Source organism: Saccharibacillus sacchari (genome assembly GCF_037722395.1).
Taxonomy (GTDB): domain Bacteria; phylum Bacillota; class Bacilli; order Paenibacillales; family Paenibacillaceae; genus Saccharibacillus; species Saccharibacillus sacchari_A.
The window spans coordinates 1-49823 of record NZ_JBBKAR010000006.1 but is presented as its reverse complement, the minus strand read 5'-3'; the positions used below and the strand labels follow the sequence as shown (position 1 = coordinate 49823).

At 51.7% G+C, this 49823-nt stretch carries 45 protein-coding genes and 1 pseudogene; 36 read left to right on the top strand and 10 right to left on the bottom strand.

Annotated elements, in window-relative coordinates:
* Positions 1-341: 341 nt before the first annotated feature.
* From WKI47_RS02830 to WKI47_RS02810, 5 genes are all read left to right on the top strand, one after another.
* Positions 342-1034 carry a dihydroorotate dehydrogenase electron transfer subunit gene (locus tag WKI47_RS02830; protein ID WP_340225674.1) on the top strand — a complete coding sequence of 231 codons (693 nt, stop codon included), beginning with the start codon at positions 342-344 and terminating at the stop codon, positions 1032-1034.
* Complete coding sequence (locus WKI47_RS02825) at positions 1031-1975, top strand: dihydroorotate dehydrogenase (protein ID WP_340225673.1); 945 nt, start codon at positions 1031-1033, stop codon at positions 1973-1975. The genes WKI47_RS02830 and WKI47_RS02825 overlap by 4 nt, the downstream gene beginning before the upstream one ends.
* A gap of 12 nt (positions 1976-1987) precedes the next feature.
* Positions 1988-2335, top strand: a complete 348-nt coding sequence (locus WKI47_RS02820; protein WP_340225672.1) for a hypothetical protein — start codon at positions 1988-1990, stop codon at positions 2333-2335.
* Between the two features lie 103 nt (positions 2336-2438).
* On the top strand, positions 2439-3110 hold the full coding sequence (locus WKI47_RS02815) for a PspA/IM30 family protein (RefSeq protein WP_340225671.1): 672 nt from the start codon (positions 2439-2441) through the stop codon (positions 3108-3110).
* A 165-nt stretch (positions 3111-3275) separates the two neighbouring features.
* Positions 3276-3686, top strand: coding sequence for a DUF350 domain-containing protein (locus WKI47_RS02810; protein ID WP_340225670.1), 411 nt, complete (start codon positions 3276-3278; stop codon positions 3684-3686).
* Positions 3687-4176: 490 nt separating this feature from the next.
* Here WKI47_RS02810 and xerS read toward each other — a convergent pair whose 3' ends face one another.
* On the bottom strand, positions 4177-5262 hold the full coding sequence (xerS, locus tag WKI47_RS02805; protein WP_340225669.1) for a tyrosine recombinase XerS: 1086 nt from the start codon (positions 5260-5262) through the stop codon (positions 4177-4179).
* A gap of 197 nt (positions 5263-5459) precedes the next feature.
* On the opposite strand from xerS, the gene WKI47_RS02800 reads away from it, so the two are divergent.
* Complete coding sequence (locus tag WKI47_RS02800; protein ID WP_340225668.1) at positions 5460-5954, top strand: GNAT family N-acetyltransferase; 495 nt, start codon at positions 5460-5462, stop codon at positions 5952-5954.
* A gap of 119 nt (positions 5955-6073) precedes the next feature.
* Complete coding sequence (locus tag WKI47_RS02795; RefSeq protein ID WP_340225667.1) at positions 6074-6961, top strand: aldo/keto reductase; 888 nt, start codon at positions 6074-6076, stop codon at positions 6959-6961.
* A 168-nt stretch (positions 6962-7129) separates the two neighbouring features.
* On the opposite strand, the gene WKI47_RS02790 is transcribed toward WKI47_RS02795, so the two are convergent.
* Together WKI47_RS02790 and WKI47_RS02785 are read right to left on the bottom strand one after the other, a co-directional pair.
* The gene (locus WKI47_RS02790; protein ID WP_340225666.1) at positions 7130-8260 is read right to left on the bottom strand and encodes an AI-2E family transporter; all 1131 of its coding nucleotides are present in this window, start codon (positions 8258-8260) and stop codon (positions 7130-7132) included.
* An 85-nt stretch (positions 8261-8345) separates the two neighbouring features.
* Complete coding sequence (locus WKI47_RS02785; protein WP_340225665.1) at positions 8346-8882, bottom strand: TetR/AcrR family transcriptional regulator; 537 nt, start codon at positions 8880-8882, stop codon at positions 8346-8348.
* A gap of 230 nt (positions 8883-9112) precedes the next feature.
* Between WKI47_RS02785 and WKI47_RS02780 the strand changes: the two genes are divergently transcribed.
* From WKI47_RS02780 to aguB, 4 genes are all read left to right on the top strand, one after another.
* A complete protein-coding gene (locus WKI47_RS02780) occupies positions 9113-10027 on the top strand; it encodes a ketopantoate reductase family protein (protein WP_340225664.1) in 915 nt (304 codons plus the stop codon).
* A 178-nt stretch (positions 10028-10205) separates the two neighbouring features.
* The gene (locus tag WKI47_RS02775; protein WP_340225663.1) at positions 10206-11423 is read left to right on the top strand and encodes a Bcr/CflA family multidrug efflux MFS transporter; all 1218 of its coding nucleotides are present in this window, start codon (positions 10206-10208) and stop codon (positions 11421-11423) included.
* 131 nt (positions 11424-11554) lie between these two features.
* Entirely contained in the window at positions 11555-12583 is a 1029-nt protein-coding gene (locus WKI47_RS02770) for an agmatine deiminase family protein (protein WP_340225662.1), read from the top strand.
* Positions 12584-12625: 42 nt separating this feature from the next.
* Positions 12626-13507 (top strand): N-carbamoylputrescine amidase, encoded by an 882-nt coding sequence (gene aguB / locus WKI47_RS02765; RefSeq protein ID WP_340225661.1) that lies wholly within the window; start codon positions 12626-12628, stop codon positions 13505-13507.
* A 161-nt stretch (positions 13508-13668) separates the two neighbouring features.
* On the opposite strand, the gene WKI47_RS02760 is transcribed toward aguB, so the two are convergent.
* On the bottom strand, positions 13669-15777 hold the full coding sequence (locus WKI47_RS02760) for an ATP-binding protein (protein ID WP_340225660.1): 2109 nt from the start codon (positions 15775-15777) through the stop codon (positions 13669-13671).
* Positions 15778-15990: 213 nt separating this feature from the next.
* Between WKI47_RS02760 and WKI47_RS02755 the strand changes: the two genes are divergently transcribed.
* On the top strand, positions 15991-16344 hold the full coding sequence (locus WKI47_RS02755; RefSeq protein WP_340225659.1) for a hypothetical protein: 354 nt from the start codon (positions 15991-15993) through the stop codon (positions 16342-16344).
* Positions 16281-17081, top strand: a pseudogene (gene yidC / locus WKI47_RS02750) (membrane protein insertase YidC); the annotation flags it as partial. The gene WKI47_RS02755 and the pseudogene yidC, both read left to right, overlap by 64 nt.
* Before the next feature lie 529 nt (positions 17082-17610).
* Here the strand turns inward: yidC and WKI47_RS02745 are convergent.
* Positions 17611-19815 carry an anthranilate synthase component I gene (locus WKI47_RS02745; RefSeq protein ID WP_340225658.1) on the bottom strand — a complete coding sequence of 735 codons (2205 nt, stop codon included), beginning with the start codon at positions 19813-19815 and terminating at the stop codon, positions 17611-17613.
* A gap of 729 nt (positions 19816-20544) precedes the next feature.
* Here WKI47_RS02745 and WKI47_RS02740 point away from each other — a divergent pair.
* Positions 20545-22269 (top strand): glutamine--tRNA ligase/YqeY domain fusion protein, encoded by a 1725-nt coding sequence (locus WKI47_RS02740; RefSeq protein WP_425355426.1) that lies wholly within the window; start codon positions 20545-20547, stop codon positions 22267-22269.
* A gap of 129 nt (positions 22270-22398) precedes the next feature.
* Entirely contained in the window at positions 22399-23508 is a 1110-nt protein-coding gene (locus WKI47_RS02735; protein WP_340225657.1) for a cation diffusion facilitator family transporter, read from the top strand.
* A gap of 266 nt (positions 23509-23774) precedes the next feature.
* Here the strand turns inward: WKI47_RS02735 and WKI47_RS02730 are convergent, their stop codons facing one another.
* Positions 23775-24083, bottom strand: a complete 309-nt coding sequence (locus tag WKI47_RS02730; RefSeq protein ID WP_051507534.1) for an ArsR/SmtB family transcription factor — start codon at positions 24081-24083, stop codon at positions 23775-23777.
* Positions 24084-24362: 279 nt separating this feature from the next.
* Here WKI47_RS02730 and WKI47_RS02725 point away from each other — a divergent pair, with 279 nt between their 5' ends.
* Positions 24363-26732, top strand: coding sequence for a heavy metal translocating P-type ATPase (locus WKI47_RS02725; protein WP_340225656.1), 2370 nt, complete (start codon positions 24363-24365; stop codon positions 26730-26732).
* Positions 26733-27102: 370 nt separating this feature from the next.
* Here WKI47_RS02725 and mgtE read toward each other — a convergent pair whose 3' ends face one another.
* Positions 27103-28476, bottom strand: a complete 1374-nt coding sequence (gene mgtE, locus WKI47_RS02720) for a magnesium transporter (protein ID WP_340225655.1) — start codon at positions 28474-28476, stop codon at positions 27103-27105.
* A gap of 299 nt (positions 28477-28775) precedes the next feature.
* The gene (locus WKI47_RS02715) at positions 28776-30023 is read right to left on the bottom strand and encodes an MFS transporter (RefSeq protein ID WP_340225675.1); all 1248 of its coding nucleotides are present in this window, start codon (positions 30021-30023) and stop codon (positions 28776-28778) included.
* Between the two features lie 148 nt (positions 30024-30171).
* Between WKI47_RS02715 and WKI47_RS02710 the strand changes: the two genes are divergently transcribed.
* From WKI47_RS02710 to WKI47_RS02690, 5 genes are all read left to right on the top strand, one after another.
* Positions 30172-31938, top strand: a complete 1767-nt coding sequence (locus WKI47_RS02710; protein ID WP_340225654.1) for an ABC transporter substrate-binding protein — start codon at positions 30172-30174, stop codon at positions 31936-31938.
* Positions 31939-32013: 75 nt separating this feature from the next.
* Positions 32014-33009, top strand: coding sequence for a nucleoside hydrolase (locus tag WKI47_RS02705; protein WP_340225653.1), 996 nt, complete (start codon positions 32014-32016; stop codon positions 33007-33009).
* A gap of 38 nt (positions 33010-33047) precedes the next feature.
* Positions 33048-34406 carry a GNAT family N-acetyltransferase gene (locus WKI47_RS02700; RefSeq protein ID WP_340225652.1) on the top strand — a complete coding sequence of 453 codons (1359 nt, stop codon included), beginning with the start codon at positions 33048-33050 and terminating at the stop codon, positions 34404-34406.
* Positions 34407-34434: 28 nt separating this feature from the next.
* Positions 34435-34722: an adhesin gene (locus tag WKI47_RS02695; RefSeq protein ID WP_340225651.1), complete on the top strand. Its 288-nt coding sequence runs from the start codon at positions 34435-34437 to the stop codon at positions 34720-34722.
* 19 nt (positions 34723-34741) lie between these two features.
* A complete protein-coding gene (locus tag WKI47_RS02690; protein WP_340225650.1) occupies positions 34742-35368 on the top strand; it encodes an NUDIX hydrolase in 627 nt (208 codons plus the stop codon).
* Between the two features lie 105 nt (positions 35369-35473).
* Here the strand turns inward: WKI47_RS02690 and WKI47_RS02685 are convergent, their stop codons facing one another.
* Both WKI47_RS02685 and WKI47_RS02680 read right to left on the bottom strand, forming a co-directional pair.
* Positions 35474-36250 (bottom strand): glucose 1-dehydrogenase, encoded by a 777-nt coding sequence (locus WKI47_RS02685; RefSeq protein ID WP_340225649.1) that lies wholly within the window; start codon positions 36248-36250, stop codon positions 35474-35476.
* A gap of 68 nt (positions 36251-36318) precedes the next feature.
* Positions 36319-36900, bottom strand: a complete 582-nt coding sequence (locus WKI47_RS02680; protein ID WP_340225648.1) for a TetR/AcrR family transcriptional regulator — start codon at positions 36898-36900, stop codon at positions 36319-36321.
* A gap of 182 nt (positions 36901-37082) precedes the next feature.
* On the opposite strand from WKI47_RS02680, the gene WKI47_RS02675 reads away from it, so the two are divergent.
* From WKI47_RS02675 to WKI47_RS02605, 15 genes are all read left to right on the top strand, one after another.
* On the top strand, positions 37083-37970 hold the full coding sequence (locus WKI47_RS02675; protein WP_340225647.1) for an aminoglycoside phosphotransferase family protein: 888 nt from the start codon (positions 37083-37085) through the stop codon (positions 37968-37970).
* Positions 37971-38104: 134 nt separating this feature from the next.
* Positions 38105-38929, top strand: a complete 825-nt coding sequence (locus WKI47_RS02670) for a hypothetical protein (protein ID WP_340225646.1) — start codon at positions 38105-38107, stop codon at positions 38927-38929.
* Between the two features lie 256 nt (positions 38930-39185).
* Positions 39186-40226: an ABC transporter substrate-binding protein gene (locus WKI47_RS02665; protein WP_340225645.1), complete on the top strand. Its 1041-nt coding sequence runs from the start codon at positions 39186-39188 to the stop codon at positions 40224-40226.
* Between the two features lie 141 nt (positions 40227-40367).
* Positions 40368-40964: a GNAT family N-acetyltransferase gene (locus tag WKI47_RS02660; RefSeq protein WP_340225644.1), complete on the top strand. Its 597-nt coding sequence runs from the start codon at positions 40368-40370 to the stop codon at positions 40962-40964.
* A gap of 282 nt (positions 40965-41246) precedes the next feature.
* A complete protein-coding gene (locus WKI47_RS02655; RefSeq protein ID WP_340225643.1) occupies positions 41247-42176 on the top strand; it encodes an NAD(P)/FAD-dependent oxidoreductase in 930 nt (309 codons plus the stop codon).
* 116 nt (positions 42177-42292) lie between these two features.
* Positions 42293-42883, top strand: a complete 591-nt coding sequence (locus tag WKI47_RS02650) for an isochorismatase family cysteine hydrolase (protein ID WP_340225642.1) — start codon at positions 42293-42295, stop codon at positions 42881-42883.
* A gap of 4 nt (positions 42884-42887) precedes the next feature.
* Positions 42888-43256: a hypothetical protein gene (locus WKI47_RS02645; protein ID WP_340225641.1), complete on the top strand. Its 369-nt coding sequence runs from the start codon at positions 42888-42890 to the stop codon at positions 43254-43256.
* A 40-nt stretch (positions 43257-43296) separates the two neighbouring features.
* The gene (locus WKI47_RS02640) at positions 43297-43656 is read left to right on the top strand and encodes a hypothetical protein (RefSeq protein ID WP_340225640.1); all 360 of its coding nucleotides are present in this window, start codon (positions 43297-43299) and stop codon (positions 43654-43656) included.
* Between the two features lie 110 nt (positions 43657-43766).
* Positions 43767-44180, top strand: coding sequence for a DUF3592 domain-containing protein (locus WKI47_RS02635; protein WP_340225639.1), 414 nt, complete (start codon positions 43767-43769; stop codon positions 44178-44180).
* Positions 44181-44201: 21 nt separating this feature from the next.
* Positions 44202-44999, top strand: coding sequence for a hypothetical protein (locus WKI47_RS02630; RefSeq protein WP_340225638.1), 798 nt, complete (start codon positions 44202-44204; stop codon positions 44997-44999).
* A gap of 78 nt (positions 45000-45077) precedes the next feature.
* Positions 45078-45998 carry a hypothetical protein gene (locus WKI47_RS02625; protein WP_340225637.1) on the top strand — a complete coding sequence of 307 codons (921 nt, stop codon included), beginning with the start codon at positions 45078-45080 and terminating at the stop codon, positions 45996-45998.
* Positions 45999-46117: 119 nt separating this feature from the next.
* A complete protein-coding gene (locus tag WKI47_RS02620) occupies positions 46118-47023 on the top strand; it encodes a Cof-type HAD-IIB family hydrolase (protein ID WP_340225636.1) in 906 nt (301 codons plus the stop codon).
* Between the two features lie 84 nt (positions 47024-47107).
* Positions 47108-47974: an aldo/keto reductase gene (locus WKI47_RS02615; RefSeq protein WP_340225635.1), complete on the top strand. Its 867-nt coding sequence runs from the start codon at positions 47108-47110 to the stop codon at positions 47972-47974.
* Between the two features lie 4 nt (positions 47975-47978).
* On the top strand, positions 47979-48650 hold the full coding sequence (locus WKI47_RS02610) for a pyridoxal 5'-phosphate synthase (protein ID WP_340225634.1): 672 nt from the start codon (positions 47979-47981) through the stop codon (positions 48648-48650).
* Positions 48651-48930: 280 nt separating this feature from the next.
* Entirely contained in the window at positions 48931-49575 is a 645-nt protein-coding gene (locus tag WKI47_RS02605) for an HAD-IA family hydrolase (RefSeq protein WP_037288590.1), read from the top strand.
* Positions 49576-49823 lie beyond the last annotated feature (248 nt).

Sequence of the window (49823 nt, the reverse complement as noted above, 5' to 3'; positions counted from 1 at the left end):
AGATGCACGTCGCCTGAGTTTGCGTACACGCCCTAACGAATAGAACTTAGCGAATAGAGATAAGTTGTCTTCCAATGTATGGAAAACGCCGAACGTAGCTAGAAGGGAGAAGACGGAGAGAAAAATTCAGTGAGAGACGCCTTTGAACTCGGAAAACTCCTTATTTCAATTTAATCCATTTTCCGAATGAAACAGTGTCTTGAACGAATTTTTCTCGCAGTCTTCTCCCTTCCCGCGCATACGTAACTTTCCCGAGTCGTGATTCATGTCATAGCTTTTCCCCCTGTCTCAAGGCATCATAGACAAGATATGCGCAAGTCAGCAATCTGGGGGAGGATCATATGGCGACCATCATTTCCAACCGGCGTGTGGCGGAAGGCATTTACGTGATGCATGCGGAAGGGCACTTCGAAGCGAAGCAAGGACAATTTTTTATGGTGCGGGGCTGGGACGGCTATCCGCTGTTATCTCGTCCGTTAAGCGTGTACGATCAGGACGAACGCGGCGTGAAGTTTCTATATAAAGTGGCGGGAGAAGGAACACGGATGCTTTCGCGGATGCAGGCCGGCGACGATGTGACGCTGCTGGGTCCGCTCGGCAACGGGTTTCCGGCGGCAAAAGGCCGCACGGCGCTGATTGGGGGCGGCATCGGGATTGCGCCTCTTTTTTATGCGGCCAGGCATCTGGAGCAAGCGGATTTGTATCTGGGCTACAGTGTCGAAGTCTATGAAGAGCATGAATTCCGGTCGCTGGGGCATCCTGTCGAGATTGACCTCGGCGGAATCGTGTTGGACCGGGTGAACTTTGACGATTACGATACGCTCTTTATCTGTGGGCCGGAGCCTATGCTGCGCGCCGCCCAGATAAAGAGCGCGATGTCGTCCGGTCGGGCGAAGGTCTATGTTTCTCTGGAAAATCGGATGGCCTGCGGAATCGGAGCTTGTCTGGTATGCAGTGTAGGCTGTGAGAACGGGCGGAAAAAAGCATGCGTGGACGGCCCGGTATTCCTCGCGGAGGAGGTCGTGCTGGCATGATCGATATAACATTGGATACGGCTTGCCGCATAGGAGACGTAACCTTCAAAAATCCAATCGTGATGGCATCGGGAACATTCGGATTTGGTAAGGAATACGGCAAGCTGTACGATCTGTCCAAGCTCGGCGGAATCTCGGGAAAAGGCGTGACACTGCATCCGCGACCAGGCAATCCGGGGATTCGTGTCTACGAGACACCTTCCGGAATGTTGAACAGCGTGGGGCTGGAGAATCCAGGCGTGCAAGCCTTTTTGGACGAGGAGTGCGCTTTCTGGGAAACGTTGGATACGGTGCGGATCGTGAATCTTGGCGGAGGTACGGTGCAGGATTACGTGGAAGGCGCGCGATTGATAGACGAAGATTCGCAAAAGCGCAACCGCGAAGGGCGTCAAGCCGTCGATCTGATCGAGTTGAATATTTCTTGTCCCAATGTCAAAGCGGGCGGAATGGCTTACGGCATCAAGACCTGCATCGCTCGTGAAGTCGTACGCGAGGTTCGTGCCGCGACAACCTTGCCGCTGATGGTGAAGCTTTCGCCCAACGCCGAGGATATCGCAGACATGGCTCGGATGTGCGAGGAAGAAGGCGCCGAGGCGGTATCCTTGATCAATACGCTGTCTGGCATGAAGATCGATGTACGCAAGCGCCGGAGCGTATTCGAGAACCTGTATGCAGGGCTGTCCGGTCCGGCAGTCAAACCGATTGCGCTTCGTATGGTGCATCAGGTGTGCCAGCGCGTGAGCATTCCGGTCGTCGGGATGGGCGGAATCTCAAGCGCGGAAGATGTGATCGAGTTTATTATGGCCGGGGCTGAAGCTGTACAGGTGGGTACGTACAACTTCGTCAATTGGCAGGCGGGTGCGGAGTTGGCCGATGGCGTGGAACGGTTCATGCTTGCGGAAGGCATTCAAAGTCTGAGCGAGATTCGCGGCATTTTATAGGAGGCATACGACTTGGAGACTTATCCGTTTAACCCTGGGGATATCCGGGTAGAACGTCAGGAGACAGGGAGAGATACCTTGCTCGTGATAACGGGCGGTGCGGCGCATATCGGTGCAGTCTCCACGGCTTACCTCGAAGCAGACGAGTACAAGGTGAACACAACCCGTGTTCCGGGGCATAAAGAACATGTGCTCAGTGAGCCTGCTGCTCTGCATGCGGCCCGTTTGCTTGAGCGTACGGTGACCGTCATTATGGGGATTCATTACGACGGCCTCACGCGTGAACAAATCAGCGAAGTGAGCGACACTGTTTACCGCTTGATCGATAAGGCATTGGATACCTCGAAAAAAATGTTTTAAAAATTTACAGTCCTTGTGAAACCGATTCTGTACCTTTCTCGTAGTAGAAAGGGTAATGGTTCAAAAGAACATAGAAAAAAGCATTTTCAAGGAGGAAAAAGGGATGTCCGTTTTCAAAAGATTGCGAGATCTAACTTTGTCTAACGTGTACGCACTGATCGAGAAGGCTGAAGATCCGGTTAAATTGACGGATCAATACATTCGCGACATGCAGGAAGATCTGGCCGACGCGGAAAAAGCGGTTGCTGCCCAGATCGCGATCGAGAAAAAGTTCAAGCAACTGTACGAAGAGCAGCAAGAGCTGGTCAACCGCCGCACCGAGCAGGCGCATATGGCAGCAAAAGCTCAAAACGTTGATTTGGCCCGCCGTGCGTTGGAAGAAAAAAATGCAGCCGAGCAAAAGATGAACGAGTACAAAAACAGCTTCGATCAAAACAAAGCGGCTGCCGACAATCTGCGCGGTAAGCTGGAAGAGATGCGCAAGCAGCTTACCGAAATGAAAAACAAACGCGATACGCTGGTTGCCCGTTACAGTGCAGCCAAAGCGCAAACGGAAATCAACAAAACGATGTCCGGCTTCAACTCCGACAGCGCAACGTCCGGCTTGAAGCGCATGGAAGAGAAGATGCTGAACATGGAAGCGCAAGCCGAAGCGAGCAACGAGATGTCTTCCAAAGGCAAATCGCTCGACGACGAGTTTGCTGAATTGGGCAAAAACAGTGCGGTGGATAGCGAATTGGCAGCACTGATGAAGCAATACGAGAAAAACGAGTAAACCCAATCACAATCTATAACTCGCATAACGAAGTAAAATCAAAACAGAATAATGGCTGAAGCGCCTATTAAGCGAACAAAGCCAAGCGAAGGGGAACGTATGTACGCGGCGGCTCCCTTCGCTTTTTCATGGTTTTACATAATCGGCGCGTAAGGAGGACGGAAAGTGGAATTTTCGGATTTGGCAAGACTTGCAGTATGGACGCTTTCCGGGGCGGTACTGCTGACGCTTTTAATGGTGATCGACTCATTGTTTACGAAGTACAAAGATTTCCAGGAGATCCGCAGAGGCAATCTGGCGGTGACGATCCGTCTGGTCATGAAGATTTTTGCCCAAGCGCTCATTTTGAAATACGTGCTGGAAGGTTCTTCGAGCATCGTCAGTGCCTGGATCGTGTCGTTTATTTCGTTTGTGATTTTGCTGGCGCTGGAAAGCGCGGTGGAGTTCGTGCTGAAAAAATGGGGCGGGCTTAACCTGGACGAGGGAACGGAACGCGGGAATGTGGCGCACGGGTTGTTTGCGGGGACGCTGCATGTGATTGGCGCGATGATTATTACGGCGGCGTTGTCCATCTAGTCTCATTTGACGACGTCGGGGAAAGTCCTGTTCGTAAAAGAAGGCGAAAGGCTGCGGGGAAAATTCGTTCAAGGCGCTGTCTCACTCGAAAAAACCGATTAAAATTTTTAGTGGAAGTTTCCGAGTTCAAAGGCGTCTTTCACTGAATTTTCCCCTCCGCCTAGCGGCTTCGTTTTCGAGCAGGACTTTTTGACGTATCAAAAGAGAAGCGGCCCAGCGCCGCTTCTCTTTTTTAGTTTAGTGGGAATGAATAAGGATGGATACATGTTATAGGCTAGGGCGTGTCTTCAAACCTGCCGATGTGCATCTTTTACCGCCTTTTCGCCCTCTCCTTCGTCACTTTCTCTTGACGTGCCCCGGCACGCCTTCGAAAAAGTTCCTTGTTGAGAACGAAAATTCGGCAAAATCTGCTTCCATTGAGGTTTGAAGACACACCCTAGTCAATTTAACGCTAAATCAAGTTTAAAAAGACAAACCTTATGTCTAAATCTTAGGTCTCCTCGCCGCGGCGTTCGATGGCTTCGGACATGGTTTTGTCGGTGAGATGGGCGTAGATTTCGGTGGTTTCGGTGGAGGCATGGCCCAGTTGTTCTTTGGTTTTGTAGATATCGTTTTGCAGATAGTAATCGGTCGCGAACGAGTGGCGGAGTTTGTGGACGGTTAAGTACGGTTTGCCGAAGCGTTTGGCGTATTTGATGATCATCGCCTGAATTGCGCGTTTGGTCATGCGTTTGCCTTCTTTTTGGCCATTGGGAATGGCGAGGAAGAGGGCTTTTTCGCGTTTGGGAGCCTTGTAGTCGGATTCGCGTAGAGATAGATAACGTTCCATATCGAAACGGGCCTGATCGCGGAAATAGACCGGGGTTTTGAAGGTTTCGTCGTTATTGCCTTTGCGCATGACGTAGAGCATTTTGTTGCCCATATCCAGATCGGCGATGTTCAGGTTGACGACTTCGGAGACGCGCAGGCCGGAGTTCAGGATCAGGCTGGCGATGGAGGCGTCGCGTTCTTTGTTTTTGGCGTGGGAATAGCTGGCTTGTTTATTGTCCGCGACATCGACGCCGTAACCTTCGCGGATATAGTCGATAAACGCGAGCAATTCCTCTTCCTCCAAGATTTTGCCTTTGAGCTTGGCGGCAGTATCTTTAGGCTTATTGGTGCGCTTGATCTCGATTTTGGCCATGACGTTTCGTTTCAGAAGCGGATAAAAGTTCTCGTCTTCGGCAATTTGGCTGAGGTAGTGGAACATGGATCTTAGCGCGGACAGCTTACGGGTGACGGTGGTCCGCGAATTGGTGCCTTCCGTGCGCGTGGTCAAATACAGACGGTAGCTCGTGACATTTTCCATGCGTAGCGATTCCAGTTCCTCCAGCGTAACGTCCTTCAGAACAGTAGCAGCAGATAACCCTTCGGCGCGGAGCCAATTGAAAAAAGATTCGTAGTCCCGCACATATTCCAGCAGTGTGGACGGAGACAGGTCGGGAAGCTTGTAATCGATAAATTGCTGAACGTACCACGGCATTTCCGGCAGCTTTTCGCCGAGGCGCGCGCGGTCGATTGTTTTTTGAATGCTCATGACAGTTCCTCTTTTCGCGAATAACATAACGGTTTTACCGTCGAAACGGTCTTCTATCTGTAGTGTACCATATGTGCAATCGAAGCAGGCAAACGGTTGTTCGTCAATATTCGCACGCAAAGTTGCCGGGAAGATAGGGAGTCGGTTACGATGGAAAAGGAAGATTACGGATCATACGGGAAAAGGAGCCGAAAAGCATGGAACCGATTGTAGAGTTGGAACTTGTACCGGAGCAGCGTCGTGCGGCGATCGAGAATCTGCTTCAGTTTTACCTGTACGATTTCACGTTGTATCTGGATATTGCAGCCGATGAAAACGGAAGTTTTCCCGACTATCCGGATTTAGACGAGTTTTGGAGCAAAGCCGATCGCAAATTTCCGTTTCTGATTCGTGCCGACGACGAAATTGCGGGTTTTGCGTTGGTCGAACAGACCGATGATAGCGGAAAAAGACCGTCCTACTACATGGTCGAATTTTTCGTGCTGCAAAAGTTTCGGAGACACGGAGTAGGAGGGCGTGCGGCGGTTATGCTGTTCGACCGATTCCGCGGACGCTGGAAAATTACGCAGCTCAAAAACAACGAACCTGCGCAGCGCTTTTGGCGAAGCACGATCGGAATCTACACCAACGGTGTGTACAAAGAGCGAACGCATCCGTTTCAAGGGCATCCGAGTCAGTATTTCGAGAATTAATACCTTGTCAACTGGCGTTGACAAGATATTAAATTCGAGAATACGCTTTCTTAAAGCGGTTTGACGGGTAAAAGGACAATGGAACCAAAAGTTTACCGCCGCGAAGAGGAGGAAACAACATGGAAAAAAGAACGTACGGCAAGACCGGAATGGACGTAAGCGTGCTTGGCTTCGGGGCGTCGGAGATCGGCAGCGGAGTGTCGCAGGCCGACGTGGACAAGCTGCTGGGCAGCGCGATCGATGCAGGGCTCAATATTATCGATACGGCCGAGTGTTACGGAGACAGCGAGGAGTTGATCGGCAATTCGATCTCGCACCGCCGCGACGACTTTTATCTGTTTACCAAATGCGGACATGCCTCGCGCATCGACGGTTCCGATTGGGACCCGGTTGTCCTCGCCGCCACGATCGACCGCAGTCTGAAAAGGCTCAAAGTCGACCATGTCGATATGATTCATTTGCATAGCTGCTCGGAGGAAGTGCTGCGCAAAGGCGAAGTGATCGAAGTGCTTCAACGCGCCAAACAAGAGGGGAAAACGCGCTTTATCGGTTACAGCGGCGATACGACGGATGCGCTGTACGCGGTAAAAACGGACGTGTTCGACAGCTTGGAGACGTCGCTGAACGTAGCCGATCAAGAAATCATCGACCTGGTGCTGCCTGAAGCGATCAAGCGCGACATGGGCGTGACCGTCAAGCGTCCGATCGCCAATGCGGCCTGGTTATTCGACACGGTAGATCCTGACGATTACGCGTACGTGTATTGGGAGCGTCTGCGCGATTTGCAGTACGGCTTCCAATCCGAGCCGGACTCCGTAGGCACGGCGCTGCGGTTTACGCTGTCGACGCCGGGCGTTCATACGGCGATAGTCGGCACGACGAAGCCCGATCGCTGGCAGCAGAACGCCAAATTGCTCGAAGCGGGAGCGCTCGATCAGAAGCGTTACGACGAGATTCGCCGCCGTTGGCACGAGATCGCGCCGGCCGACTGGACAGGACGTACCTGATCGCGAACAAGAAGACGGACAGCGACCGCAGACGAACACCGTTTGCGCTCGCAAAATCCGTGACGTGATCTGAATAAATAAAGCCTCCGCACTCGCTGAAAGCGAGCCGGAGGCTTTTTGTATGGACCGAAAAGCAATGACCGTAAGCCGATACGCAACGCGTCGACCTTACAGATAAAGCTGCGAACGCATTTTAAACCAATCGAACACATGCGTCGCGAGTACCTTCAGTACGGCATAACCCGGAACCGCCAGCAGGATGCCGACGACGCCGAACAGATTGCCGGACGTCAGAATGACGAAAATGATGGTGATGGGATGAATCTTGAGCGATTTGCCCATAATTTGCGGAGAAATGAATTTACCCTCTACCAATTGCACGACCGTCCACACCACGATCATTTTGAGCAGCATGATCGGCGAAGTGACGGCAGCGACGATAATAGCCGGCGTAATCGCGATCGCAGGTCCCAGATAAGGAACGATGGCGGTACATGCGGCGACGATCGCGAGTACCAGCGAATATTCGAGCCCGATGATGCGGTAGCCGATATACAGCAGCACGCCGATACACATGCTGACGATGACCTGGCCGCGAATATACGAGCTGATCTGATGATTCGCTTCTTGAAGAACGGTCAGAGTGCCCGGACGCAGCTTCGTCGGAATAAAGCTCAGGATGTAGCCTGGCAGCTTGCGACCGTCTTTCAGCAGATAGAACAAGATGAACGGCAGCGTCACGATCGCGAGCACCAATTCTTTGACGATGCCCAGCAGACCGCCGATTCCTGTCCATGTATGATTGAGGATGGTCGTCGCCCGTTCGGAGATCGTGCTGACGATTTCTTGGGTATTCAAGTTGGTCGTGGCCTGGAATTGAGCGACCAGATCGCTGCCGATCCATTTCTCGAATTCGGTCTGGATCGTTTGGCTGTATGCCGGGAAGTTTTCGAAGAACCCCAGCAGCTGTTCCCGAATGACCGGCACGATCAGCGTGATGACGGTTACCAGGATACCGATAATCAGCAGATACAGAACCAAAATGGTATAGACCCGTTTGACCTTTTTCTTTTCCATAAAATCGACGATTGGATTCAGCAGATAATAGACGACGCCAGTCAGAATAATCGGCAGGACGATCGTCTTGATCAGCACCCAGAGCGGGTTGAAGATAAACGATATTTTGGAAAAGACGAGAATATTCACGCCGACCAGCAGCGCGATGAATAAAAACAGTACGAACTTGTTGTTCAGGAACAATCTGCGAAATCGTCCTGACCATGACCTGGGTTGGTTCATTCTACACTTCTCCATTCTTGGCTTAATCTCTACTAAAAAAACCTTCTTATGTTCAAGCATACAAAATGAACAAACGTGGTGCAAGTTAACGTATGGAAAGGAAAGAAATAGCCTGCTCCGGCTCTTTAACCGAATACGGAAGACCGTGCGCTCCAAGTAAAAGCATCAGCTGTCTAACCATTTCGGCTGACGAATAAGGCATTCCTTCTGCAAGCCACCATTCAATGAGTCCAACAATCGCAGTCGTGAGGAACTGGACGGCAATTTCCTTATTCATCCGGTCATTCTGAACAAACCGGTCGAATTGTGCTTCTACCCCTTGCTTCAGCATCAAACAAAGGCGCGAGCGAAAAGCCGGATTTCCTTCGCTGCGAACGAGCAAGGAATAAAGTTCGGCACTTTGTTCCAAATATTCAAAGGTGCGCAGCAAGGAAGTTTCAGGGCTTTCATCGGGAAGTTTCGGACGGCAACTTTCGTTCAACTCATGCAGATAACTATCGATACATTGGTTCAGTAGATCGAATTTGTCCTGAAAATGCAGATAGACCGTGCCGCGATTCACATCTGCATGGTCGGCGATCTCCTGAATGGTGATCCGTTCGAATCCTTTTTCGCGAAGCAACTCGATAAACGTATCAAAAAGAGCTTGCCTCGTTTTACGTGCGCGTCGATCCATCGATTTCTCTCCTTTTTTCTGAACAGATTACATACTCGTGTTGAGTAAGCAACAAAAGCAAGCCGATCAGTCATTGCCGCGGGTCTGTAGTCTTGATACGTTTATATTACTCAACAGATGTTTAGGAATCAACAATTGTTAATTTTTAATATCCAAAAAGAAAAAGGAGAGAAAAGATGAGAATTTTGATTTATGGAGCAGGCGTGCTAGGCAGTGTGCTTGGACAGCTATTGATGCAGAAAAAGCATGAGATTACTTTTTTGGCCCGGGGAAAAAGAGCGGATCAGCTTGAGCGAGACGGTCTGGTGATTCGGCACCATTTTCAACGCAAAACGACAACCGATCGTCCTCGCGTTATTCGCGTATTGGAACCGAATGACCGGTATGATCTGATTTTTACCGTCATGAAATACTCCGATATCGAAGCCGTACTGCCTGTGCTGGCGGCCAACATCAGCGAGCATATCGTCATGGTAGGCAATAACCCGAATATCGCGGCAACGGAAAACGAGCTGCGGCGACTGTCGGCAACGCAAAAACATCTGGCGTTCGGTTTCCAAATCGGAGGCGGCATGCGCAAAGACGATGGCACGGTCGTTTCTGTCCGTTTCGGCAAAGGCGAATTGATCGCGGGCGGATTAGACGGAGAGCCTGCTTTCCTGCCGTTGCTGCAAGAAGCGTTCGCAAACAGCAAAGGAAAATTCACCCTGCATCCCGACATCGACGGTTGGCTGAAAAACCATATCGTTCCGATCATTCCGCTCAACGCCGCTTTGCAAGCCCATAACGGCGATCTTAAGCGGATAGCGCGCGACAAAATCTTGCTTCGGCGAATCGTCGATGCGATGCAGGAAGGGTTCGACAGCCTGGAAGAAGCGGGGTACGCGATGGTTCCGGAAGGCCAGGCCAAAGCGATCCGGCGTTACGAAAAGATATTGCCTGCGTTGCTCGGCGTCTATCATCGGTTGCCGATCGCAAAACTGATTGCCGGTTCTTTCGCGGAAATCGAAGCCCTGGACCAGGAATTCCAACGGCTTACAAGAAAATCCCGCAATCCAACCCCGAATTGGAGAAGTTTATTTAAATCTTAAATCATTACATGAAAAATTCATAATAATAAAAACAAACCAAAAGTCTCGAAAAAGGAGGCCCGAATCACCCGGCGAGCATTGACGGAAACGCGGCAAAGGCCGATAATCTAAAAGGTCGCCTCAACAAATAGGTCTTTCCGATAAACGATTCGACCGAAGAAAGGAAGTTGCCTTTTTCATGCCTACCGTTTCCGCCAAAACGCCGGTCGGCCGAGCCCAGCGTCTGAAATTTATTTTGATTCTCGGTGCTTTATCCGCTTTTGGTCCACTCTCGATCGATATGTATCTGCCTGCGTTGCCTACGCTTGCGCAGAACCTCGATACCACCCAATCGCTCGCTCAGTTGAGTCTTACGGCTTGTTTGCTCGGTTTGGCGCTGGGACAATTGATCGCCGGACCGCTTAGCGATATTCGAGGACGCCGGGGTCCGCTAATTGTCGCTCTGGTTCTATACACGCTTGCTTCGCTGGCCTGTGCATTCGCCGGCTCTGTCTGGATTCTGATCGTTTTGCGATTGATTCAAGGAGCAGCGGGCGCGGCAGGGATTGTTATTTCCCGTGCGGTTGTCCGGGACTTATACGCCGGTACCGAATTGACGAAGTTTTTCACCATGCTAATGCTCGTAAACGGTCTGGCTCCGATTCTGGCTCCGATCTTCGGCGGCCTGATTCTGACTTATGTATCGTGGCGCGGTGTGTTCTCCGTTTTATGTGCAATCGGCGCCCTGATGCTTATCGCGGTCGTGCTGGCACTGCCGGAGACGCTGGAGCGCGAACGACGTTCTTCCGGCGGTCTGGGCGATACGCTTGGCACGTTCGGACAACTGCTGCGCAATCGTTCTTTTGTCGGCTATGCGTTTTCCCAGGCTTTTGTGACGGCAGGGATGTTCGCTTACATTTCCGGTTCGCCGTTCGTGATTCAGGATCTGTTTGGAGTCTCGCCGCAAGGCTACAGCCTGTTCTTCGCCGTCAACGGGTTGGGCATTGTTTTGTTCTCGCAAATCACGGGACGGCTGGTTCAGCGAACCGGCGAAAGCAAGCTGCTGGTGACGGGCCTGCTGATCGCGTTTGGCGCAGGTGTTTCTTTAACGGCAGTCACCTGGCTCGGCGGCGGATTATGGGCGATCGCGCCGCTTCTTTTCCTTGTCGTAGCAAGCGTTGGGATGGTGGCTTCGACAACGACGTCCCTCGCCATGCAAAGCCAGGAACCGCGTACCGCAGGCAGCGCTTCGGCGTTGATCGGCCTGATGCCGCTATTGCTCGGTGCCGCGGCTAGCCCGCTGGTCGGACTGGGCAGCGGAGAGACTGCATTTCCGATGGGGCTTGTAATCGGGATTGCGGAACTGCTGGCACTTGCATCGTATATGCTGTTGGTGCTGCCGGCTCGTTCGCGTTAATTTTGTATACGCAGCTTACACAAGCCGTTCCCGTACTTTGCGGGAATGGCTTGTTTGCGTTCGGCACTTATTGTATGATGGTGTTCGCGAATCAACGATTTTTTCAACCTAAAGTAGGGGGACGACAAACCATGAATCCGAAAACTCTTCATTATACAATGCCTGCCGAATGGGCGCCGCATGAACGGACGATGTTGTCCTGGCCCGTACAGGCTTCGATGGTATACCCGGGCAACTTCGAAGAAGTTTGCGGAGGATACGCCGAACTGGTCAAAGCGATTGCCGAATTCGAACCGGTGACGCTGGTCGTGAATCCGGAGGACGTCGAGCGTCTCCATCCGGTATTCGCCGGCCACCCGGTCGAACTGCTGGCGATTCCGCATAACGATGCCTGGCTGCGCGACAACGGGCCGACGATTCTGGTGAACGAAGCAGGCGAACGCGCCGGCGTCAATTGGGGCTTCAATGCCTGGGGCGGCAAATATTCCCCATGGGATCTGGACGATGCCGTAGCGCCAGCCGTGTTGGAGCACCTCCAACTGCGTCGATTCGATGCGCCGCTGGTGCTGGAAGGCGGTTCGATTCACGTCGACGGCGAAGGCACGATGTTGACGACGGAAGAATGCCTGCTGAACGAGAACCGCAACCCTTCGCTGAGCCGCGAGGAGATCGAGCAGCACGTCAAGAACTTCACCAATGTCGAAACGATCGTCTGGCTGAACCGCGGTCTGGCGGGAGACGAGACGGACGGTCATGTCGACAACGCGGCTTGTTTTGCGGCTCCGGGTAAAGTCATTATCCAAGTCTGCGACGATCCTTCGGACGAGAACTATGCCATTACTCAAGAAAATCTGCGTATCCTGGAAGAAGCGACAGATGCCAAAGGACGCAAGCTTGAGATTATCAAAATTCAACAACCGCCATATCTGGAGTACGAAGGCAGCCGACTGACCCTGAGCTATCTGAACTTCTATTTCGTCAACGGAGGCATCATCTTGCCCGTATTCGGCGCAGCAGCGGCGGAGACCGATCGTTTGGCGGAAGAAGTGCTTCAGCAAACGTTCCCGGAGCTGCGGATTCGCACGGTAGACGGCATGGCCGTTATTCGTGAAGGCGGTAACGTACACTGTACAACGCAACAAATTCCGGCGGGGCGTTAAGCGGAAAAAGAAAACGACAATCGAGAGGAGTAGGAGTTTTTTATGAGAAAAGTAAAAGTGGCCGCAACCCAAATGAGCTGTACCTGGGACATTGACGACAACATCCGCAAAGCCGAAGCGCTCGTACGCAAAGCAGCGGCGGAAGGTGCACAGGTCATTCTGCTTCAGGAACTGTTCGAGACGCCTTATTTCTGCCAGAAGGAAAAAGCAGAGTATTACCGGTACGCAACGGAATTGGAGAGCAACAAAGCCATTAACCATTTCAAGCAGATCGCCAAAGAGCTTGAAGTCGTACTGCCGATCAGCTTTTATGAAAAGAAAAACTATGCCCGCTACAATGCGCTCGCGATGATCGATGCAGACGGAGAAATCCTCGGCACGTATCGCAAAAGCCATATTCCGGACGGTCCGGGTTATGAAGAGAAGTTCTACTTCAATCCGGGCGACACGGGCTTCAAAGTGTGGAATACGCGTTACGGCAAAGTCGGCGTCGGCATCTGCTGGGACCAGTGGTACCCGGAAGCCGCACGCGCAATGGCGCTGATGGGCGCGGAAATCCTGCTGTACCCGACCGCGATCGGTTCGGAACCGCAAGATAGCTCGATCGACTCCAAGGATCATTGGCAGGCTTGCATGATCGGCCACGCGGGTTCCAACCTGATACCGGTCATCGCGTCCAACCGGATCGGCCCGGAAAGCGACGAAGATTCTTCGATCAATTTCTACGGTTCTTCCTTTATCGCAGGTCCTCGCGGCAACAAGCTTGCCGAAGCGAGCCGCGATCAGGAAGAAATCCTCACAGCCGAATTCGATCTCGACCAACTGGAGATCGATCGGATCGAGTGGGGCGTGTTCCGCGATCGTAGACCGGAGCTGTACGGTGTGCTGGCGACTTACGACGGGGAACGCAGAATCAAGCAGTAGCTGCTCAGTGCTCAGGTGAACAAATAAGGATTCATATAAAAGCAGGTTCTCCCGTTTTGGGAGAACCTGCTTTTTTGTATAGCGTAGGGAAAAGAGAGTGGCCTCGTACAAAAACCGGGCTGTGTTTCCCGTCAAGTCCGTAAATTCGGTCAACTGGCGGATTACGATTCCGGCATCTCCGGCAAATAAAGGGTGAACGAGCTGCCTTGTCCCTCGACGCTATCGAGTGTTATACATCCGCCCAGCAGTCTGGCAAACTCTCTACAGATCGACAGGCCAAGCCCGGTTCCGCCATACATGCGCTCGGTGCTGCCATCGGCTTGACGGAAAGCTTCAAAGATCACTTCGCGTTTGTCCTCGGCAATGCCGATTCCTGTATCTTGAACGGTAATGGCGATCGCGTTTCGATTCGGATCAACACGAGCATCAGGTGCGATACATGGGAGCTCTTGAATATCTATAGGATGGAGCGTGCAGGATACGGTTCCTGTTTGCGTGAATTTGAAGGCATTGGAGAGAAGATTTTTAATGATTTGCTGAAGTCTTTTGCCATCGGTATAGAAAAAGTCGGGAAGATCTTCAGCGAGTGAGATCTCAAAATGGATATTCTTCTGCTTGGCAAGCGCGTCGAATCCGTAGTGGAGCAGTTCCGGGAAGTCGCGTAACGAGAAAGCTTCCTGATTGATATCGAGCATTCCGGCTTCCACTTTCGATAGATCAAGTACATCGTTGACGATGCTCAGCAGATCTTCTCCTGAACGGTGAATAATCTCCGCATAGCTTTTTCCTTCCGTTTCGGCTTCTTCCGGGTTTTCGGCAATCAATTGCGATAAAATCAGAATACTGTTCAACGGTGTGCGAAGCTCATGCGACATGTTGGCTAGAAACTCGGACTTGTATTGCGAAGAGCGGCGTAATTCTTCGGTCATGGATTGTGCTTCATGCAGAAGACGGTCTACTTCGGCACGGCCAGAGACGCTTTGAAGCGCAATGCCAAGCGTGGAGCGAAGCTGTTCGATCAACTGGCGATGCAGCGGGGAGAAGGGCTGAAGCGAAGCCAGTTCAACGACAGCTTCGACCCGGTCTTCAGCTTCGATCGGAATAATCCAGAGCTGTTTTGGACGAAAACGACCGCTTCCCGCACGCATTAGCCCTGGATAATTGTCAGGAATATCAATAAGAATCTCCTGTCCGTCAATAGCAGCCTGACCGATCAAGCCTTCGCCCGGTAAAAAGCGTTTTTGAGTATCCTGAGGTCCATCGTCCGCGTAGGATGCAATTCGGGTGAAGCTGATCTGTTCCTCCTTTTTTTCCCGAATATAAAAGAGCCCTGAAGACGCATGTACGGCAGGTGCCACGATCGCTAAAAACATCCCTGCCAGCGCTTCTTGATTCGGAACCTGGTGATACAAAAGCACAAGCTCGTTAAGCTTGGTTTGCAGCCAATTGTTGTCTTCGATCCGCTGGTTAAACTCACCGACCCGACGGTTATGATCTTCCAAAGCACCAAGCATATGATTGTATCCATGTGCAATATTGCCGATTTCGTCATTGGTATCCACACTTAAACGGGGCATATGCTCAACGGCGCCGGGATCGAACTGATCCATCAGATCGGTCACGCGTCTAAGACTCCGCCCGGTTCCCCGAATAACCCAGGTTGCAGAGGCGACTCCGATCAGGATGATCGCCAAAGCCGAGATTGCACTGACCATTAAAATATGGCTAAAGCGCTGATCCGCTTCTTGTTGCGCAGCTTGCATTTTGTTTTCCTGCATCGTCGTGTATTCGTCCAGATTGCGAAGCAGATTCGTTCGAATGCCTTGTGCCTCCTCCACGAACAATACGGAAGCTCCTTCGGAATCGCCTTGATCCAATACGTTATCGATTCGCTCGACGACATCCATATACCGTTCAAGTCCTTGCTGAATAGAGCCGAGCAGCACACCGTTTCCATCTTTGCCGATATGAAGCTGAAGGTAAAAAAGATGAGTATAGGCGGCTTGGCTACGTCTATCGATCTGTGCCATATGGGAGGAAGATTGCTGCGGATCATTTTCGTTAATCAGATACCCGACTTCACTGTCGAGGTAGGCAAAGTTATTGCGAAAGGCCGCGGAACGACTGACTTTATCGTAGCACTCATCCATGATTTCCGATAGATTCTGCCGGACTCCATCCAGCATGGCGGCCAGAACAAAAAGAAGGATCATAAGGGCAAACAGAATAACGCCGAAGCCGAGTAGTTGTTTTTTTCGATAGCTCATCATGGGCCTGCCTGCTTTCCGGTCCGACCGGTGCGCGCTAAATGAACGCACGTATGCGGTCGGTTCTGTAATAGATTGGCTTTCTACACGTTGTTTACCTTAAAGACGGAAGCTTGAAGCAAAAGGGGAGGAGAAGATATACAAGCGGACGCGGATATGTTAAACTATTCACAATTAAAGATTTATCATTTTGAACGGTGAAAGGAGGTGAATCCTTTGCTCGATATCCAGGATTTGCTCCCTTATTTATTTTCGATCAGCTTATTATTGATCTTGCGTTATTTTTACCTGTTGTTTTTGTATGGCGGGTTGTCCTTTACGTGGTTTATTGCCGGGAATTACGATTATCGGAACTATTTTAATCTTATTCCTGCGCCCCACGGTACAGACGCGCCTTCCAGGCTTAGTCGGATGATCCGGCGCCGTGAGGCTCCCGATGATGATGGCGGCGATTGCTTTTCCTCGTGCGATGACGTTTATTCGAACTCACGAGGAGGAGCAACAACATGGAACAAGGCAACGTACAGTCAAAAGGATTCATTTTCAGCTCGAAAAGAGGTAAGTTTTTAGCTTTATCCGTATTGATCGGTCTGGTCGTTCTGTTGTCGGGATGCGGTGCGCAAAGCGGTGAAATCACCAGCTCGACGCCGGGATTTTTTAACCACTACATCGTATTCCCGATCTCGTTTCTGATTCAGCATCTGGCAGGGTGGTTCGGCGGCAGCTACGGGATCGGCATTATCTCTATTACGTTGATCGTCCGCTTGGTCCTGTTCCCGCTGATGATGCGTCAAGCCCGTTCGCAGCAACAGATGAAAGTCAAGATGAGCGTGATGCAGCCGGATATGGACGCACTGAAAAAGAAATACGAGAACAAGAAAGACCCTGAACAACAGAAACAAATGCAGCAGGAAATGATGGCGATCTACCAGAAGCACAAGTTCAATCCGCTGAATATTGGCTGTCTGCCGATTCTGATTCAACTGCCGATTCTGTCGGGTCTGTATACGGCGATCCGGCTGACCCCGGAACTGTCGACGCATTCGTTCTGGTGGTTCAAGCTGGGTTCGCCGGACTGGATCATGGCAATTTTGGTGGCGATTCTGTATCTGGTGCAAGCGAAAGTGTCGCAATACAGCATGACGCCGGAACAGCGCAAGCAGATGGCGATCATGGGCTATATTTCGCCGATCATGATGCTGTTCTTCTCCTTCAGCGCACCGGCGGCTATGCCGCTGTACTGGATGGCGAGCGGTACGTTCCTGCTGCTCCAGACGCTGTTGTTCCGCAAAATGTATCCGTCCGACCCCGATTCCATTGCGGCTATGCAAGCCCAGCTTCCTGCAGTCGAAGAATCGGATAAGCCGGATAACGGTAACGACAAGCCCGGAAAAGGCAAACCCAATACCAAATCTTCGCAAGCCGCGTCGGTCAAAACGTCCAAAACAACGGGTACGGCCAAGACCGGCAAAGGCGCGAATACGACGGTCAACCGGAATCACGCCGCGAAAAAAAGCGGTAATGTGCCTGTAAAAGGCAGCAAAAAACCGGCGAAAGCTTAAAAGAAGCCCACTTGCGAAAAGCTTAAACTCAATCTTTTCATTTATGATTTACTAAGACGAGTCCCAAACATCATATCGCGATTCGGTGACGAAGCACGTCCCGCTTATTCTTCGGAATAGGTCGGGGCGTTTTTTTGTGTTCAAGCTTGACGCCTGGTAGCAGAAAAAACACGCCTTCCATGCAAGCGACGATTAAGCTTGCCGGAAGGCGTATCGTTGAAGCGATATGATGCGAGTGAAGCCGATTTGAAGTGACCTGACGCAATAGTCTAACTTACCGCACCGCCGACTGGCTCATATTCGCCGTCCGCATAAAGTTCCCGATGATCTGATGCCCGATTCTTCCTCCGGCGGTCAGCAGCGATTCCGGATGGAACTGAACGGCATAGATCGGCAGTTCGCGGTGACGGATGCCCATGACCACGCCGTCTTCCGAACGCGCCGTTACTTCCAGCGATTCCGGCATCGTATCGGCGTGCAGGGAGTGGTAACGGCCGACCTTGAACGCGCCGTCGATCCCTTCGAATAGCGGGCAATCCGCCGTAGCCGTGACGTAAGCGGGCTTGCCGTGCTGCGGAACGCCCAGGATGCCCAGACTTCCGCCGAAGTATTCGACGATGCCTTGCAAGCCGAGGCAGACGCCGAACAGCGGAACCTCGCGCTCCAATGCCAGATCCAATACCTCGCGCATCCGGAAATCGTCCGGTCGTCCCGGTCCCGGCGACAACACGATCCCGTCAAAAGCTTCGCCGTTGCGCAGCACGCGCAACGCAGCCGCGGTACGAAGAACCAGCACATCGGCTCCCGTTTCTTTGAAGTAACCCGCCAGCGTATGCACGAAAGAGTCTTCATGGTCGACGAACAGCAATTTTTTCCCCGCCCCCGGTTGGTTGGAAGCTTGTTCCGATGCGGAAAGTGCTGCTGCGCCAACCGTGCGATTGCCGCGAACCGCTTTGAGCAGCGCCGCGCCTTTCGTCAGCGTTTCTTCTTCCTCTTCCGCGGGAATCGAATCGTACAGCAGTGTCGCGCCGACCCGGATTTCGGCTACGCCGCCGCGAATCCGAATCGTGCGCAGCGTCAAGCCGGTATTCAAGCCGCCGTCGAAGCTGTAAAATCCGACAGCGCCTCCATACCAGTCGCGCGGGGAGTCTTCATGGTCTTCGATCCAGCGGATCGCCGCCTTTTTGGGAGCGCCCGTGACCGTAACGGCCCACATATGCGTCATAAAGGCATCGAGCGCGTCGCAGCCTTCCCGCAGCGTGCCTTCCACATGGTCGACCGTATGGAACAGATGGGAATACGTCTCGATCTGCCGATGCCCGATCACATTGACCGAACCCGGTTCGCAGACACGCGATTTGTCGTTGCGGTCAACGTCGGTGCACATATTCAGCTCGGCTTCGTCTTTGTGCGAATTGAGCAGTTTGCGGATTTGCTCGGCGTCCTCGATCGGAGAAGCGCCGCGTTTGATCGTACCGGAGATCGGGCACGTTTCCATCCTTTTGTTTTCGACCCGTACGTACATTTCCGGCGACGAACCGACTAGATGCTCCGTGCCCAGATTGACAATAAAGCCGTATGGACTCGGATTGATCTCGCACAGTCGGCGGAAAACGGCGGAAGGCGCTTCCGGGCAAGGCTCGTACAGCGTCTGCGTCGGTACGACTTCGAACAGATTGCCGACTTTGAATTCTTCGATAGCGGTGTCGACCAGGCTTGCGTAACGTCCCGGAACATATTCCGGCAGTTGCGGCGCGGAAGTTGCGGAAGAAACCGAAGTCGCGGTCGGCGGCGTCGAGCGGTCAAGTCCGGCAGTCGAACGACCCTCCAGCGCGAAATCGTACCTCAGCTTGTACGCTTGGCCCATTTGACGGTCGACCATAACGATCTCGTCCGGCAGGTACAATACGACATCCGGACGTTCAAGCGTACGTTCGTGCTTAAGCGGCATCGGTTCGAACTGGAACACCAGATCATAGCCGAACGCGCCGTACAGACCGAGCTGCGAGTCTTCCGGAGCTTCGAGAGCGTTTTTAATGCTGCGGATCAGCGTGAAAATCGACGGGCGACGAGTACGATCTTCTTCGGACAACAGTTCGTCTTCGTCTTCTTGATGCAAAATAGAGCCGGAGATCAGACCGCCGTCACGCGATAGCTCGAATACCGGATCGTTGGACAGATGGTGATGCAAAAAATCAAGCAGCAGATCGCCGCGTTCGTTCAAAGATTGAATCTCAAAAAGACCGCGCGAAGAGCGAAGCTCGATCGGCGGGTTCAAAAATCCGACGTCCCATCTCGAATAACGGCCCGGAAATTCATAGCCGCTGGTGAACAGGGCGCCGCGATGGCTATCGATTCGGTCCAGAATAGGAGATACCGCCTCGGATGAGTCAAGAGGGGTCAGGGTGCGTGTGATTTCCAGGTTGCCCTGGGTTGCGTACGTCGTTTGTTGTGGACTGAGAGTGGCTTGAAATTTCACTTTTTCTCCTCCTTCGATTGGAGCAAGGTTGGAGAGAAAAGAGAAAGAAAGTGATGGATATGCGATTGAAAGTGGGGACTCGGCTCCGCTCAACTTGTCTCTGCTCTTGTCTCTGCTCAGGCTCTGCTGGTGTAGGGTAAATCGGCTCGGTATTGCGTGCGGACTCTTCCGCGGGCAGTCCGGCTCTCCGGACTTACCGCACATCATACCCGGTTGGCAGGCCGCTTGTCAATCCCGAGTCCGCGCATTGTCATTTTACCATATGTATGATAATATCTGTTCACGCTCAAAGCGTAAGAATAACGAGTAAGATTCCAAATCAAAAAAACGCGAGTGATGGGAAGAGTACGGTCGCATGATTGACTACAGAGAGTCCCGGTAAGCTGAGAAGGGATGCCAAAAGTCGACCCGAACCAAGCCCCGTCCGACAAGCCTATGAGCCACATAAGGTTCAGAGGTTGTCCGCAGCGTTTCGGAATTCCGATCAGGAAGGATGAAGCGACAGGTGCTCCTGTTATAGAGCCAGGGTATAACCGTGCGAATGCCATACGGCATAGTTACGACGTACCTGATGAGGTCGTTTGCCGCGAGGCGGCGACGAATCCGGAGTGGCACCGCGAACAATATCCCGCCTCCGAGACGATACGTCTTGGAGGTGGGATTTTTAGTTTGCGCTCGACGTTGCCGAGGCAACGCCAATTCGGAGATTCGATTGAGGAGGTTTTATTGTTGACTACGTTTGAACATGAAAATAAATACGCAACCATCCATAAACCGGAACATAAGCTGGACGCGGACGCAGAGCATTTTATCGGCAAAATCATTCAGCAGGATCTGGATGCCGGAACTTATTCCCGCCCGATCGCCACACGTTTCCCGCCTGAGCCTAACGGATACCTGCATATCGGCAGCGCGTTTGCTATTTTAACCAATGCAGGGATGGCGGAGCGCTTCGGTGGTACGTTCAATCTGCGCTTCGACGATACCAATCCGTTGAAAGAAGACATGAAGTACGTTCGTGCGATCGAAGTGGATATTCGCTGGCTGGGGCTGGAACCGGAAGTCTTTTTCGGGTCGGATTACGCGGAACAAATCTACGAGTCGGCACTGGATTTGATCCGAAAAGGAAAAGCTTACGTCTGCGATCTGACTCCGGCAGAGATGGCGGAGTATCGCGGTACGCTGACCGGGCCGGGAACCGACAGCCCGTACAGGGAACGTTCCATCGAAGAAAATCTGGATTTATTCCGCCGTATGCGGGCAGGAGAATACGAGGCGGGAGCCAAGGTGCTGCGTGCCAAGATCGATATGCAATCCCCTAATCCGACGCTGCGCGATCCGGCTCTTTACCGGATCATTCACGCTCCGCATTACCGGACGGGAGATACTTGGTGCATCTACCCGATGTACGATTTTGCCCATCCGATTCAAGACGCCATTGAGGGCATTACGCATTCCTTGTGCTCGATCGAATTCAAAGACCATCGTCCATTGTATGAGTGGGTAATGAATGAACTGAATATTCCAGAAGCTCCTAAACAAAAAGAGTTCGGACGTTTAAACATTACCGGAGTCGTGACCAGCAAACGTTATTTGAGAGAACTTGTCGAAGGCGGATTCGTGTCCGGTTGGGACGATCCTCGTCTTCCTACGCTGATGGGCTTGCGTCGAAAAGGAGTGACTCCCGAGAGTATTCGCCGCTTCATTCGCGACGTTGGCATGATTCGAACGTCCAGCACGGTCGACATCGCTTTGTTGGATCATGCCGTGCGTCAGGACTTGAAGCCCAAAGCAAAAAGCATCATGACCGTGCTCGACCCGATCAAATTCGTCATTACCAATTATCCGGCAGGAGAGACCGAATGGCTGGATATCGAAAATAACGCCGAAAACGAATCGATGGGCAAACGACGAGTGCCGTTCGCTCGCGAGCTGTATCTGGAACGGGAAGACTTCATGGAAGAACCGATCAAGGGATTTCATCGTCTGGCTCCCGGAAAAGAAGTCCGATTGAAAGGCGCGTATTTTATCACCTGCACGGAGATCATCAAAGATCCTGCAACCGGGGAGATCCTAGAGCTTCGCGGAACCTATGACCCGGCTACGCGCAGCGGAACCGGCTTTGATGCCCGCAAAGTCAAAGCGACGCTCCACTGGGTTTCGGTTAAGCATTCTGTTCCGGCGGAAATTCGTCATTATGGTCCTTTGTTGAAGCCGGATGCTCGGTTGATCGAATCGGGCAACGAATGGGCAGCGCTCGTCGATCCGAATTCCTTGGTGAAAATCACCCATGCGCGAGTAGAATCCGGTGTGAAAGATGCGTCGGCAGGGGATCGTTTTCAATTTATTCGCCATGGTTATTACGCGCTTGACCCGGATCTGGGAGCTTCAGGTGAACGGGTGTTTAATCGGATCGTTTCGTTAAAAGATTCCAAACATAAAGCTTCCAAATAAACAAAACGCTTCGCTCCGGCGGAGCGTTTTCTATGGAAAATAACCCAAACGACTTGCCAGATTAATAAAAGGGGTTTATAGTGAACGTATGAGCAATTACTCATATGTGTTAGAAAGAGGGCGAGTCACATGAGTCAAATCCCAGATAAACCAAAACCATTCGCAAAACACGGTTCAAATGAACATCAGATTCATGACAGTCATGAACATGACCACAACCACTCCGATTCTCACCATCACGATCATCACTCACACAACCCTGACGGCCATGCGGGTCACTATCATGCAAGTAGCTCCAATAGTCGCCGCAGAGCCCATAATCTTAGCGGCCACGGTCATTCGCATGGGCCGGGAGGTCATTCCCACACGCATAATGCCAACAAAAAGGCGCTTAAATTATCTTTTTTCCTGATCGCATCCTACATGATCGTCGAAGTCATCGGGGGTCTTGTTACAAACAGCTTGGCCTTGTTATCCGATGCAGGCCATATGCTGAGCGACGCCGTAGCACTTGGACTCAGCCTACTCGCTATGATCTGGGGCGAACGTCGGGCAAGCAGTGCCAAGACGTACGGATATAAACGCTTTGAAGTTCTTGCAGCTTTCCTGAACGGTCTGGCACTGCTGGGCATCTCGTTATACATTTTCTACGAGGCGTTCCAGCGCTTCTCCGATCCGCCGAGCGTTATGAGCACAGGCATGCTGACGATCGCTGTTATCGGCCTGCTCGTCAATATAACGGCCGCTTATTTGTTGATGCGAGGCGATACATCGGAAAATCTGAATATTCGAAGTGCTTTCCTGCACGTCATCGGAGACTTGCTCGGCTCGGTCGGCGCAATCGTGGCGGCAATTCTGATCATGGTTTTCGGTTGGGACCTTGCCGACCCGATCGCCAGCGTAATCGTAGCCGCTTTGGTTCTTTTAAGTGCTTACCGCATTACGCGCGACTCCGTGCATATCCTGATGGAAGGCACCCCGGCGGGGTACGATGCCAACGAGATCCGCGAACAATTGTCCAAAATTCCGGGCGTACAAAACGTACACGACCTGCATATCTGGTCCTTGTCCTCCGATCTCCCGCTGCTCAGCGCTCACCTTATGCTCAGTAACGCAGCCGACGGCCCCACCGTCCTAACCCAAGCCCGCCATCTCCTAACCGAAGAATTCGGCATTTCGCACATCACCATCCAACTCGACCTTCCAGGCTTCGATTGCAAAGTGAAAGACGGCGACTAATATCTGGAGTAAAAATAAGACGCTAATCTGTTCCACAACGCCAAAAGGGAAGCCCAATTTCGGGCTTCCCTTTCTTTACTTACTACCCCAACAAGCTCCTGATTGCTAACGAAGCTCGCAGCGGAGGGAGAAATTTCAGGTCAAGACGCCTTTGAGCAACGCGAGACAGCGTCTTGTGAAGCATTTCGAAGAAATGCACTTCGGAAGCCTATGCTGGCAATTTCTCCCGCAGAGCCCCCAGCTTCCCCCACGAACAGGACCTTCCCTCACCCGTGTTTCAAATGCTGCAACGTCTGAGCAAAAATCTCCTCCACATGCCGGTCATCCAGCGAATAAAACACCGTTTTGCCGACTTTGCGCCGTTTCACGATACGAGTGTTGCGCAGATACCGAAGCTGATGCGAGACAGCCGATTGCGTCATATCAAGCACAATGCAAACGTCATGCACGCAGAGCTCTTTTTGCAGCAGCGCATAAATAATTCTCACCCGGGTCGGATCGCCGAGTGCTTTGAACATTTCGGCCATATCTATAGTGGTGGATTCGTCCACAAAATTTTCCTTGATCTGAACCAGCGTGTCTCGGGGAGCCGAGCTGTCTGCGCCGTCGTGGCCGCACTCGTCCGTCACATCTTCGCGTAGCGCTTCCTGTGTCACGCTTCATCACCTTCCCGTATGCGTCATACGACCATTATAACAAAAATCGTTGAGATTACGAATAGGCTTTTTTTCGGTCAAAGCTTTGACTTCACGGAAAACGCGGGCTATAATCGGAATAACACATGAACACATGCTCATATATTATCCGTAATGTTTTTGAATAGCATGATTAGAGATTAACCGGGAGGGATCGTTATGGGAACCGCTACAGGAACCATCAAGCGCGAATGGGTGCTTGAAGGGCTGGATTGTGCCAACTGCGCACTCAAGATCGAAAACAGCGTACAGAAGATGCAAGGCGTATCCGCATGCTCGCTGAACTTCGTGAACAAAACGCTGACCTTTGAAACGGATTCGGAGCAGGAGGCGGAAGTATCTTCGAAAGCCGCCGGAACGATCAAAAAGCTTGAGCCTCATGTACAGATCGTGTTGAAAGGAACAAGGCAGCCTGTCGATGCCAAAGGCCGTATTGTCCAGTCCGCCCCGGGCGCGGTCGTTACAGGTTCTTCCGGTCATGTACATCGTGACGGATCGAATGAACATACTCACAGCTCCAAGCCCGGCGAACGCGGACATGCACACGCCAGCCATGACCATGAAGGACACGACCATGCGGGTCATGATCATGCTGAACATGGGCACGCCGGGCACACACACGATCATGGCGGCAGCCAAAAGAAACTGTTGATCCGACTGGGTATAGGCGCGGCGCTTATGGCAACGGCATTGCTCGCTCCGCTTAACGGAGGAATCGAACTGGCCTTATTCCTGCTGGCGTATCTGACCGTCGGTGGAGATGTCGTGTGGCAAGCGGTGAAAAACATTTTCCGCGGACAAGTCTTCGATGAATATTTCCTGATGTCGGTAGCGACAATCGGCGCTTTTGCAATCGGAGAATACCCGGAAGGCGTAGCCGTTATGCTGTTCTACCAAGTAGGCGAGTTTTTCCAAAGCCTGGCTGTCAACCGCTCGCGCAAATCGATTACGTCGCTGCTGAATATCCGTCCCGACTACGCCAACTTGAAGGTAGACGGCGAGACGAAAAGAGTGAAGCCCGAATCGGTAGCAGTCGGTGCCTACATTCTGGTTCGCCCCGGTGAAAAGGTACCGCTGGACGGACGAATCGTCGAGGGTTCTTCCTTGGTGGATACCTCGGCGCTCACGGGGGAATCCGTGCCTCGCGGCGTCAAAGCCGGAGACGAAGTGCTCGGCGGATTTATTAACAAAAACGGCGTGCTGACCATAGAGGTTATGCGTACGTTCGGCGAATCATCCGTAGCCAAAATTTTGGAACTGGTTGAAAATGCGGCCGGACGCAAAGCGCCGACCGAGACGTTTATCAACAAATTCGCCCGTGCCTACACGCCGATCGTGGTGATCACCGCCCTGCTCCTTGCCGTCGTTCCGCCGCTATTCATACTCGGTGCGTTGTTCTCCGACTGGATCTATCGCGCTTTGATCTTCCTGGTCATCTCTTGTCCTTGTGCGTTGGTTGTCTCCATACCGCTCGGCTTCTTCGGTGGTATTGGCGCAGCGTCCAAACAAGGCGTATTGGTCAAAGGCGGCAACTATCTGGAAGCCTTGAATAACGTCAAGATCGTCGTATTCGATAAGACCGGAACCCTGACTCAAGGCAGCTTCAACGTGACCGCGATCCATCCTGAGAATGGTTTTGAAAAAGAACAATTGCTGGAATCCGCCGCTTACGCCGAGTTGCATTCGAACCATCCGATCGCCGACTCGATCCGTGAAGCCTTCGGCCGCGAGCTTGATGAATCGAAAGTGAATGATTACGAAGAAGTATCCGGTCACGGTATCCGGGCAAGATTAGACGGATCGACCGTGCTGGCCGGCAACGCCAAGCTGATGCGGGCAGAAGGCATTTCCTTCATCGAATCCTCTGATACGGGTACAGTCGTGCACGTCGCGGTAGACGGACGTTACGCGGGCCGAATCGTGATTGCGGACGAAGTGAAGACGGATTCGGCGGAAGCTGTTCGGGGCCTGAAAAATCTGGGCATTCGCAAAACGGTCATGCTGACCGGCGATGCCAAAAGCGTGGGCGAATTCGTCGGTCGCAGCCTCGGCATCGATGAAGTTCACGCCGAACTGCTACCCGAGCATAAAGTCGAACAGATCGAGCGACTGGATCGTGAAAAAGGAGCAAAAGAAAAAATCCTGTTCGTCGGCGACGGCATCAACGATACCCCGGTACTGGCACGTGCCGATATCGGCGTAGCGATGGGCGGACTTGGCTCCGATGCCGCTATCGAAGCCGCCGACGTGGTCATCATGACCGACGAACCGTCGAAGATCGTTACCGCAATCGGCATCGCCAAACGCACGCGCCGCATCGTATGGCAAAACATCATCTTCGCCCTCGGCGTAAAAGCCGTCTTCCTGATCCTAGGCGCTTTCGGCATCGCCACCATGTGGGAAGCCGTATTCTCCGACGTCGGCGTAACATTGATTGCCGTACTCAACGCCATGCGCGTACTGCGTGCTCCAATAGCAAACCCGACTACCCAGCAACCCGAACAAACCCCAGCCCAGACTTCACTTTAATCGCATACTCTTTATCATCCAGCCATAATCTATGACTTAGTATCTCCCAACCGCAACCTTACCTTTTCTTTATAAAAAGCACCGTTCATTAATAACTAAATGTACTAAACAAAGCCCTCTCTACCCAAAGAGAGGGCTTTGTTTAGTCGAATAACCTGCTCGTTAAGAAGCTTCGCCAAGCGGAGGGAGAAATTCAGGGAAAGGCGCCTTTGAACTCGTAAAACCGAAGGTTTTATGAGTGAGACAGCGCCTTGTGAAGCATTTCGAAGAAATGCACTTCGGAAGCCTATGCTGGCAATTTCTCCCGCAGCGCCGCCCAAGCCCCCTTAACGAACAGGATTTTTGCGGCTAAACCAAAGCCGCCCCCGTCTCACCCCATCATCCCCAAAAACCGCGAAGCGATCCCGAAATAAATAAACAACGACAAAATATCGTTCAATGTCGTAATCAAAGGCCCCGAAGCGACAGCCGGATCGACCTTGAACCGACTCAGCAGCAGAGGAATACAGGTTCCCGTCAGCGTCCCGATAATCAACGTCGCCAATAGCGAAATACCGATAATGCCTCCCAGGACCAGATTCCCTTGCCAAAAGTAGGCGATAAGCGTAATAATGATGCCGCAGCAGACGCCGATCGACACGCCCACGACCAATTCGCGCCGAATCAATTTCCATACGGTCGGTGCCGTCAGCTTGCGCCCGTTAAGCCCCCGTACCACGACTGCAAGCGATTGCGTGCCCGTATTCCCGGTCATCCCCGCGATCATCGGCATAAAGAAGGCCAGAGCGACAATCTGCTGCAAGGTATCTTCGAAATACCCGACGATACTCCCCGATACCAGCCCGATAAACAGCAGCAGGATCAACCACGGAAGCCGCCGCCTTACCGCTACCAAAGCTTTGGTGTCAAAGTCGATGTCTTTTCCGCCGCCGCCCATTTTGGCTACGTCTTCGTCGGCTTCGGACACGACGATATCCAGAATATCGTCTACCGTAATCACGCCGCATAGCCTTTGCGCTTCGTCGATTACCGGCAGTGCCAGAAAATCGTAATCCTGGATCAATCGTGCCGCTTCTTCCTGATCCAGCGTAACGGGAACCGTAACGATGCGCTTTTTCATCAGATCGCTAATCGTAGCGTCTTCCGCTGCGAAAAACAGATCGTGATACGACACGACGCCCACCAGCTTTTTGTCTTCGTCAACGACATACAGATAACTAATCGTATCGGAGATCGAAGCCACGCGGCGGATATGCTCCGTGGCCTCTCGTGGAGTATCTTCGGCCGAGATCGAAATAAAGCGCTCCGACATCAGTCGTCCGACGCTTTCCGGCGGATAGCTCAGCAATTTGCGCAGCGAAGTTGCGCTGCTCACCTGCATGCTCGATAACAGCTCTTCGCGTTTGGCGGGCGTCAGTTCATTCAGAAACCGCGCCAAGTCGCCTTCGTCCATCTGCTGCATCACGTCGATCGAACGTTCCGGTCCCAGTATGCCGAAGATCTCGACCTGTTCCGCATTGCTGGTCGATTCGGTCAGATCCGCAAGCTGTTCGATCGGGAGCAGATGCAGGAATCGATTTTGATCATGGGGTAAAAGCTCGTGATAAATCTGTACCAGATCATAGGGGTGCACGTCCCGGGCGAAGTGTTCAAATTCGGTAGGTCGTTCTTGCCGAAGCAATCCAAGGGCTTCTTCGGTCAGTTGGCGGATATACATTTCTTGTGCGGTAGGGATCGGTGCCATAAGTTCCTCCTTAACAGCCGTGCAAACATGCGAATCCGTTTTTGCGGGACTCGTCTTTTCAGGTATGCGTCGACTCTGTCCATATTGCTTACTCTCTAAACTGTAAACGTCCAGGCTGGCGACAAAACGCTTACCGACCAAGTAAAAGTTCAAGCCGAGCGGCAATCAGGGTTACGGCAAGCCCGGCAACCGACGAACAAATGCGGATTCCGAACACAAAAACGGCGTGAATGCTCAGAGCATCTACGCCGTTTTTGAAGGAGTATCGGATATCGGTCAAGCCCAACAGGATAATAGCCTCAAGCCGGATTTCTTTTCGCCGTGTCGCTTTTGATGTCCGCAGCTTCTTTCGCCGTCAACCGCTTGTGCGCCGCCCAGAGGAAAGGCAATCCGCATGCCGTCAACAGCGCCAGAGGAGCGAACACAGCCACTCCGCTTTGCAGCGCAAACTGATCGAGCAGAAGCCCTCCGACGATTGGAGCCACCACGTTACCGATATTGTTGAAGCCGATCGTTCCGAAATACGTGCCTTTCCACTCGGGCTTGGCGATTCGGTCGATCAGCATGTCCATCATCGTGAACATCAGCACCTCGCCGACCGTAAAGACGAATACACCCGCCAGCAGCAAAAAGAGACTATGCCCCAGGCCGAACATAAGCAAAGAGATCGCAACGAACACATTCCCCAAAATCAGCGGAACGACCGGACGGAAGCGGCTGGCCGTTTTTACGATCGGGTATTGCACCAGAAGCACGACCGCCGCGTTCATGGCCAGCATGTACGAGAATAGTTCTTTTCCGTTGCTAAGCCCCGGAGCCAACGATAGATATTGGGCGAGCGTCGAACTGAAATGTCCGTATCCGAGCACGCAGAACGTCGTTCCGATCAGGATCGGCAGGAAGATCCGATCCCGGCTTGTTACGGATAGCGCTTCGCGAATTTTGGGAGGCGCAGCTTCGCTCGGAACCGGCAATGCGCTGCGATGCGCGGCAAATTGGACGACCAGTACGAAACCGTACATCACATACACGATACCTGCCACCAGAAAAGGAAAAGTGGATTCTGCCGAGCCTAGCTGAAGGCCGAGAATCGGTCCAAACACGACGCCGATATTGATAGCTGCATAACGCAGGTTGAACACCAACAGCTTATGTTCGGGTGCCGTCGTATCGGATAACAAGGCTCGCGAAGCCGGCTCGAATACAGAGCGGCACAAGCCGTTCAGTACGTTGAAAACGAAAAACATCCAGACTTCTGTCGATGCCGCAAAACCGAAAAAGACGGCTGCCCAGCAAAAAACGGAGACGAGCATGACTTTTTTACGGCCGATTCGGTCCGAGATATAACCGCCGTAGAAGCTGATCGAGACGCCTGCGAGCGAACTTGCGGCTACGATGAATCCGGTCTGGGTAGCGGATACGCCCATCGTTCCGGTCAAGTAGATCGCGAGGAACGGAATGCTCATCGAAGTCACGACACGTCCGAACATTGTGCCGACAATGATCGTCCAAGCCAGTGGGTGAATACTTTTTAACGCTTTTGGAATCATGGGCCTTACGCTCCTTATGTTGAACTGTCGTCATTGTACCTAGCCAAAAGGAGAAGAAAAAGGGTAATAAAAGATTTGCTTTTTTCACCTTTTATATGTTCGAATAAAGCAACGAAGTCATTATGCGTCGAAAGGAGCGAGGCTTATGGATAGCGGAATGCAGCATTATGTGCAGATTCATCGGGGATTGCGCGAAACGAAAAACGCGGACGGTGCTGTCCCGGTTACGATAGAAAAGCTGGCGGAGCTGTTATTCTGCACGCCGCGCAACGTCAAGTTCGTTCTGCGGCGTCTCGAAGAAAAAGGCTGGATACGTTGGACGCCGGGACGCGGAAGAGGGAACGGGTCCACGCTGGTGTTTTTGCGTCCGATCGGCGAAGTGCTGGAGATGAAAGTCGATGCGCTTTTGGAAAACGGTCGCATGAGCGAAGCGCTCGATCTGATCTCGGACGCCCAGGTCGACGAGAATCTCAAGCAGAAGATGTGGACGCGGGTCAACGTGTACCTGGGTCTGCGCAGCGAGCCGGAAGAATCGTCTACCCGCGACGTGCTTCAGATGATCCGGGGCCAACGTTTGGAAAACGTCGATCCCGCTTTTGCTTATACGGTGTTCGAAGTGTATATTTTGGGTCAATTGTTCGATACGCTCGTCGATTACGATACGGTGTCCGAAAGCTTTTTGCCCAAGCTGGCCCATCGATGGGAAAGCAATGACGACCGAACGCGCTGGACTTTTTATTTGCGCAAAGGTGTTCGTTTTCACGACGGCCGCCTGCTGACTTCGCGCGATGTTCAATCGACGTTGTACCGCCTGCGCCGTAAAAATTCGCCCGCGATCAAACTGTTCGGGGATGTGGAAGACGTAGAAACATTCGGCGATTACGTCGTCGTGTTCCGATTGTCGCGTCCCAACGCTTTCTTTCTGCATTTGGCGGGGTGTTTGTATATGGCTGTTCTTCCGGTGGAAGAAAAAGAAGGATTGCCGATCGGCAGCGGTCCGTTTCGTATCGGCAAGTTGGAGAAAAGCAAGCTGACACTGACCGCTTTTGATGGTTATTTCGGGTATCGTCCGTTGATTGATCGGGTTGATGTCTGGTTTTTGCCCGGAATCGAGCAGGAAAGCCGGACGTACCATCTTTCGGATCAAGACGATGTGGAAGACAGCAAAGAATTGAGCAAACCCGGCATGGGCTGTCGTTATCTGATTTTTAACTTCCGTACGCCGGGCATTCACCACGATCCGGAATTCCGCGAAGCCGTTCGCCTGTTATATGACCGGCACGCGATCATCGAGGATCTGGGCGGCAATCTGATCGAACCGGCGGCAGGTTTTTTGCCTTCGCGCAGCAAACGTTCCGTGATCCCGCCTTCTTCTCTCGACGAAGCGTCAGAGCGTCTGCGCCGAAGCGGCTACGAAGGACAAACGCTGCAACTCGTGTTTATGGACCGCAAGCAGGAACGGCTCGAAGCGCAATGGCTAAAAGACCGTTGCAGTCTGGTCGGTCTGAAGCTGGAACTGTGTCCGCAGGAAATTTCGCTGTGCAGAACGGAGTCCGAGTCCGGCGAGCTGGCGTTGGCGACGGAAATGCTGGAAGACGATTGGGAATTGGAATTGTTGAACTTTTTCCTTAACGAAGGCACGTATCTCAACCGCAAGCTGGACGATCGACGTCTGGCTGAGCTGCACAGACTGTTCGACGGATTCATGGGCAAAGAAAAAGCGGGACGCGCCGAAGTGTTCGAACGTGCGCAGGCTTTGCTGGAGCAAGAAAATTGGCTGCTGTACGGGACGCATATCAATCATCGCGGCTATTTCAATCGCAATCTGTACGGGCTGCGCATGGACTCTTTGGGTTTTCCCAATCTCTCCCGCCTATGGGTCAAGAGCGAGAATACACGGGAAAAGGATTGAACCTCTGTCCATGTCGACGTATGCTTAGAAGGTAGACGGCAGGCAGAACATCGACAAAGAAAGGCTGATAAGCAGATGACAATGCAACAAGGAACACCTTTTGAAAAAGCACGGCGCAAAGTGATTATCGACACGGACACCGCGGGAGACGATACGATTGCGATCTTGACGGCGCTGCATCATTTTGACGTATTGGGAATCATGATGACCGGAGGCAATGTGCAGTTTGACCAGGAAGTCGAAAACGCTCTGTACACCATTCAAGTTGCAGGCAAAGGCGGAGCAGACGGCAAAATTCCGGTCTTCAAAGGCTGCGAACGTCCGCTGCTGGCGCCTTGGAACTCGCCGTCCCACTTGACCGTCGAAGATGTGCACGGCAGCGACGGTATGGGCGGAGCCAATTTCCCTTTGGCCGAACAGCGCCCATCGGAAGGACATGCGGTTGACTTTCTGATCGATACGGTGCACAAATATCCGGGAGAGGTGACGTTGCTCGCGATCGCGCCGCTGACCAATATCGCGATGGCGATCCAGAAGGAACCGACCATCGTACCGGAAATCGCGCATTTGTACGTGATGGGCGGCACCAATAATGCACTGGGCAATATCACGCCGGCAGCCGAGTACAACTTTTACACCGATCCGGAAGCGGCCAGTCTGGTCCTTAATTCCGGCATACCGACGACGATGGTAGGCTGGGAAATGTGTACGGACTTCTCCTTGATGGACGACGAGGATCATGCGGAAATTTCGGCGCTTGGAACCTCGGGAGCGGAATTTTTCGTTGCGGTCAACAAAGTCGTGATGCAGTTTAATAAAAAGGTACACCGTCTTAACGGTACTACGCATCCGGATACGCTGCTGATGGCGGTTGCCGCCGACGAATCGGTAATGACCCAAAGCCATACTTACTTTGTCGACGTGGAGACCAAAGGCGAGTGGACACGGGGGTATAGCGTCGTCGATATCAACGGGCGTCTGGGCCGTCAGCCGAACGTACGCGTATGCCAAGGCATCGACCGTCCGCGGTTCAAGCAGATGCTGCTGGATGTGCTGGGTGCGATTCAATAGAGACTTGTGAATGACGCGTGTAAAAGGAGGCTGGAACAGTGAATGGACAAGAGCTTCGGATCGACAAGCAAATTCTTAAAACCATTCGGATGAAGTATTTGCTGTACGTTCCTTCGACTTATGAAGAAAGTGATTCGAAGAAATGGCCGCTGATCCTGTATCTGCACGGAGCCGGGGGAAATGGAACGCAGACGGATGCGATTCGCAGAGAAGGCCTCCCGGCGCACGTCGAAAATGAACGGAATTTTCCTTTTATCGTTGTGGCTCCGCAGTGTCCGCTGGGAGCCTTTTGGAATACGCGCGAAGATGAAGTATTGGCTATTCTCGACGAATTGGAAGAGCATTGGCTTATCGATCCCGATCGCGTGTATCTGACGGGCTTCAGTATGGGCGCGTACGGCGTATGGCAGCTGGCCGAGCACCACCCGGAACGTTTTGCGGCGATTGCCCCGGTATCCGGCGGAGGCGATCCGGCCCATGCCCGCAAGCTCAAAGACATGCCGGCCTGGATTTTTCACGGGATGGACGATCAGGTCATTGGCAGCACGGAATCGGAGAAGATTGCCGAAGCGATGCGAGGCGTCGGTGCTGAGGTAGAGCTTACGCTTTATCCCGGAATGGGTCATGATTGCTGGAAAAAAGTTTATGCCAACGAAGGATTGTATCGCTGGTTTTTGGAACATGCCAGCTCACCCCAACGCATGGCAAGAACAGGCGAGACATGGATGGAGGCTTATCAAGAGATGGATCATCACCAACCTCAGCAGGAAAAAGAAAGCTTGGACGAATCTTTATCGACACGACCCGAGTGGGCAAACGGAGAGTCTGCGTTAGGCTTGTATCACGATGGAACCGAGCGGCTGCGTGTTGAATTGGTCAGCGAGAGCGACGTGAGCGATTTGTTCGCGCACGAATTGAAAAACAAAGCGTTTTTCCTCCAGTTCACGGCGACGCGCGAAGACTCCTTTTACACGTATGAAGAGCAGGTCGCGCGCGTGCGCAGATCGGTCGACGCCGCGGCTGCGGACACCCGTTACAGCTTCATGATTCGCGAGCGGCAATCGGGACAGCTAATTGGCGGCGTGGATTTGATGGACGTCAAGCGGGGCAGTCTGCAAAGCGCGTGGATCGGCTATTCGATAGACGGCGATTACAACGGCAAAGGCTACATGACAGAAGCGGTGCGTTTCGTGGTACGTCATGCGTTCGAAGTGCTGGCGCTGCATCGGATCGAGGCGGGCGTGATGCCGCACAACCAGGGCTCGCTGCGCGTGCTGGAGAAGGCGGGCTTCGAACGCGAAGGCTTGTGCCGCCGTAACGTGAACATCAACGGACGCTGGCAGGATCATGTGCTGCTCGCGATCGTGAATCCGAAAGACATGGCGGAGGAAGAATAGACGTGCAAGTGAAAGAAGGCGAACGATTATGGTGATTACGAACGAAGCGAAAGCTTTTATCGAAGAGCAAATGCAAAAGACCGGGATTTCGTCGCTTCGCGTTTTGTCGAACGGCAAAAGTTGCAGCTGCTGCGGGCCCGGATTCATGGTGAAGCTTGGAGCAGCCGAGACTAATGATCGCAGCGTCGTCGTGAACGGTCTTGAAGTGGTCTATGAGCCTCATGCGATCGGTTTCGTGGATTCCGGCGTTACGTTGGATTTGCTGGTTGACGAGCGCGGGAAAGGCCTGATCATGCAAGGAAAAGACCATCGCTGAAAGGAGCCGTATAGCCATTATGGCCGTGACCGAAGTGTTGGACGTATTCAATGAAAACAAGGATTGGATCGGAACCGCGCCTCGCGGCGAAGTCCATCGGCAAGGATTATGGCATCAGGTCTTCCATTGTTGGGTCGTGTCGGGTTCGCGAGAGAGCGGATGGAAGCTGCTGTTTCAACTGCGTCATCCCGACAAAGAAACGTTTCCCGACAAGCTTGACACTTCCAGTGCAGGCCACTTGCTAGCGGGCGAGACGCCAGAAGACGGGTTGCGCGAGCTGGAAGAGGAACTGGGCCTGTCCGCTCGCTACGAGGATCTGATCTACTGCGGTATCCATCAAGAAGAATATCGAATATCCGAGCATTACATGGACCGGGAATTCACTCACGTCCATCTGTATCGCTGCGATCAGAAGCTGGAAGATTACCGGGTGCAACGCAGCGAAGTGTCCGGCGTGTTTTGGGTCGGGGCCGAGGACTTCCGGGAGTTGGTGCAGGGGAAAACGGAACGCATTGCGATTGAGGGCGTTACCTATGATGAGCATCATCGTCCTGTGCAGGAGAAGCGCCAGGTTGCGTTAAGCGACTATACGGATAATACCGAGAGTTATTACGGGTTGCTGTTCCAAGCTTTGGAAAAATTATAACTCCCGCCTCTCGGAATTCGATCTGGCACCCGAGCAATTCGATGTTAAACATGACGAAAAACGGACACCGCATTGGCGCTGTCCGTTTTTGCGTTGAGCTCCGTCTTAATGCTGCAAATAAACCGGAGCTCCCATCGGAGCCGCAGCAATGCCGCCATCCACGCTCAGTTCCGCTCCTTGTACGTAAGAGGCGTCGTCAGAAGCCAGATACAGCACCGCTTTCGCAATCTCTTCCGGTTCTCCCATACGTTTCAAAGGCACGCCGAGCGAAAATCCGTCATTTAGCTGATCCAGCGCTTCTGCGGTTGTCTGCCCCCAGATCGGTGTGCGGATCGGACCGGGTACGACCGTATTGACGCGAATGCCGCGCGGAGAAAGCTCTCCCACCATCGAACGCGCCATAGCGGTAACGGCTCCTTTGCTGGCTGCGTAAGCGGACGAGTGTGGCTGTCCGGCGTTAGCCATAACCGAACCGATCAGAATGACGGAAGAGCCGGCGTTCAGGTGAGGCAGGGCGGCTTGCACGGTGAGAAAAGGTCCGGTAACATTGATACGCAAAATATCCTCAAAATAGGCTGGCGATGTGTTTTCGAGCGGCGTTGATCCGGAAATGCCTGCGTTTGCGAACACGATATCCAGTCCGCCGAATGTTTCTACCGCTGCCGCAACAGCGCGTTGGAGGGCTTCCGTATCCGCAGAATTCGCTTGTAGCGCAATTGCATTTTCGCCCAGCTCCGCCTGAACAGCCTGTAATTTCTGCTCGTCACGTCCGGTCAACACGACTTTGGCGCCTTCCTGGATAAACAAACGAGCCGTCGTCAAACCGATACCGCTGCTTCCTCCGGTAATCAAAGCTACTTTTCCCGCTAATTTTTGCATCATAAACGCTCCTTTTGAATGTTTTTTTGAGAATGATCGTTCTAAAAAGGGGTTAAAAAAGACTGTTTCAATCAGTCTTTTTCAAGCGAACTCAGAGCAACGGACGCAATACGCAGCAGCTTTTCTTTCGGCGCCGACGTTCTCGCCAACACACGAATGCCGAGCAGGGTGGTATGCAGACTTTCCGCCGTGGCTTGAGAATCAAGTTCGTTAACGATCTCGCCATTCGCCTGGCCGCGTTGAATCAGCAGCTTCAGCAGCTCTTCCAGCTTGCAAAAGCTTTCGTCCGTCAGCCGTTCGGCTTCCTCGTCCCGCGGGCCGAGTTCGACTGCCGTATTCACCAGCAAGCAGCCTTTTGGCTCTTCGGGAGCGCGGTCAGTCATGGCACGGAATACAAGCCGAATGCCTTCGAGCGCGGAAGGAGCATTCAAAGCCGCTTGACCGAGACGGTCGTCGACTTTGGATTTGTATAGGCGAAGACTTCGCATAAAGAGCGCATGTTTATCCCCGAACGTATCGTACAGACTGCGCCGGTGAATCCCCATATGTTCGACCAGATCCTGCATAGAAGTCTTTTCATAGCCCTGATCGAGAAAAAGCAGCATCGCTTTTTCAAGGACGGCAGCTTCATCGAATTCTTTGCTTCTTGCCATGGCAAAGTCCTTCCTTTCTTTTTAGAACAATCATTCTCTAATTATCAAGACTCGTTTCAGCTCCTTGATGGATCTAGTCTAGCATATTGAGAACGATCAGTAAAGAAAAGAACGAAACACGTTTGAGCCCTTTTTTCGCGTATGTTAAGTTAATAAAAGAGAAAAGAAGGGAAGGATTAACCGTGAGCAATCCATTCGCACAACGTCTTCAGGAAGTCTATCCAGCGATGGCGATCGAGGATATTCAGACAGAACGAGCCGCGCAGCATTATGTAGTCCTCGGTATTAACTATAAATTGGTTTTTCGGTTTGCGCGAAATGAATATAGAGCAAACCGTCTGGCGTATGAAGCCCGAACCTTGCTGCCAACGGTGTCGCGAGCTGCCAACCTGCCGGTGCCCGTACCGCTCTACGAATCGTTGGAACGGCTTGAACCGGTGCTTGCTTTTATCGGGTATGAACGAATCGACGGAGAGCCGTTATGGCCCGAAATAGTGGAAAGCTTGGCGGGAACAGAAGAGGAAACGCGTCTTGCGGACAGGATAGGCGGATTTCTTCAAAGTCTGCATACGGTACAATTGGAAGCCGACCTTCCTGAGCCTGAGGAGAGCGAAGAACTTCAACAACTCTCGGACGAGCGGTTGAAAGACGTTATGCGCAGGCAGTTGTTTCCTGTTATGAGCAAGACGTTGCAGGCTCAAGCCGAAATCGATCTGGAAGCCTGGGCCGAATCCGAAAAGAAGTCTGCGAAAATGCTCATCCATGGAGCATTCGGCCCGGCACATCTGCTATGGGATGCGGAGTACGAGCAACTGGCTGGCGTAATTGGCTTTGGGTCAGCGAGATTAGGCGATCCGGCTATTGATTTTGCAGGCATTTTGAGCGGATACGGATCATCGTTTTTCGAAAAATGCCTGGCTGCGTATGGCGGGGATGCAGGCTTGGCGGATCGGGCTCGTCTGTATGCCAAAATACTCCTATTGCGCGAAGCGCTATACGGTGCCGAAGAAGGAGACGCAGACGTGCTGGCCTATGGATTGGAAGCTTACGCAACCTCACATTCCGGATAAAGTTAACGCTTCCTTCTACTCGGCTTAACATTCACCAAACATTTTTCCCGCAAAATAAAGATAGGGGAAAATGAATCCGCATTCCGGCAACGATTTGCGATGCGAATGCAGCGAAATGTTAAGGAGCTGAGAAGATGAGCGAGTCGGCGGCGAGCGGACGCGAAGAACAAGCGGCAAAAGATGCCGAAGACGAGAAACGTATGTTGTGCGAGCGCTATGCGCCTTATTTGATGTTCGATCTGCGTGAGCCTTTCCTGCCCAATCTGGTCGGATTTTCCTGCCTGGGCGTCGAGGAAGAATCCCCATCGTTTCCACGGTCGTTCGAGGAAGCCGATCCGCGTACCGAATGGGTATTGGAGTACGCGATCTGGTGGGATTACGAGATCGGGCATATTTATCAATTGGAGCAGGTCTGGATCTATGTGGGTCCGAACGGCGAAGTGCTTGACTGTGAAGCCACATTCCATGGCCGCGTTTTAAAAGGGTTACTTAAAAATCGGAGCAACTTGAGCGATAACACCCATGTGCGCTTATTTGCTCAACCGGGCAAGCACGCCTTGTCCGCGATGCCCGAAGTGTTCGAATTATTGCCAGACTTGTACCTGGGAACGGGGCAACGTGCAGGCGCTGATGGGCTGTATACGGGCGGAGAGATCGCTTGTTTGCTGCCTGCGGGCGGCGATGCGGAAGAAGTCCATGCGCGCGTAAAACGCTATTTGCGTTCGTTTGCGTTCAAGCCTGCTTTGGAGTATACCGAATACCGCTTATTGCATGAACAGTTTCTTACATGGCCGCAATTGCGTGAAGCCATTCCGGTTCGTCTGGCGGATCGATTGCTGGAGCTGGAGTTGATTTTTGCACGGGATGGATTGCGCGGAGCGGAAGAGAGCGCGGCAGAACGCAGAATGCGTCGGAGCCGTGAAGCAGGAAGCGGTATCGAGCGGGAAGAGGCGAAGTGATCTATCGAAAAGACGACTTTCCACTGTGGAAGGTCGTCTTTTTTATTCGGAAGTATATGTAAAAGAGAGCAGACCTCCGATCCTGACTGAGGAAGGTCTGGACGTTCAACATGCTTTATTCATTTAAATCGAATAGCTGAATCTCTGGCTGTCGCTCCCTTTTGGCACATCTGAAAAATTTGCTTGTCAAATCTCGGATCACATGCTATTTTTGATAACGATTATCAATATCAAATAGAAAAAGGGTGGATTTATTGTGCTGAAAAGATACAATGCGGCTTTGTTGATGCTGGTCATGGCTCTGATGTTGGTAATGAGTGCATGCGGTCAGTCCACAACAAGCAGTGCAGCCGATACAAAGAGTACAGCGGTAACAGAAGAGCAAGCGGCGGTAGAGACGACTACAGAAGAGACAGCGCCAGAGCCTGCGGCTGAAGAAGCTGCGGCAACCGAAGGCGAGACGGTGACTTTTGCATCGGACGCGGGTGATGTTCAAGTTCCCCAAAATCCGCAACGTATCGTTGACCTGACTGCTTTTACAACAGGCTATTTTGTAGCGCTTGACGCTCCTGTCGTAGGGGCAACATCGGGTGCGATTAACAACAAATACATCAAGCAACAGCTGGCTGACCAAGGTACTGTCGATCTGGGCGAGACGCCAACGGCGGAACCGATTCTGGCGCTGAAACCGGATCTGATCATCGTCTATCAAGGCACGGAAGGCATCGACCAGCTTGAAGCCATTGCGCCAGTCGTTCAGATTGCATACGGTAAAGACAATTTCAAAGACCTGATCGTCAAATTGGGCAAGCTGACGAATCGCGAAGACGCAGCTACGGCATGGGTGGAAAAATGGAATGCGCAGATCGCCGAACTGAAACCGCAAATCGAGGCAGCTATGGGCGATCGCACCGTGTCCTTGTTGAATCCTTACGAAAAAGGCATCTACGTATTCGGACATAACTACGGACGCGGCGGCGAAATCATTTATGGCGAATTCGGTCTGAAAGCTCCTGCAAAAGCCCAAGCGGAAGCGATCGATAGCGGCACGGGATTTGCTTCGATCTCGCTGGAAGTGCTGCCGGAATACGCAGGGGACGTAATCTTCACCAGCCCTTGGTCGGGCGACACCAGCGATCCGGAAGTCGTATACGGCAACAATATCTGGAAGAACCTTCCCGCTGTAAAAGCCGGCCACGTTTTCCAACTGGATGCCACTTCGGATACGTATAACGATCCGATTACGCTGGAAGGACAATTGAAATTCATTGCGGATAGCCTGTTGTCCACGAAATAAGATGAATTTGCAATAAATGATTCGAGAGCATTCCCCGACGGGAGTGCTCTTTTGGTGTTGAGTATGCAAAATGACTTAGCTGTAAAGGATTGGAATGTGGTAAATTAGATAAAATCGATCTATCGCAAAGGAGACCTGCCCATGATGATCAGGCCTTATGAACATGAAGATGAGAAAAGCTGGCTGAGATGCCGCGTATTGGCCTTGCTTGATACCGCTTACTACGACAATGTGTTGAACGCGAAAAAGCAGTACGACAAACCTTCGATCGAGTTGGTAGCTGCCCAGGGAGACGAGATTATCGGGTTGATCGATCTCGAACTGGACGGACAGCCGGGAGAGGTTTGCTCCGATCCCCAGCGCAGGGGCGCTATGATCCGGAATCTGGCCGTGCATCCGGATCATCGGCGCAAAGGTATCGGTCGTCTACTGCTGGTCGAAGCGCTTGAGCGGGCGAGAGCCGCGGGCATGCAGTATTTGGAAGCCTGGACGCGAGATGATCAATGGGTGCGCGATTGGTATATGGGCACAGGTTTCAAGCAGAGCGATTCGTATTTGCAGGTTTATGTGGAAGGCGACGAAAATCTCAAAGGCATGATCGACAGCAAAGTACCGCATCTGCGCCCTGTATCCGTATTCGCTCACTACACCGGTTCGGACAAAGCCTATATCGTGAGCAAGTTTTCGCGAGTGCACGAAACCAGCAGATTTTATCTGGATTTGGCAGAGCTGAAATAATGGGGAAATTAAATATAAAATCATTATATGAAAAATTCAAAATAATAAACCAAGAAAACCGAAAAAAAGCAAAACAACCCGAGAAAAAGAAACTCTCAATCGCCTTAGACAAAAGAATTGACAAATCGAAACGATTACGAATATTATAGATACATATCATCTTTAATTGAAATGAAGTAGTCTTCCTCGTTATTCTGATCTATTCATTACGAAGACTGCTTTTCTTTTTGAGTAATAAGAGATATAAGGAATCTATAATAGACGCGAAAGGAAGCGGTCCATATGTTAAATCCATCTTCAAATCCGGCAGACGTTATCATTATCGGAGGAGGGCCGGCAGGAATGAGTGCAGCGCTTGTTCTGGGAAGAGCCCGTCGCAACGTGCTTGTGATTGACGAAGCTCTGCCTCGCCATCGGGTGACTCGAGAATCTCATGGTTTTTTGACCCGTGACGGGGTATCTCCATCTGAATTGCGCAAAGTCGCACATGAACAGATCGCCGCGTATCCAAGCGTACGTTTTATTCAAACGGTAGCTGCAAATATAGAAGGAAACGATGGCGCATTTCAAGTGACCACCGGCGACGGAGAAACATATATCGGCCGTAAGCTGTTATTTGCGACAGGGATGAAGGACCTTCCGATGAATATGAAAGGCTTGGAGGACGTGTATGGAAAAAGCGCCTATGTTTGCCCTTATTGCGATGGTTGGGAGATGCAGGATCGGCCAATCGCTATCATCGCTGGAGAACATACGATGCACCTGACGCGTACAGTCGCCGGATGGTCGAATGACTTGGCTGTTTTCACCAATGGAAGCCCTCGTCCCGAGGAAGAGACGAACGAGCTGATGCGCAGAGGCATTCCCGTCTATGATGCTCCTATCCGCGAGATCGCTTCTGAGGCAGGCGAGACGGTTGCGATTGTATTGGAGGATGGCAGCGAGATTGCGCGGACCGCGATTTTCTTTGCACCGAAGCTTGCTCCGGGCTCCGATCTTCCTGTACATCTCGGCTGTGACGTCAATGAATCCGGTACGATGGTAGTGGATGAAATAGGGCGCTCGAATGTGCCTGGCGTGTTCGGTGCCGGCGACGGGGCTTCACAAAAGTATCAGGTTGCCGCAGCCGTCGCAGCCGGTTCGATGGCAGGCGTAGGCATCAATACAGAGCTGTTGGAGTTGGATTGGGAAAAGCGTATTCTGAATCCGTAGCTCTTGTTCCTGTTCACCGCAAGATGTAAAATAGAACCAACACCAAACCGCAGGCTTAAGGCTCTGCGGTTTTGTTTGTTCCAAATCTGTAACTCGGGGAAGGAGAAGATGTTTTCATGAGTCTTCCGATTGTTCAAGGCCGAACAGCTCTGCTTTTGATGGATATGCAAAACATGATCGTGTCCCGATATACGTCCGACACCGCTCAACTGGCCCCTTTTAAACAAGCGCTGGAAACGGCACGTCTGCATGGGTTGCCTGTAATCTTCGTTCGTGTTGCTTTTCGGGAAGGGCATGTCAATGTGAGCGCTCGCAATAAGATGTTTGGGCGCATCATCGGGACTCCGGGCGGAGGCACTGAAGATATCGGCACGCAAATTCACGCCGAATTGGCTCCGAGAGAGAATGAACCGATCGTAACCAAAATTCGGGTAAGTGCGTTTGCCGGAAGCGATCTGGAAGCCGTGCTACGCTCGCAAGGCATCGACTCGCTCGTTTTGTCCGGAATTGCTACAAGCGGAGTCGTCCTGTCCACATTGCGTGAAGCAGCAGACAAAGATTATGGCTTGACCGTTCTGGCTGACGCTTGTCTGGATCAGGATGCGGATGTCCATCGCGTTTTGACCGAAAAAGTATTCCCTGTGCAAGCCGACGTCATGACCGTAGAAGAATGGGCTGCGAGCTTGGGCGAAGAAAAGGAGAAGTGATTCCATGGAATTCAGATATGAGGAGAGACGCGGGAATGTTACCGAACAGAATGCTTCCCGCGAGCGGATCAGACAGGTTTTGGATCAGATGGATGATCTGAATCGTACATATTGCGGACTTACCGTAAGCGATAATTTGTATATACAATGCGCCGGTTCGTATGAAGAGATGATCGTGGAAATTCGGGTTCCTCACCCTGACGGATTCCGCCATTATGCGATTGGACAAATTTTGGAGCCGGGCGGCGAAGTCGTCGAGACTTTTCATGCGGAAACGACCGAAATGCTTTTTCATAGCTTTACCGAGACGCATGATATCCCTTCCGAATTTGTAAAGCGGGATATGACCGACGAATTGAAATCGCTGAATTGAATAACTCCTCATATCGATATAAAGAAAGGGGGAACGGATCTTGCAAATGAAAACGACTTTGTTTATTACGACGCTTTTGTTTGCTTTATCGGCAGGACAGATTTTTATGCGTTGGGGAAATCCCCAATTTTCGGTCTTGCAGATCATGTTTATGGTTGTGGGCGTTATTTCGTTCGTCGTCTTATTTATGATCGTTATGGACATGACGCGAAAAGATTTTACCAAAATGCAGGGGACCGTAGTCAGCCGACATCGCAACCAAGTGTGGGTGAAGTTGGACAACGGCAAGCATAAGAGTTCCGTTATTTCCGCCGATCAGAATCCCGAGAGTTTCCGTGAGGGACAGATCGTCGAGATGACATTGGGAAAACGAAGCAAGCTGGTACACCGAGTGGAGTAGGCGGATTAAGAGCAGGCGGGGAAATCTCGCTTGCTTTTTTTGGGATTGGATCAAAGCTGTTGGCGGTAAATAACTGAGAATGCTTAGATTTGAATAAGGAGGCTTTTGTCATGGAAGGATGGGGAAATGAACGGCTCTTCTGGGCGCTTGGGGCATTGTTTATCGTATTCGGTATATATTCGGGGATTCGTCGTCGTAAGCTGCAAAAGAGTGCATATACCGTGACGGGCGAGATTTTACGTTACGAAGAGTTGCCCGACACGGGATTGAACAGAGGCAGTACCGGGATTAACTATCATCCTGTAGTGCGCTTCAAAACAACTTCAGGTATCGTTGAACATGTATCGAGAGTCGGAAGTTCCATGCGATCGCAGACAAGCGGCGGGCAGGTGAAGGTGCATTATAACCCGGAAGATCCTGCGCTTTTTGAAATGTTGAACGATAGCGATACCTTGCGTAAGCAGACATTACCGATCGTAGTCGGAGTTGTTTTTCTGGCTTTGGGTGCCGCGTTATCATTTTAAGCAAGAAAGAAGGATACGAACTTGGACAAGAAGGCAAAAAAGATTCTCACGACGACTTTTTGGTCCGCTCAAGGATGGAAAAACGCGCCTGCAAGCTATTCGGGCGACGACTTTGAATATGCAAAAGCGCAAAACCTGATGTTCGACCCGTTAACGATTACGCATGACGAGTTGATTCAGCGAATCCAGGCTCTCCATGAAGAGGTTGCGGCAGAACGGGTCGGAGCCGCTTTTTTACATAGTTTATCCAGTCGGCGGGTAGAGCTTCGCAGCGCATTATCCAGCTTTGCCTTGACGAAGAACGTTCCCGGCCATACCTATAGCGAATCGCCTGTTTTTGAGCATCGGCGTACCAGCGCTTGTCCCGAATGTGATCAGGCAGGGCTTCAGTCGGAAAAAAGTTACGTGGATCATGATCTCAATATTTTGAATTTCGAGCGCGTAAAGTGGGGCGGCGTTCGTCATAACTGGCTGACCTACTGCTGGATGGATCTGTATCTGTTAACCCGTGAAAACATTGGGGAAGTGACGCGGGAAGACGTGGATATCCTGCGCAATCTGTTAAAAGGTGTCGACGACTGTGAACCGGAGGATCATGCCCGTAAGCTGGAGAAGCGGTGGAAAGACGTCTTGGCCTCAAACAAAGCCGAACGCGATCAGATCATGGAAATTTGGGCATATGCGGGCATACTGGCCGAACAAGATACGCCGAGAAAAGGCAGACGTGGCGATACCGACTTTTTCGCCGTGGATGGTTGGCAGGGAGACGACGGATATTCTCGGGAATCTGTAGAGAAATATTTTGGAAAGTGGCTATAAGCAACCATATTAGAATCTCTATTCATGTGGTATATTTATCCTGAAAACCAATACATAGGCATGAATGGAGAGATCCCTTTGTCGGAGAACGTAGAGGAAGCAAATACAGAAGAAATCTTGAAGGGGAAAGATACGAAGAGCAACCAACTGCGTTTAGGAACGCTAAATGGTTGGCTGTATGCCCTACTGGTCATTCAGTTGATCTTTACCAATGCACTCGGGCTGTTTTTTGTTTTTATCGGAATGATTGCGGGAGGAAGCGCTGGGGAAACGGATTCGGCGCAAGTCTTGTTTTCTATCTTATCGATCGTGCTTCTCGCCTCCATGTTCTACTTTGCTGTAAAAAGTAGCGCTGCGTTGACTTTGTCATCAATTTATCTGATTCTTTTCGTTTTTCAAGTGATCAGCTCGCCTAGCTCAGTGAGAAACGTGAATTTTTTGGTGACATTGGTTGTTTCGATCGTACTGTTTGGGGCCTTTTTCGCACGGTTTCTAAAAGAAGCCAAGCAGCGTAAAAATAGCGGTAGCACTACGAAAGCGATGGAATCAGGATCAACAGAAAGTGAACCTTCGCAATCTGGTTACAGCTTGGGCTCTATCTTGGTGATGCTTGTAGCGGCTGTGTTCCTCCTCATACGCCAATTTCCCTACTCGAATAACGAAAGCTTAAATATACTGATCGGCTTATTGAATTTCAAAAATATGTTTTTGCTGTTTAGCTTGCTTGGACTGGTTAGTCTTTTTGTTAAAGCCCCTTTATTCAACCGAAAGCTGCATATCGTTCTGGCGCTTTTATTTGTAGGCCTGCTAATCGAGGGTTGGTTGAGATTCCTGTTTCAGCTTCCCGCAGTCAGTTTCTTCGTGTCTTACATCTTGTATCCGTACTACCGCTGGGTGATCCTGTTATTACTTGTCTTTGAGATGATTCGACCTTTGTTTGCTAAAGATCAGGGGCCTAGCCGGTTGGAACGCTTTGCCCAGAAGCTTGTTTTTCGGTAATCAGATCAGCAATGAACACAAAGCTTGACGTGAAACGCGTTTCAGATTGTAGGCTTACTGTAGTGAGGGAATCGAATGATTCGCCAACCCGATTTTCATACCAGGAGGTCTACTTGATTATGAACGCTAACTCCAAGATCGTGTTTATTGATATTGACGGAACGTTGGTTGACGACGATGGGATCGTGCCGGCATCTGCGGTGCAGGCTTGCCGTGAGGCACGTGCGAATGGCCACCAGTTGTACCTGTGTACGGGAAGATCCAAGCCTGAAATTTATGAAGCAATCTGGGAGATCGGCTTTGACGGTCTGATCGGCGCAGGCGGCGGCTATGTCGAGAGCCGGAATGCGATGCTATATCATAAGCAGGTATCGCCGGAGGCGGTGCGCCATCTGGTAGACTTTTTCGACCGGCACAACATCGACTTTTATCTGGAATCCAATTCTGCCTTGTATGCCAGCCGCAATTTGCGGGAGCATATGATTCGTCTGATCTATGGAGATGTGGAACAGGATCAGGCAGCCAAAGAAAAACTGGAGACGGCTCCGCATCCGTTTTTGGAAACACTGACGTATGGCGAAAGCAATTTGTACAAGGAAGATGTCAACAAGGTCTGCTTCCTGGAGGGGAATTTGCCTTTCGAGACAATTAAAGCAGAATTCGAAGGCGTATTTGAAGTTATTCAGTGCACGGTACCGATGTTCGGCCAAGATAGCGGTGAATTAACCGTTCCCGGTGTGCATAAAGCCGTTGCGATTGCAGACGTATTGGCGCATATCGGCCGCTCGGTCGAGGATACCGTCGCAATCGGCGATGGCCTGAACGATATGGAGATGCTTCAGTATTGCGCAACGGGCATCGCTATGGGGAATGCACGGGAAGAACTCAAGCGGGTGGCCGATCATGTGACAGGTGCTTTGGAGGAAGACGGATTATACCAAGCTTTTGTCAAATATGGACTTATTCAAGGTGGGGAACTGCCGATCGCTTCAGGAACGCCCGCGGACGGTGAAGCTGCCGTTTAAACGGAATCGCCGACGATTGTAACAGGGATTCTTCGGGTAATGAGTGAGCAGATCTGGTTTTTTATTCCGAGAGGAGAGAATTCATTGACTCAGAACCCTATTACAGCTGCCGATTCCGGGACATTCACGATCGGAGGAGATATGACGGTCCATCGACTCGGTTACGGCACGATGCAGTTAACCGGTCCAGGCGTGTGGGGAGATCCAAAAGACCCGGACGAAGCCGTGCGGGTGTTAAAAAGATCCGTCGAGCTGGGCGTCAACTTTATCGATACGGCCGATTCGTACGGTCCGGTCGTAGCCGAGCCGCTGATTCGCAAAGCTTTATATCCTTACGCCGAAGACGTGGTAGTAGCGACCAAGGCAGGACTGACTCGTTCCGGTCCCAACGATTGGCGCCCGGTTGGCCGTCCCGAGTATTTGCGCCAACAAGCGGAAATGAGTTTGCGTCATCTGGGCGTTGAACGGATCGATCTGTTCCAACTTCATCGTATCGATCCCAAAGTGCCGCTGGCCGAACAGCTTGGTGAACTGGAATTGCTGCGCAAAGAAGGCAAGATCCGGCATATCGGACTGAGCGAAGTCAGCGTCGAGCAGTTGCGCGAAGCCAAAGAGATTACGGAGATCGTGTCGGTACAAAATCTGTATAACCTTTCGAACCGCAAAGCGGAAGATGTGCTGGAAGAAGCCGAAGCCAGCGGAATCGCTTTTATCCCGTGGTTCCCGCTCGCGACTGGCGCGTTGGCGAAAGAAGGTGGCCCACTGGACGAAATATCCAAAAAGCTGCAGGCCAAACCTGCTCAAGTCGCGTTGGCATGGCTGCTGCGTCGTTCCCCGGTAACCCTGCCGATTCCGGGTACGTCAACGTTGTCCCATCTGGAAGAAAATATAGCGGCCGCGGGACTGGAACTGAGCGACGAAGACTTCGAGACGCTGAACAAGTTGGCCTGAGCCTATGAGCGATACGAAAAAAGATAACCGAAATCCGCTATTCCGCGGGTTGAAGTCGTTAACCGGGTCGTTCGACATCTTCGATACGGAAAATCTGCCTGGTCGGCCAGGCGAATTATTTCTTCTTTGGTTCGAAGACGCGCTGCGGAAGCAGGTAACGGAACCGCATGCGGTCACGCTATCCACGGTAGACGGCGAAGGCCGTCCGGATGCCCGCACATTGATTCTCAAAGACGTGCATGGCGAAACGTTTTATTTCGCATCAAGCATGGAGAGCCGCAAAGGGATACAGCTTCAAGAGTGGCCTTATGCCGCGCTAACCTTGTACTGGCCTGCGGTCGGGCGTCAGATCCGTTTGCGGGGAAGGGCATCCGAAACAGGAGAAAAAGCAGGTGCTGAAGATTTCCGGCGTCGTCCGAATGAAGCCCGCGCGGTAGCGATGATCGGCCGGCAAAGCCTTCCGCTGGGCAGTCAAGCCGAATTGGAAAGCGAGTTGGCCGAGCAGCGGCGATATTTGGAGGAATATCCTCAAGCCGCGGCGCCGCTGTGGCGATTATATGCGCTTGAGATCGACGAAGCCGAGTTTTGGCAGGCCGATCCGGGAAGAAAGCATACGCGCGTTCAATATCGGCTAAACGATCGCGGCGAATGGGAGCATGGTTTATTGTGGCCGTAACGTTTGGAGAGAACGTAAGTTCTTAAGATATTGGCGATTCCAAGTTTTTCATTCGCTATTTGTATAATCCGCCGACGACCTATAAACGGTCTGTCGGCGGATTTTTTCACTTAAATTGTACAAAATTAAAATAAATCTTTATTTTTTGATCCGAAAATCCGTTATAATAGAGTATATACTCGAATCTGTTTTCCAGTATTCAGGGAATTAAAGGTCAACGTTAAGTCGAAAGCGGTTATATAAAAGGTATAAGCTTTGACTATAAGAGGAGGTATGGACCATGATACGGCACGTAATTTTCGATTTCGACGGAACGATTGTCAACTCCCGCCCGCTTATCGTTGAGCTATATAACAGCTTGGCGGCCAAACACGGATATCGCGCGATCAGCGACGACGAGTCGGAGCCGTTCGCCGGACGGTCCATACGCGAACGCTCCAAAGCGCTCGGCATTCCGCTTTACCGTCTGCCTTTCCTCGGCTTTCAATTATTTTCGGAATATCGTCGTCAGATCAAAACGCTCGAAATCAAAGACGGCGTCGGCGATTTGATTCGGGATTTGAATGCCCAAGGGTATCAGTTAAGCATCATATCGTCCAACCTGGAAAGCAATATCCGTTCCTTCCTGCGCCATAACGAGATCAGTCAATTCGTGCAGGTACGCTCGTGCTTCAGTTTGTTCGGCAAGCATCGCGCGATTCATTCGTTCTTGCGTGACAACAAGCTTAATCCGCACGAAGCTTTGTATATCGGCGACGAGCTTCGCGATATTCAAGCCGGACAGCGTTCGGGAATCAAGATCATCGCGGCCGGATGGGGTTACGATTCGTTCGAGCTGATGAAACGCTTTTCGCCCGATTTTACCGCTTTGTGCCCCGGCGAAGTGTCGGCGGCGATTGAAGGTTTCAATACAGGAGCAATTTAAATCAAAAAAGCATGTAAGCGTTATCTTGATTGATGTAAAGCCGTAGGCATTGTGCCTGCGGCTTTATTTGTTTTATGCTGATTTGGATGGGGACACTACTTATTTACATTCTCAAACCCAGACATGGCCGCTCCAATCCTGCGATTCAGCAAAAGTTCATCGTGAATGTTGCTGATCAAGCGATCAAATGCCTGCATTGTTGCGCATTGGCAGGAATGAGTATTTTAGATATCAGCATCTCTTTATTT

Bases quoted from the DNA above. Each gene is read 5' to 3' on its own strand.
- WKI47_RS02710 (WP_340225654.1), top strand. From the start codon at position 30,172: ATGGATAGCGGAATGCAGCATTATGTGCAGATTCATCGGGGATTGCGC.
- WKI47_RS02655 (WP_340225643.1), top strand. From the start codon at position 41,247: ATGTTAAATCCATCTTCAAATCCGGCAGACGTTATCATTATCGGAGGA.
- WKI47_RS02800 (WP_340225668.1), top strand. From the start codon at position 5,460: ATGGAACCGATTGTAGAGTTGGAACTTGTACCGGAGCAGCGTCGTGCG.
- WKI47_RS02660 (WP_340225644.1), top strand. From the start codon at position 40,368: ATGATGATCAGGCCTTATGAACATGAAGATGAGAAAAGCTGGCTGAGA.
- WKI47_RS02620 (WP_340225636.1), top strand. From the start codon at position 46,118: ATGAACGCTAACTCCAAGATCGTGTTTATTGATATTGACGGAACGTTG.
- WKI47_RS02780 (WP_340225664.1), top strand. From the start codon at position 9,113: ATGAGAATTTTGATTTATGGAGCAGGCGTGCTAGGCAGTGTGCTTGGA.
- WKI47_RS02815 (WP_340225671.1), top strand. From the start codon at position 2,439: ATGTCCGTTTTCAAAAGATTGCGAGATCTAACTTTGTCTAACGTGTAC.
- WKI47_RS02725 (WP_340225656.1), top strand. From the start codon at position 24,363: ATGGGAACCGCTACAGGAACCATCAAGCGCGAATGGGTGCTTGAAGGG.
- WKI47_RS02635 (WP_340225639.1), top strand. From the start codon at position 43,767: ATGGAAGGATGGGGAAATGAACGGCTCTTCTGGGCGCTTGGGGCATTG.
- WKI47_RS02775 (WP_340225663.1), top strand. From the start codon at position 10,206: ATGCCTACCGTTTCCGCCAAAACGCCGGTCGGCCGAGCCCAGCGTCTG.
- WKI47_RS02735 (WP_340225657.1), top strand. From the start codon at position 22,399: ATGAGTCAAATCCCAGATAAACCAAAACCATTCGCAAAACACGGTTCA.
- WKI47_RS02650 (WP_340225642.1), top strand. From the start codon at position 42,293: ATGAGTCTTCCGATTGTTCAAGGCCGAACAGCTCTGCTTTTGATGGAT.
- aguB (WP_340225661.1), top strand. From the start codon at position 12,626: ATGAGAAAAGTAAAAGTGGCCGCAACCCAAATGAGCTGTACCTGGGAC.
- mgtE (WP_340225655.1), bottom strand. From the start codon at position 28,476: ATGGCACCGATCCCTACCGCACAAGAAATGTATATCCGCCAACTGACC.
- WKI47_RS02605 (WP_037288590.1), top strand. From the start codon at position 48,931: ATGATACGGCACGTAATTTTCGATTTCGACGGAACGATTGTCAACTCC.
- WKI47_RS02690 (WP_340225650.1), top strand. From the start codon at position 34,742: ATGGCCGTGACCGAAGTGTTGGACGTATTCAATGAAAACAAGGATTGG.
- WKI47_RS02645 (WP_340225641.1), top strand. From the start codon at position 42,888: ATGGAATTCAGATATGAGGAGAGACGCGGGAATGTTACCGAACAGAAT.
- WKI47_RS02825 (WP_340225673.1), top strand. From the start codon at position 1,031: ATGATCGATATAACATTGGATACGGCTTGCCGCATAGGAGACGTAACC.
- WKI47_RS02695 (WP_340225651.1), top strand. From the start codon at position 34,435: ATGGTGATTACGAACGAAGCGAAAGCTTTTATCGAAGAGCAAATGCAA.
- WKI47_RS02705 (WP_340225653.1), top strand. From the start codon at position 32,014: ATGACAATGCAACAAGGAACACCTTTTGAAAAAGCACGGCGCAAAGTG.
- WKI47_RS02770 (WP_340225662.1), top strand. From the start codon at position 11,555: ATGAATCCGAAAACTCTTCATTATACAATGCCTGCCGAATGGGCGCCG.
- WKI47_RS02680 (WP_340225648.1), bottom strand. From the start codon at position 36,900: ATGGCAAGAAGCAAAGAATTCGATGAAGCTGCCGTCCTTGAAAAAGCG.
- WKI47_RS02790 (WP_340225666.1), bottom strand. From the start codon at position 8,260: ATGAACCAACCCAGGTCATGGTCAGGACGATTTCGCAGATTGTTCCTG.
- WKI47_RS02795 (WP_340225667.1), top strand. From the start codon at position 6,074: ATGGAAAAAAGAACGTACGGCAAGACCGGAATGGACGTAAGCGTGCTT.
- WKI47_RS02670 (WP_340225646.1), top strand. From the start codon at position 38,105: ATGAGCGAGTCGGCGGCGAGCGGACGCGAAGAACAAGCGGCAAAAGAT.
- WKI47_RS02760 (WP_340225660.1), bottom strand. From the start codon at position 15,777: ATGATGAGCTATCGAAAAAAACAACTACTCGGCTTCGGCGTTATTCTG.
- WKI47_RS02685 (WP_340225649.1), bottom strand. From the start codon at position 36,250: ATGATGCAAAAATTAGCGGGAAAAGTAGCTTTGATTACCGGAGGAAGC.
- xerS (WP_340225669.1), bottom strand. From the start codon at position 5,262: ATGAGCATTCAAAAAACAATCGACCGCGCGCGCCTCGGCGAAAAGCTG.
- WKI47_RS02610 (WP_340225634.1), top strand. From the start codon at position 47,979: ATGAGCGATACGAAAAAAGATAACCGAAATCCGCTATTCCGCGGGTTG.
- WKI47_RS02830 (WP_340225674.1), top strand. From the start codon at position 342: ATGGCGACCATCATTTCCAACCGGCGTGTGGCGGAAGGCATTTACGTG.